We start from the raw sequence: 57,381 nt of genomic DNA, 5'->3' as shown, positions 1-57,381 counted from the left end.
AATGTTGAGGCGATTCCTCCGGGAGAAAACGAACAAACCGTGGCTCCCTAAGCATGCCATCCGCCATTCCGATCGTATGAACTTCAGCGCAAACACCATCCGCCTCTTTGTTTGCTTTCAGGACGGAAGTCAATGCCGCTGCCTCTTCAGCTGTCATACCATGACGAAGCGTACAAACGTTTGACCACTGGCCATCTTCATTTAGCACACGACCTGAAAAATAGCCCGTTGACGATGGAGACGATAGCACAAGCATCACCGTTTGATATGTTTTATATTTCACCCAATCCGTCGTACGCCCATGGGTATATAAACTGTTGCTTTTTTTGGCAACGATGCCCTCTCCGTGCTGAGACCTAACGTCTGAAAGCAACTGTGCAGACGAAGAAACGGATAAAATCCGTACAATCCGATCTTGATGAAGCATTTTAATATCAGTAAGAAGTTCCTTTCGTTCATCATACGGAAGCGAACCTACAAAAGCCCCTTCAATGACCAGGACGTCAAACAAGCATAATGTGGCAGGTGTTTTGCTAGCAGCGGAGTGGATTCGATTTGTATTCGTCATTCGTGCACGCGTCGCAAGGGCGCTAAAATCACAACGGAGGGATGTGAGGAGGACGCATAGCTCACCATCAAACACGAGGGGTAAAAGCTCTTTTTGCTGCGCTTGCAACTGTTTGGCCGCGTTGATGATGTCAGGGAAGGCATGGGTGTAAAACACCCCAGTCTTACTCATAAGGTGAATCGATTCTTTTAAGATGACGAGCTGCATTCGAAACCCATCGAATTTCGGCTCGTACCACCACTGAGATCCTAGGGGGAGGTGGCTTGTCAGCGTAGGCTCCATTGGTGGGATATGCCACTCCTGGTTCATTTGGCTTTTTTGCTTCCTTTATCTTTCGTCACTTTTTCACTCGTACGTTGTTTCTTTTGCTTTTGTTTTGCTGGTTTCGACTGATCAATGCTTGCTTGGAGCGTTTTCATAAGGTCGTCCATTGAAGACCCTTTTGTTGATGCTTTAGATGGCGCTTTTATGGCAGAGGCCTGTTTGGCAATTCGGTCCAAAAGTGCTTCTTCAGCAGTATTGCTATATTCTTCAGGGTTCCAAGTTGTGCTTAGCTGATCGATCAGTGCTTCGGCGGTTTTCTGTTCTTTTGGTTGAATGTCAACTTTTTTTGGCATGTTTGGCACGCTGTCCACGGAGCGGATGGCTTCTGGAAAATGCATTGTTTCCATCAAAAGTCCAGCGTCATAGGATCGAATCAATGCAAGATGCTCCTTTTGACGAATCGTTATGATGGCAATGCCAGCTTTGCTCGTCGCTTTTAAGGCCTCAAATAGCAAGGCGTATGGCTTTTGTCCTGAAGCGTCAGGGCCAATAAAATACGAGGCGTCAAAATAAATAGGGTCTATGTCCTTAAGCGAAACAAATTGCTGGATGTCTGCCGTTTTGCTTGTGTCGTTGCCTTTTTCTTTTTGCAGCATGGTTTCGTCTACAGGGACAAAGCTATCCTTTTCAAATTCATACCCTTTTTCAATGTCGTCTTTGTCGACATCAACCTCACACTGTGGGCAAAATTTCTTATATTGAATTGGGGTATGGCATGTTTTGTGGAGCTGACGTAAAGGCACACCACTTGTTTCCGTCGCTTTATAGAGCTTTATAGGAATATTGACTAAGCCAAAACTGATGGCTCCTTTCCAAACTGTATGCATTGAAAGGCCTCCTTGTCGTTTTCCATTAGGTTAACCAATGGTGGGCCGTTCAATCCGTCAAACTCTCAGGCACGATGTTCACTTGGGCAAGCACAGGATCGACCCTTTTTAGCCAACGGATCGAGAGTTTTTCATCTTTATACCGAATCCTTGCCGTGCCTTTTTTGATAAGGCATGGCAATCGAAGCTCTTTTTTCTCTCCTGACGTTTGGTTCTCTATCCATACAACTGAGGATGAGTGCAGAACAGACAATCCATGAAGCTCCTTTTCGACGACTGTAATGAAAACCGTGCAGTAATTTTCATTCGTTTCTACTTGGGTTATCATGGACTGCGCCTCACTTGCGTTAAATAAGGACTGCCAAGGAACGGACCAATCCTGATCTGCCGCATTTGATTGAAACCCTGTTTGTGAAAAACAGTGCTTTAAAAACGCTTCGAATTCTTTGCTCCAGTTCATTAGAAGCCTCCTTTTCGTTCGCCTAAGGCACGACAAAAAAACCTCCCCAGGACGGGAAGGTCTACCAGAAAAATGGGAGTAGCGCTATGGTTGCGATAGAGCCAAGAGCGATTCCGATACCGAGCCCCGCGCCATATCCGTATCCGCCATACCCAAAAAATCCATACCCAAAGCCACCTGCGCCGCCAATAGGTTGGATAAACACCTGTTGACGATCGACGTTTTGAATAATGCCGCGATATTCTCGACCGTTTTTACAACGGATGTGCACGGGTCTTCCTTGATGCTGACAGCATGTTTGATAATGATTAAATGACATTCTTATTACTCCTTTATATTCGTCGTACTGTCACGATATGCAAACCGATTTTTTTTGCATGAGACAAACGTATTAGGTCATATATGGAATTAAAGGGGGAGAACAAAATGGATTATATGACATTGCTAAAAAAGCTCCACGTTCGTTACGCACATCCAGGGGGGAAAGAGTTATCCGAATGGATTGCTGTTGAGGCGGGTGCAACGACGGAAACAAAACTCCTCGATGTAGGGTGTGGGGTTGGCTATTCAGGCGCCTTATGGAAAGCGCTTGGCGCGAACGTATGGGGCATTGATCGGGATAAGGACATGGTCGCGATGGCTCGTCAAGTCCACAAAGGCATGGACGTGCAAGTCGCAGGCGAAGATGTTCTTCCATTTGAAACAGATTTTTTTAGTCATGTGCTGGCGGAGTCTGTGCTTGCATTTGTACCGCAGCTTGACGACCTTCTGCAAGAACTTCATCGTGTTCTTAAACCGGGCGGGGCATTATGGTGCATTGAACTAACGCTCCAAGATTCGCTTCATACCCTTTCTGCCGAGGAGCGGAGTGAGCTTTTAGCGTGGTATCGTTTTCGTCGCATTTGGACGAACGACGAATGGACATCTGCGTTTGCAAAAGCGGGGTTTTCAGCAGAGTTGCAAGTAACTGGTACGATACTCGATAGTTTTCAGTGGGTGAATACAGACGAGGAGGCACCGGACGTCACACATTTAACAACAAGTGAACGTACCTTATATGAGGAGCATCAGCGACTGACGATGCAGTACTGCACGAAAATTGGGTATTCGGTTTTTTGCTGCAAATCCAACGCGTAGATGTTTTTATGAAAATAGAAGTGAAGGAAAACAAACGTTTATACCGACAACTTCCTTGACCACAAGGAAATTTCAATGACCGTATTGTAATGACGAATAAAACGCTTGTTTTTGCCAAGCGAACGCTTATTCGCTACAATGATCATACAACGAATGGCAAAGGAGACTGTATGAAAAAGCAACCGCTGAAGCAAGTGTTGGATATGCTGAGAAAGGACGACCGCTTCGCTAATCAAATCGTTTATTGGCATACGATTGATGAACGCCAAGCTATTACCGCAGAGATGCCAGCGGATTTACATCCAACTTTAAAAAATGCCCTTGCAAAAAAAGGCATTAAGGCATTATATTCTCATCAAAAAAATGCGTATGACACGTCAAGAGCAGGGCATTCGTTTGTAGCGGTTACCCCAACGGCTTCAGGGAAAACATTATGCTATAATTTACCAGTGTTACAAACGATATCGGAGCAACCGAATGCCCGTGCTTTATATATATTTCCAACAAAAGCCCTTGCACAAGATCAAAAAAGCGAGCTGGCGGAACTGATCGATGCAATGGAGGTGAACATCCATTCGTCAACGTATGATGGGGATACGCCTGCAAATGTGAGGCAACGGATTCGAAAGGCAGGTCATATTGTTTTAACGAATCCAGATATGCTTCATTCAGGGATATTGCCACACCATACGAAATGGGTTTCTTTGTTTGAGAATCTCCAATACATCGTCATTGATGAAGTACATACATACCGGGGGGTTTTTGGCAGTCATTTTGCCAATGTCATCCGTCGTTTAAAACGATTGTGTGCGTACTACGGCTCGTCGCCGACGTTTATGTGCACCTCTGCCACAATAGAAAATCCAAAACAGTTAACAGAAGCGCTAACCGAGGACACCGTAAAGCTTATTAACAACAACGGGGCACCTGCTGGGAAAAAGCACTTTATTTTTTACAACCCGCCGATTGTCCAGCAAGCAATGAATATACGACGGAGTGCGACGCTTGAAGTCAAACAGTTGGCGGAGACCTTTTTGAAAGAACATATTCAAACGATTGTGTTTGCAAAAAGTCGTGTACGGGTGGAAATTATTTTGACCTACTTGCAGCGTTTGGCTCCGAGAGTATTTGGCGCGAATGCGATCCAAGGGTATCGCGGAGGCTATTTGCCTACACAACGGCGTGCGATAGAGCAAGGCTTGCGTTCGGGTGAGATTTATGGCGTCGTCAGTACAAATGCCCTCGAGCTAGGCGTTGACATTGGGCAGCTTCAGGTTTGTATTATGACGGGATATCCAGGAACCATTGCGAGTGCTTGGCAGCAAGCAGGACGCGCAGGGCGAAGGCAAAGTGAAGCGGTAGTGCTTATGGTCGCAAGCTCATCGCCATTAGATCAGTATGTCATCTCAAACCCTGATTTCTTTTTTGCGATGTCTCCTGAGACGGCGAGGATTAATCCTGATAATGTCATTATTTTAATGGATCATATCAAATGTGCTGCTTATGAACTTCCATTTCGAAAGGGAGATCGATTTGGTGATCAGGACGTGGAGGACATGCTAGACTATCTCACAGAGGAAAACGTGCTGCATGCATACAATGGTCAGTGGCATTGGATGAGCGATGCCTTTCCTGCTCACGAAATTAGCTTGCGTTCCGCCTCGCAAGAAAATATCGTGATCATTGACATTTCCTTTACAGGCAGCCATAAAGTGATTGGCGAAATGGACCGTTTCAGTGCCATGACGCTGCTTCATGAAGAAGCGATTTATTTGCATCAAGGCGTTCAGCATCAAGTGGAGCGTCTTGATTGGGAGGAAAAAAAGGCTTACGTGCGTGAGGTCAATGTTGATTATTACACGGATGCACAACTGGCTGTTTCGCTAGATGTGCTAGAGACGAACGAAAGCAAGGACAGGCAGGGCATGACCATTGAACAAGGCGAAGTAAGCGTACGTGCCATGGCCACATTGTTTAAAAAAATTAAATTTCACACTCATGAAAACATTGGTTCTGGTCCGATCCATTTGCCTGAGATGGAGATGCATACAGATAGCGCATGGATTTCCTTTCAAGAGGCGTCGGAAACGATGCATTTGCAGACGCTTGAGCATGGTCTAATTGGTATTGCCAATCTCCTCAAGCATGTTGCCCCACTATACGTCATGTGCGACCCGTCAGACGTGCATGTCATACCGCAAATGAAAGCAACACATAATCACATGCCGACAATTTTCATTTACGACAGCTACCCAGGGGGCATTGGACTCAGCGTGAAAATTGCAAAGCAAATGGACGCGTTGTTTTCAGAGGCGATTCGTCTAATGGACCACTGTCCATGTCAAACAGGCTGTCCCGCTTGCGTTGGCATGGACGCGAGGCAAAACGGCAAAGACGATGTACGTGCCATCCTATCGCATAGTCGAGGTGTTCACTATGTCACTGAAGAAAAAGCTTGAACGATATCGTGCACTGCAAAAAAAGAAAGCCAGTGAAGAGAAAAACATAAATCAAGACGATAACATTCAAAAGGAAGCAGCGGTGGAGGATCAAGACCGCTTGTTTGCAGAGACGTCTTGGCAAGCACTTGGTTTTACGGCACACAAAACGAGTGAAGGCTACTGTTATATCAAGGAAACAACGTATCCTGCTCATACACGGTTTGGGAACATTGCTCTTAATGATATTTACAAAACCATCTCGTCATGGAACCGTTCATCGTTAAAATCACCGCTTTCAGCTCAAGGAAAAAGCGTTGAGGATCTTCTTTTTTTTGATACAGAAACGACAGGTCTTTCTCATGGTGCAGGGCATACGATCTTTTTGTTCGGCACTGGCTGCTTTAAAGAGGAAAAGTTAACGATAAAACAGTACGCTTTAGCGCGCCCAGGACAAGAGGCTGCGTTGTTTTTGCCTTTTTTACAGGATCACTCTTCATTATCGGATCTCGTCACTTACAACGGCAAATCGTTTGACTGGCCGCATGTCAAATCAAAGCATGTTCTTATTCGTGAACGTGTACCGACCTTACCAGAATACGGGCACTATGATCTGTTGCATGCGGCGAGACGCGTGTGGAAACATCGTATGGAAAAAGTATCTCTCGGAAATGTGGAAGCCGCAGAGCTTCAAATGAGCCGTGTTGGAGATACGCCTGGGTTTCTGGCTCCTATGCTGTATAAAAACTATGTTGAGTCAGAGGATGCAACTTGTCTTAAGGGGATCATTCAGCACAATGAGCAAGACATCGTCTCACTCGTATTGTTATATGTGAGGCTTTCATCGCTTATTTTGGACTATAAAACAAAGGATGAGGGAGAACGACTTGCGCTAGCAAAGTGGCTTGACAAGGACAAGAACGATGAAGAAGCGGCGTATTTGTATGCGTCATTATTGTCGTCAAACGAATGGCGGGAAGAGGCCGCTTTTCAATTAGCAGGGCTGTGTAAGCGAGAAAATGCGTATGAGCGTGCGCTCGCCTTATATAAAAGTATTCAAGGTGAAGAGTTGAAAAAAGATGCCTGGCTCGCAGCGGCGATGCTATATGAGCATCAATTTCAGCAATATGATGAAGCCCTGTCTCTCGTCAATCAATTAGTAAATGAATATGCCGATGAGTTGCCAGGTACGGCATCATTGCAGCATCGTCATCGGCGGCTTCTTCGAAAAATAGCAGGGAAATAAGGAAGAAATAGTGTGGCTATATTTCCCGGGCAAGCGCAAAAAATGAGTTTATTCGGCAGAGGGACGTCAGTTTTTGACGGCAAGTGTTCTTTCACAGTAATTCTCTTTTTTGGGTCATTGGCTGATAGCGTTTTAGGGCATTGGTGCATAGTCTATAGTGTAATCGCAAATGAGTTTAGAAAGGAGATTCGCCAATGTTTAATCACTGTCACAAGCCAAAGAAACCAATGCAATGCTGCCCGATGCCTAGCAATCAGATGCCTACGAATCAACTTCCTGCAATGTCGCAGCCAATGATGATGCCTGCGAATGTTCACCCGACACGTACGGTTGTGGAAAATCAATTCTTTCACACGATTGTGCCTCATATTCACCCTATTCACATAGAGAAAAGACAGCATCAAATGTATGAACACCGTCATTATTACCCACAAACTGTATCGAACGTTGCTGATGCGCAACATCAGCATTTTGATTGTTGCCCTGAGCCTCCAGAAAAGCATCATGACTGTGACTAACATGTGTAAAAAAGCTGACGTGAGTGTCAGCTTTTTTATTATTCTGCTCTTCGTGATACAATTTTTGCAATTGTATTCCCAATGATAAATCATTTTTAATGGGCATGTAGTATATGCTCAAGTGAAAATATGGATATAGAGAAGAGGGGCCAAATGTGTTAAAATCAGTTGCAGTTGGGGGGTACAAGCCCTTTGAGTTAGGGATTTTTCAACCTTCCCATCAAGGCATTCCTGTGATTAAGGAAACGCTACGCCAAAAAATGATTGGCATGATCGAACAAGGTACAGAGTGGTTCGTTTCTTCTGGGCAATCTGGGGTAGAATTATGGGGGCTTGAAGTCGCCGAAGACCTGAAGAAAACAGCGTATCCGTCCTTACAAACGGCGTTACTTCCCCCGTTTATTGGTTGGGAGGAAAAATGGAATGAAGTGGAACAAGAAGCTTTCCGCAAGCTTTTTCACGAAGTGGATTTTTGTCGGTACATTACGGATCGTCCGTATGAGTCTCCGGCACAGCTGCGCGTAAAAAATCAGTTTATTGTTCAGCATACGAGTGGAATGCTTCTGTTGTATGATGAAGACCATGAGGGTACGCCGAAATATATGCTCCATGCAGCAAAACAACAGGAACAGTATCCCGTTGTATGGGTTTCCCCAGAGGATGTCGCAGAGACAGAGCGAGTTCTCGCAGAAATGGCATTTGATGAATGGAAAGTTGACGAGAAAAATTGACTTTTCACGGACATTCTGAAAAAATAAAGTTATCATAGACAGCGTTGAATGAGGTGAAAATCATGTTATCAGATAAAATGGTGTTGTCCGCAAAAGATATTTTGGAAAAAGATTTTAAAACAGGCATTAAAGGCTACAATCAAGATGAAGTTGATCAATTTCTCGATCAAGTGATTAAGGATTATGAAACGATGCACGCACACATCGAAGCACTTGAACAAGAAAACCAACGACTGAAAAAACAGAGCACTGAAGCACCTAAGCAACAAAGACAAGCCCAGCCTACACAACAAGGAAGTACCAACTATGACATTCTAAAACGATTGTCAAACTTGGAGCGCCACGTGTTTGGAAGCAAGCTGTACGAATAGGCAATTGCCTTGACTTTCAGTTTTAAGCTGATATAATACAGCAGCAAGCGTTTATGCGTTCGAGCGATCGCTGCACTCTCGATTCGTCGAAGTAGTGCAGAGGAAAGTCCATGCTCGCACAGTCTGAAATGTCTGTAGTGTTCGTGCCTGACGAAACAATAAGTCAGGGTAGGTGAAAGCCTAACGGCAGAGAAATGACCTACGTCCAAATTGGATATGGTTCTTATGCTCTTGAAAGTGCCACAGTGACGGAGTCCATTTGGAAACAAATGGAGTGGAACGAGGTAAACCCCACGAGCGAGAAACCCAAATTATGGTAGGGGCGCTCTCCAGAAGGAAAAAAACAGACGGAGAGGCATCGGTTGACCGATGCAGATAGATGATCGCTGCTACAGCACGAGGGTTGTACCCGTTTGCAGTGCTTTAGAACAGAACATGGCTTACAGGACGCATGACAATCTTGCAATGAAAACAACCTAACAACGAGCTCTCTTGTATGTAAGAGGGCTTTTTTTATAGTGTAGAAAAGCAATGAATAGAATGGATGTGTGCGTCATGGAACAGCAGTTTACGATCATATGTACAACAGCAATGGGTTTAGAAGCTGTAGCAAAAAATGAAATCAAGCAGCTAGGGTACCCAGAAGCAATAAGTGAAAATGGTAGGGTGGTTTTGCAAGGGTCCGCCAAAGACGTTGCCAAGCTAAATCTTTGGCTTCGAACAGTGGATCGTGTAAAGCTTCTTGTTGGTCGCTTTGAGGCGACTTCATTTGACGATTTGTTTGAAGGGACAAAGGCGCTTTCTTGGGAGGCGTACCTTCCCTTCGACGCAGCGTTTCCGGTTAGTGGAAAATGTGTTCGCTCCCAGCTATACAGCGTCCCAGATTGCCAATCAATCGTGAAAAAGGCGATTGTTGAACGATTAGCGGCGAACCAAGTTCAATTTCAAAAATTTGATGAATCAGGTGCTACATTTCCGATCGAAATTAATGTCACAAAAGACATCGCAGAGCTCACGTTAGATACAAGTGGGTCAGGCTTACATAAACGCGGGTTTCGTCTTGGGCAAGGAGAAGCACCAGTCAAAGAGACATTGGCAGCAGCGCTCGTCTTGCTTACGAATTGGAAGCCGGATATGCCTTTTATTGACCCGCTTTGTGGATCGGGTACGATTACGTTGGAAGCGGCTATGATCGGCATGAACATCGCCCCTGGATTTAACCGTGGATTTGCGGCTGAACATTGGCCGATTATCTCTGAAAAGTATTGGAACGAAGTAAGAGAAGAGGCAGAAGACCTTGCTCGATATGACCAGGAGTTATCGATTTCGGGGTCGGACATTGATCATCGAATGATTGATATCGCTAAAGAGAATGCAATGGAGGCTGGGCTGCAAGACAATATAGATTACCGTCAAATGCAGTTATCAGATTTGCATTTGAAAACAGAGCAAGGAGTCTTAGTGACCAATCCTCCTTATGGTGAACGTTTAGGCGATAAAGAAATAGCAATGGAGCTTGCGGAATCGCTAGGCGACCTTTACAAGCAGCAGCCCTCATGGTCATTTTACGTCATTACTTCCGATAAGCGATTTGAATCTTTTTTTGGACCGCAAGCGACGAAGCGACGAAAGCTGTTTAACGGACAAATCGAAACACAATATTATCAATACTGGGCGAAGCGACGACCATAACGTATACACGGCTCCTCCGTGGCATATACTGATGTATAACGGCCTGAGAGGAGCTTTACAAATGAATCCATACGAAACATTTCAAACCATTAAACGTGCGCTTGATCATGCGGAGGAAACGCTAAATGCTGAGAGCTCCGATGTTCAACAAACGATGATGGAAGCACGTTTGTTCAATCTTAAAGCAGTTTTGCGACATGAAGGCATTGATGAGATGCCTTGGTTATCTGACCGCACTTAATACAGCTATGACAAACATAGATCTAAAAGGGTTCCTATCTACGAGGGGGCTCTTTTTATTGTATAAAAAAGGGCATTTACCCACAGGCTAAAAGAAAAAGAGGGGCAAATGCGCTGTGGCCAAAATAGAAGCTGTTGGGACTGCGGTCCCACCCTACACTTATTCACAAAAAGAGATCATCCCGATCGTGGAACACATGTTTTCTGACGCGTTTCCTGACATCGGTCGGCTGCTATCAGTATTTGAGAATGGGCTTGTAAACACGAGGTCATTTGCACAGCCGCTTAGCTGGTATTTAGAAGAGCATTCTTTCGCGGATAAAAACCGCTGTTTTCAGGAAGCTGCCTTTCATACTGCTCTACTTGCGGCACAACGTTGTTTAGAAAACCATGACACGAAAGCCGTTGATGCCATCTTTTTTGTTACAAGCACAGGTATCAAAACTCCTGGACTTGAGGTGGATTTAATCGATGCGCTTTCATTATCCGGAGACATTGAAAGATACCCGCTTTGGGGGCTTGGCTGTGCAGGAGGCGTGTCGGGAATAAATAAAGCATTGCAATATTGCGATCATTATCCTGATCGAGTCGCGCTCCTCGTATGCGTTGAAATGTGTTCAACAACGTTCCAGAAGGACGACCATTCGAAAAGCAATTTGATTGGCACGTCACTGTTTGCTGATGGCGCCGCTTGTGCCCTCGTGTCAGGGAAACGTGTGAAAGCATCTGGCGTGCTACCCCATTGGGTAAGCAGTTATCAATCGTTACAACCGCAATCACAAAAACTGATGGGATGGAATGTTGAAAACGATGGACTTCATGTTATTTTTGGCAGGCAAATTCCGTCTGTCGTCAAGTCATGGGTTGTGCCAGAACTCACACAGTTCTTACAAAGAAACAATGTGAGCACAGAAAATATCGTTTCATACATCTCACATCCTGGAGGGCGTAAAGTTCTCGAAGCATACGAAGAGAGTTTTCAGGTGGACAAGAAGATGTTTTCTGCTTCATACAATGTGCTTCAAAAATACGGGAACATGTCTTCACCAACCGTCCTATTTGTGCTTCAAGAGATCATGAAACAACCTCAAAAGCACGGGAACGCATTGATGACAGCACTTGGGCCAGGATTTTCTTCAGATGCCGCATTACTAGAATGGAGGGACGCTTGATGAAAGCCTTGTTTCTATTCATGTATCTTTGGAGTGTAGTACAAAGAGTAGTAGAGCTTTTAATCGCTCGCAGCAATGAAAAAAAACTTTTGGCTAGAGGGGGAAGGATAGTTGGTCAAGATCATTACAAGTGGCTCGTAGGAGCTCAGGTCACGTTTATGGTCATCTGGCTTGCTGAATTCCTTCTTCATCCAAGGCTTTCTCCATATGCAGGTTTATATATACTGGCATACAGCCTCATCTTAGGATTGCGAATATGGACGATGCGTTCGCTAGGGGAGTTCTGGAATACAAAAATTATTGTTCTACCAGGAGCCACTTTACAACAGCGTGGCCCGTACAAGTGGATGAAACATCCGAATTATGTCATCGTCTTTATGGAAATGCTGCTTTTGCCGTTGATGTTCCAAGCTTATGTCACAGCTTTTTGTGGGATATTCCTTCAAAGCGTAGCTTTGCGCATGCGCTTACCGATCGAAGAACAGGCGCTTCAGGAAAGCACGACTGAAGCCGCTGCGATGATGTATCAGGAGAAGCATAAGTTTTTCCCTTCTTGGAGAACAAGGAAATTTCAATGACCGTATTTAAATCAACAAATCAATTTCCTTGTTCTTTAGAGGAAATCACGTTATAATAAATTTCCTGCGGTTCGGGTGACTCGTATTTTGTCTTAATCCGATGTATAGTCAAAGGGAGCCTTATATTAGATCGTGGCCGCCCACGAGGCGAAAGCGTGAATGCGGGCACCCACTTTCCTTTATGGGATTGACAGACTTTTACGAGCACCGCTCATGCGGGATTAACTAACACACAACGACCCTCCATTATTTAGTGGAGGGCTTTTCATGGTATAATGATCCTACACCAATTTCGTATTCTTTTTTTTCGCTATGGCTTCAAGCTGACTTTTAGGAGCTGTGGCTTTTTCGTCCGGGCTATAACCTTGTGGATTCACACTTGTCGTTTCTTTTTTCGGCATGAATGACCCCCCTTTCTAAGTATAGGATGTGTGAGTCGAAGGACTTTTAACCAAACAGGGGATCATTTTTGCAAGGTCATTTTTCGGCACGAATGAGAGAAGGAAGTCATCCACCACAATAAAAACGCCTTCGTAATAAAAGGCGTTTCAAAGTGTCGATTTCGTTCTTTAAAGAAGAGAAATTGAAGAAGCCCAATAAACAATACATGTCCACTGAGAAGATTCTTGCGATACGAAGGAGCAAAAATACTTTGTCAGCATTAGACCTTGGAACCTATATAGATCAACTGAACGGGCGAGGCTTTCGCTTCACTCACAGCGACATTATGTTCATTCACTTTGCCCAAAAATATACAGATGCAAATGACGCTGTCATGATTTATGCGCTAGAGCTTGTTTTGTCATTAAAGTTCAGCTTTGACTCAAGTTTTTACATCGCGCTCGTTGAGCAATTGCTTGAAAATAAAGTAAGCTCTAAAAAAGACGCGATTGCGCTTGCAAAAAAACTTGGTCTTTATGATCGTTTGCTCACTTGAATCGCGCGGCGAGCCAATTGATCAGCTTTTTTATTTTGGCTTTCAGGAATCCACTTGACGAAAAAAAGCGCAAACGATTGCGAGATAGCTAACACTTCATCCAATGAAATGCGATAAAGTGGCTTTTTCACATAGCAGCTTTCAACAGCTCGTTCAATGAGTTGTGAATCAGTTTTTACGAACACGTTTTGAATGCCTTCTGCTTGACAAAACTTAACAGCGGCAAGCAAGGCCTCCCATTCTGCTTCATGGTTTGTAAGTGCGGGCAGGGGAATCGATTTTTCTGTTACTTTTCCCTCGTGGATCACGACAAACCCAGCGCCAGATGGGCCTGGATTTCCTGCACTCGCGCCGTCAATATAAACATCAGCCATGATTGCCTCCTTTCTGCTCGTTACGTAAAACGAGAGGGCTTTGGTTATAGTATACATGACGAGAACAAAAGGAGTCTTTATGAACATTCAAATCCAATGGACGTATACTAAAAAAGGCATAAATGACATTTCGTTTGTTTCAGATTTTCTAGATGGAAAAGAAGTATTGAAGTGGCTAGAAGATGCTAGACGCACTGGACGAATGGGGAGCATTGAACTCGTTGACGAGCAAGGGAGAACATGGAATGAAAAGAATTTAAAACAGTACTTGCAAAAGGAAAGCGAAGCCCCTTCAGAAGTGCAGGGATGGTTTGACGGAAACTTTGACAAAGAAACACACTGTGCTGGGCTTGGCATTTACATTACGTACACACAGCAGCAAAGAAAGCACCAGCTTCGAAAAAATCGTGTATTGAATGAATTGGCTTCCAACAATGAAGCGGAATATGCAGCTTTGTGGATGCTTGCGAACGAACTGAAAGATTTAAACGTTATGTCTGATGTGACGATTCACGGGGATTCCATGAATGTGATTCATGGGATGGCGAAGGATTGGGCAATCTATGATGACGTGTTACAATCATGGGCAGAGCGAATTGATCAAAACGTACAATCATTGCAAGTTCCTATACACTGGAAGCTCATTTCATCAAAGGAAAATAAACGATGTGACCAGCTGGCCGAACAAGCTCTTTTAGGAATATCAATTGAAAGTCATTCATCTGCTGATTGAGAGAAAGGGGAGGAGATGGGCAGTGAAACAAAAAAGTGCTATTGTAGAAGTCGGAAAACTTCTTGATGAATATTGTGAAGGCTGTTTTTTAAAAACGCACAATAAAAAACGAATGGGCAAGCGTAGTGCCCATCAATTCTGCATTCAAAACTGTACAGTAGGTCAGCAGTTAAAGGCATTGGGAAGCATTTTGGAGAATGAAGATAAGCAGCCAACGAAAAACAGCGTCGATGACCAATAACAAGTCATCGACGCTGTTTTTTGTCTTATAAAGCAAGTCACTTTTAATAAGCCTGTTCGAAGATAATGCTGGGCGAATCTGAGTTTCTGAACGCACGGCGCTCCGCTTTTCATTGTCTAGCTACACGCCGTAGAAGCTGCGGCGCAGAAATCATTGGTCTAGTGAAATGAAAGAACCATTTCACAGCCCGATGATGTTCTGGCCTGCGCTTCTGAACGTACGGCGCTCCGCTTTTCATTGTCCAGCTCCGGCTCGCTGAAACTGCGGGACAGAAATCCCCAAACGAGAGAAATGTGAAGAACCATTTCCCTGTTTGGGGATATTCCGCCCTCCGTTTCAAAGCGCACTCGCCTGCGCTTTTCTTTGTCCAGCTCCGGCTCGCTGAAGCTGCGAGGTAGAAATCCCAGTGTGAGAGAAATGTGAAGAACCATTTCTTCACCCTGGGATGTTCTACTCTGCGCTTCAAAGCATGCTCGCCTTCACCTTTCGTTGTCTAGCTACACGCCGTAGAAGCTGCGGCGCAGAAATCCTCGTACTAGTGAAATGAAAGAACCATTTCACTGCCCGATGATGTTCTGACCTACGCTTCTGAACGTACGGCGCTCCGCTTTTCTTCTCACCATTGATATGGTGTGGCTTGGTAAACGTAATAGTTGAGCCAGTTCATGTAGAGGAGGTTTGCGTGTGCTCTCCAGAGGTGGAGGGGGAGCTGGCTTGGTTGATCGTTGATAAAATAATTTTTTGGTATATCAATTGGTGACCCATTTGTGATATCGCGATTGTACTCGTCGGCTAAGGAATGGGTCTCGTATTCGGGATGGCCGGTAAGAAACACTTGTTTTTTGTCTTTGCTTTGAACGAGGCACACGCCTGCTTCTTCAGAGTATGACAGAAGCGTCAGCTCTTCTTCAGATTCAATGTCCTCACGGCGTGTATTGGTATGCCGTGAATGAGGCACAAAAAAGCGATCGTCAAAGCCTCTGAGGAGGTCACAGTTTTGTTCAAGAATCTGATGTTCAAAGACGCCAAAGCACTTTTCCTCTAGTTTAAATTTGCCAATGTTGTAATGATGCTTTAATCCCGCCTGAGCCCCCCAACAGACGTGCAGTGTCGACGTTACGTGAGTCTTCGTCCAATCTAGCATTTCGCTAAGTTCATTCCAATAGTTCACTTCACAGAAATCAAGATGTTCAATCGGGGCGCCTGTAATAATCATACCGTCAAAATTCCGGTCTTTGACTTCTTCAAAGGTTTTATAAAACGCGTTTAAATGCTTGCCGTCCGTTGTCTTGGATAGATGTGTTGAGGGATGAAGCAGCGTAATATTTAATTGCAATGGAGAATTACTGAGCAAGCGCAAATGCTGCGTCTCTGCTTCTTCTTTTTTTGGCATAATATTAAAGATAGCGATATTCAATGGACGAATATCCTGTGAATATGCTCGGCTCTCGTCCATAACGAATATTTTCTCTTTCTCAAGCACTTCCTTCGCAGGTAAGTTTGATGGGATATTAATTGGCATTGCTCGTGTCACCGCTTTCCTTTTTTAACATTACGATATAGTTTACAAGGAATCGCTCACCTATACAACTTCAATTTTGCTTTGTCTTACAAATGGGTTGTCGTATGAAAGGCATTTATGAACGGGTGAGGGGGCTCGTTAATGTACAAGGACACAATTCCCTCAGTCGTATGAATGTATAAAAACCCAACGTCTGATGATGTCATTCTATAGGATACATCAAATATATCTGTTAAAAAACATTCAATCTCATCACTTTGTATACGATCAGGTAATAAAAAAAGCGTATGGCGATATTCTTTCACTTGCTTTCCTTCAACCGACAGATGATGCTGCCATCGAACGTACTCACAAGTCGCTAGTTGAGTGTCCAAACGTACGGCCTCCTTCTGCATTGCCTCTGCTATCACTATAGCATGCGATTGCCTGAACTGCATAGGAAGGGGAACCGTGCTACAATATAGTCAAAATCAAGAAAAGGGAGCGGATGCTCATGCATATTGTCTCAATCGAACCTACTCCCAGTCCTCATACAATGAAGATCACACTATCTGTAGGACTTGGCAATGGGAAAAGCGAGCATTACAAAAAAGAAGATGTCGACGATGCACCGGTTTGGCTTCAACCAATTCTTTCTATAGAAGGAGTGAAAGCCGTTTATCACGTCGCAGACTTTCTCGCATTGGACCGTGTGCCTTCCTATGACTGGAAGCCTGTGCTTGCGAAGGTTCGAGCATTATTTGGCGAAGAGGATGAGGAGCATGCTGTCACCGAAGTGAAGGAAACCTTTGGTGAAGTTCGCGTCCATGTACAAAAATTTTCAGGGATCCCCATGCAACTAAAGCTTTCAGATGGGGAAACAGAGCAGCGAATTGCACTTCCCCAAGCTTTTACTGACGCCGTCATGCAAGCGCAAATGGATCAGGAAAACGTTGTGTTTGAACGGTCGTGGGAGGAGTATGGCGTTCGCTATGGGGCGCTTGAGGATGTTGGTGCTACGCTTGTCGAGGAATTGGTCGCCCTCTATCCAAATGAACGACTGAAAGCCCTCCAAGAAGGACAGGCTAGCGAGACCGAAAGTCATTACCATACTGTCACACTTGACGATTTAAACTCTCCAGACTGGAAAGTACGTTTACGCAAGCTTGAGTACATGAAAGAACCGACAGTTGAAGACCTCCCAGTGTTAGAAAAGGCGCTTCAAGATGAGAAAGCATCCATTCGCCGATATGCCGTCATGTATTTTGGCATGATCGAGGACGTGCGCGTTCTTCCTTATTTAGAAAAGGCATTAAAGGATTCATCTGTTACCGTTCGGCGAACGGCTGGAGACGCCATGTCTGATCTTGGCATGACAGATGCGATGCCGGCAATGGCTGATGCTTTGCAGGATAGCAACAAGATTGTCCGCTGGCGAGCGGCCATGTTCTTGTATGAGGTGGGAGATGCCTCTGTTCTGCCGCAGCTTAAGGAAGCAGCGAATGATCCTGAATTCGAAGTGAGCTTGCAAATTCAGCTCGCGATTGAGCGAATTGCCGAAGGAAAAGAAGCAAAGGGCTCTATTTGGAAACAAATGACGGAGGCTGTATCAAAGGATTCAAAATAAGACAACTTACGCAGAGCAGAAATTATCTTTAACGCTGGTAGTGACTGAGTGGGAGCAAGGTGCGAAAGATCAATAAAAGCAGCCATTAGCAAGACTCCAGCGGCAAAGAAATCACGACCGCTTCATCAAAATACTTCGCTTTCCGCGGGCACGGCTTCAGCTTCCTCGGAAAGCAAGCTTTCCTGCGGGAACTTCAGCTCGCGCTGTTCCCGCAGGAGTCTGCGTAAATTTTATTATCTTTTATTGGTCCCTATTATGGAGAAAATAGAGTTATAAATAAGAGGGTCTGCCAAATGTAAGGTGCGAAAGTTCAGTAAATAATCCCAATTATTAGCCTCATGCTTTTGAAAAACGTTCGCTTTCTTCGTCCCTTTGTTATTAGTTTGTTAAACATTCATTGTAAAGTCATGGTAATTTGTTGGTTTAGTCACATCTGGAATGCTGAAGTGGATGCTAACGTATTAATCACATATCATGCAGGTCATTGCATTGCAAGCATTGAAAAGTAGCGGAAAAAACGATATATTGTTGAGAATGAACGTTTTATGACATCCAATCTTTATTTTTGTCTGAAAATTCATTTACCATCATACAAAAAAGGGAGATACGTATGACACAAGAAAAAGATTTGCGCATCAAGAGTAAAGTCATCAGTGAAGGTGGGGCGAACCGTGTACCGAACCGTGCGATGCTTCGTGCTGTAGGATTTTCTGATGAAGACTTTAAGAAACCAATGGTAGGTGTAGCCAGTACGTGGAGTGAAGTGACGCCATGTAACGTTCACATCGATGAGTTGGCTAGACGAACCAAAAAAGGGGCTTCCGACGCTGGCGGAAAACCGATGATTTTTAACACCATTACGATTGCGGACGGGATTTCAATGGGTACGGAAGGCATGCGTTTTTCTTTGCCAAGTCGTGAAGTGATTGCTGACTCGATTGAAACAGTTGTTGGCGGGGAAAGCCTCGATGCCTTTGTTGCGATTGGTGGCTGTGATAAAAACATGCCAGGCTGTATGATTGCCATTGGTCGGACCCAAGTTCCTGCTGTGTTTGTATACGGAGGGACGATTGCTCCAGGACGTCTGGATGGAAAAAACCTTGATATCGTAAGTGCCTTTGAAGGCGTGGGGCAACATAACGCTGGGAAAATAGACGATGAAGAGCTCCATAAGATTGAATGTCATTCGTGTCCTGGTGCGGGTAGCTGCGGCGGCATGTATACGGCAAATACGATGGCGTCTGCTATTGAAGCAATGGGCATGAGCTTGCCTGGCAGCTCCTCCAACCCTGCTATTTCTGAAGCGAAGAAAAAGGATTGTGAAGAAGCTGGCGTGGCTGTTGTCAACTTACTTAAACTAGGTATTTATCCAAAGGATATTATGACAAAAGAAGCTTTTGAAAATGCGATTACAGTGGTCATGGCGCTTGGCGGTTCAACAAATGCCATTCTTCATCTCATGGCGATGGCTCATTCCATTGACGTTGATCTACAGCTAGAGGATTTTGAACGCTTGCAAAAGAAAGTGCCTCACATTGCCGATCTTCGTCCTAGTGGTCAGTATGTGATGCAAGATCTGCACGAGGCTGGTGGCGTACAAGCAGTGATGAAGCTTTTGCATGAGAATGGCTTTTTGCATGGCGATTGCATGACCGTTACAGGCAAAACAATTGCTGAAAACTTGGCAGAAGCACCATCTTTACAAGAAGGTCAAAAGGTCATTACGGCTTTGGATGCGCCAAAACGTAAGGATGGTCCACTTGTCATCCTTCGTGGAAACCTGGCAGAAGAAGGCGCCGTTGCAAAAGTATCAGGCTTGAAGGTCACAAAGCTTACTGGACCTGCAAAAGTATTTGATACTGAAGAAGAAGCAACGCAAGCCGTGTTAAACGATGAAATTAAAGCTGGGGATGTCCTTGTTATTCGTTATGAGGGACCTCGTGGGGGACCAGGGATGCCGGAAATGCTTTCGCTTTCTGCAATCCTCGTCGGAAAAGGCCTTGGCGAAAATGTTGCTCTCTTAACAGACGGTCGTTTCTCAGGAGGAACACATGGTCTTGTTATTGGACACATCGCTCCAGAAGCACAGGTCGGAGGCAACATCGCACTTCTTCAAGACAATGATCTCGTAACGGTTGACAGTGAGAAGCAAGAAATATCAATGGATGTCAGTGATGAAGAATTGGCAAAACGTCGTGCGGCATGGACGGCGCCACCACTCAAGGTGAAACGAGGCATTCTCGCAAAGTATTCTCGTACAGTGTCCTCTTCGGCTAAAGGTGCCGTAACTGATTTATTTGAGGACTAAAATGCAATGATCGTGACATTAGGTTCTTTGTGAAGTAAAATAGGAACCATAATGTGACCAATTGGAGGGATTCTACATGTCTTCTGCATATGAGGAGCACATGCGTCAGCTCGTTGTACCAATGCGTAGAGAGCTGACAAGTGAAGGATTTGAAGAACTGACTACAGCTGAAAACGTCGATCAGTTTATTGAGACACTTAGCGATGAGGATACATCTCTTGTCATTGTTAATTCTGTTTGTGGTTGTGCGGCAGGTCTCGCCAGACCAGCTGCCGTGCATGCGGTTAAACAAGATGGAGCACCAAACAAGCTTGTGACAGTGTTTGCTGGACAAGACAAAGAGGCGACTGCCAAAATGCGTGAGTATTTTGGAGAAATTCCTCCTTCTTCCCCATCAATGGCCATCCTTAAAGGAAAAAGTGTTCATCACTTTATTCACCGCCATGAAATTGAAGGCGCAGAACCTCAAGAGATTTATGACCAGCTGCTTCAAGCTTTTCAAACGGTTAAAAACGCATAAGAAAAACTCCCCGGGGTGTCTCAATAACCTCGGGGAGTTTTTTAGGATTTTGAGAAACGCACGCAACTTCTCACGCAACTCCTTTTTAAGGAAGGTTTTTCTGTAATCTTGCTTTAGGATTTCACTAAGACGACAATTCAAGAAAACAAATCTTCTGTACTCAAGGACATAATTTTTAATGTATAAAAGGCACGTCTGCCAATGAACGAGTTCTGGGGGAAAAGGGGTATGAGTATCCAATTTGAAACGAAAGAAACCTTTCATGTTCCGAAAGAAAAACTATATCAAGGCTTGTTGGATTTGGATTCAGCACAGCATTGGATGCAAGGGCTAGTTCGAATAGAGCGGTTGGATGAAGGCCCTGTGAAAGTTGGAAGTAGATGGAAAGAAACAAGGAAAATGATGGGGCAGGAAGCAACGGAAGTAGTTAAAGTAACGGGTCTGGAGCATAATCAAATTCACCTTTACGTAGATGGTTCAAAAGGGACAAGCGGTAAAGGGGAACATTTCTATACGTATTCAATTAAAGAATTAGGTAATTCTACAGAGGTTACTTTACGCGGTGAAATTAAAGGGATGACTGGGATTGCAAAACTGCTTAGTAAACTAATGGCAGGCACATTCCGAAAAATTTGTGCAAAAGATTTGGATGGGTTGAAGAATTATTTGGAGAAATAGAGTTCGTGCCTGTCATGACTCGATTATATTTCACTGAATTCCCTTAAGCGGCATTATCTTAAGGACAAGGAGACTGCTATGAACGCAAAAAAATCCTTCTTTATGTGTATTCGGTTGATGAAATGTCCTAATGATGTAAAAACCTCAATTATAAAAAACCCTCTTCCTATATATCAATAGGAGGAGGGTTTTTCAACGCTTTTAATCTGTAAGGGTTAGGTAAATAAAATATACGGCTGAAATAATACTCATTGCAGTAAGGGATACTGTCATAATATCCAAATGAATGACCTCCATTAACCTCTAGCATTCGCGCCGGACGGATGTAAGCGAATAAAAAAGACGTGCAATCTTACTGGTTAATCAACTCACCGTTCGACCACTTAATCTATCCGCTTACATCATACCATTATTCTACTCGTTTGCCTATATACGAAAGCAAGGACAGGCAAAAATTCGCTTTGTTTCACGAAATGTGTAGACGTACGCATTCTATCCTTGAAAGAGAGTCCTTGTTTTTCATGGATATTATTACCTTGTTGTTTCTATGTTGAAATGCCTTTAAGGATACGGTATGCTTAGCAATCTATAGATCACGTGGCCTTAACAAAGCTTGTCGCTCGTCATTATTTCTACTAAAATCCTGCACGAGAAAACAGATAAAAGCTTTAATAAAGGCTCGCACAGCCAAACAAGGCTGAAACGCGGGGAGGAGTACATATGCAATCTAAAACAGCGCGGCTGTTATTAGAAAAGAGACGTAAAGCAACAGAAGATGTAAATGGACAGGTCAAGAGGAAATGGGTAAAACCGACATTATGGACCCTATCAATACTCGTTTGGGGGGGCATCACATTTGGCGGGTACAAGGCGGCTGAGCATTATTCTGTCTCAACGAAGACTTACGTTGATCAGCAGCTGGCAAGTATTCAAGAAGAGAACACAACACAGTTGGATGCTGTGGCAACGTCTATGACAGGTCTGAAAGATGAGCTGGTCAATGTTCAGAAAAACCTTGCTGCATTGCAAACACAGGTCGAAGCCACTGGCCAAGGTCTTAGTGGGAACGATGATTCAAAAGCTGCTCTTCAAACGGAGATTGATCAGTTAAATCAACAGCTACAAAAGCTGCAGCAATCTTTAGCACGGTTGGAGGAAGCATCTAATGGGTAGGAAGTTGCATATTTGGTCCTTGTTTACGATCGCACCGATTGCTGGTTTTCTCGTCTATCTATTTTGGCAGTCTCCCGAGGAAACGATTGCTTGGAATCAGTACTTAACAATGGAAACCGAAACAGTGTCGGCAGCAAGTACTTCTGTGTTAAACGCAGTGGAAGAGACCAACACAAACATAGGAATCTTTGAAAAGACACTCGCGAACGTGAATAAAGCCATTGCAAAAGAGAAAACGTATTACACGCAACAACAAGAAAAAATCGCTAGTTTAACAACAACAAGTCAGGCGCAAATGACGACATCCGATAAAGTGCTTGAGCAAATTCTTTCCAATTTGCTTGGCGATCCGATTTCGCAAAAAAGTGGTGACCGGTCTACCATTAAAGTGTATTCACTTCAAGGTGCTGGATATCAAGGCTATATGGCGAAGGTGAGTATTCATTCAAGCAACGCGTTACACGTATCACTTGCTCACGATAAAGTAAAAAGTAGTGGCGAAACAACAAGTGCCGCTGCCAAGCGAAAAGGGGCCACTCTCGCTGTGAACGCAGGGGGTTTTTGGCACACGGGCGACGGTGATATTGCACCTCTAGGAATTACCGTCATTGATGGACAGATTGTCACAATGTATGACGATGCAAAAAAACTCTCCGTTGTCGGGTTTAACAAACAAGGGCATTTGGTTGGTGGGAACTTTACAACCCAAGCCGAAATTAAGCAGAACAACATTCTTCAAGCGGCGAGCTTTACCCCCACATTGCTCGCTAATGGACAAAAACTAGCTATCCCTGCCAAATGGTCCGGCCAACGTGAGCCAAGAACCATCATAGGGAACTTCTCAAATGGAGACCTGCTTTTTATCGTTATAGATGGAAGGCAAGCCGGGTACAGCAGTGGTGTTACTCTAGAAGAGGTTCAGGATAAGCTGCTCAGCTTTCAGGTGAAGGATGCCTTTACTCTTGATGGAGGGGGTTCAAGTTCCTTTTATTACAATGGGAAAGTATTAAATCGACCTTCTGGTGGACAAGAACGTAAAGTATCAAGTCATATTCTTATTTACCCGTAAAGAATTCAATGCCAAGCAGAGGAAGGGGAAGCTGCTTGGCATATTCTTATTCTCTATACCTATATCGCGTTATATAACTGGCATTTTTTTCGTTCACATGAGAGAATAATAGAGAATGAATCACTTTTTCCAACAAATAAAACGATGTTACATAATCACTCCAATGTTGATTTTTCGAACTGTAGACCTGCAAACGTATGCGCGAAACCATAGGGCAGTGAGTGATTAGCGAAAGTTTTCTTTGAAACTCTTTTTAGAGATTTAAATGTCCGTGTTTATACGCAAAAGTACGTCCTGATGAAAATGATTTAATCTGTGTAACGAGGGGTGTTAACGATGAAGCTATGGATGAGAAAAACGTTTGTCGTTCTTGTGACGATGGCAACGTTTGGTACGGTTGCACCACCTGGCATTGCCAGTGAAAATGATGAATCAAACGGGGATGTGCCAAAACGCCCGCATTATGTGAAAGCGACTGAAAAAACAGATGTGCATCGCTTTGCCGACTCCCAATCCGTTGTTTTTTTCCCTGACCCACTGGATTGGCAGGAAACCGCATCTAGCATTAACCAACGAGATGAATTGATTGAAACATTTGTTTCATATGCGACCACTCACGCCACAAATGTTTCCGTTGAGAAATTTGGCGACGATATTCAAGCCAAAGTGGGAGCTCCTTTTCAGCAAGAAGTTGTTCCAGGTTTGCGGCTTGTCTTTGAAACCTTCGCAAACGGCATGGATGATCAGAGCATTAAAAACTTGTTATTCACGAGTGTTCCTGCGGGAGGCACAGGTGAAAAAATCTTTCACTTGTACCATGGAGAAACAGGCGAAGACCTATTTCGGTTCCATGTGAGAAGAGACCACCCACCAAAAGAAGGCTATTTCTTTAATTTTCATTACCATACCCACCATGACGACTTCCAAGCACATTATGAAGTTGCGTCTATTCCATGGGGGTATAACACCCCGCCAGCTTGGAATGTGTGACGTAAAAAACGTCTCTTCGATTATGAAGAGGCGTTTTTTTATCACCTAACACTTATTTATGTAAATGGGAGACAAGGTTTACTAGCTTCTTGGATTGTGTAAATCAGTAAATGAGTCTCCCTATGTATGGCCTTTTGCGGTGAGTGTGTTATAAAAATGTCACCTTGCACTATCTTCACGATAACTCTTTTGGGAGGAATTAAATTGATACGGGTTGCCACATTATCAGATCTTTCAGCCATAACAGTACTGAAACTAAAGATGTTTAAAGAGGTTGGAAAAGAACATATGCTAAGAGACGATTTCCTTCAGGTCGTTGAGAACACATACAAAGAGTTATATGATGCAGGAAGAGCTACTCATTTCGTCATCGAGCAAGAGCATACCATTGTGGCATGTGCTGGGGCTTTTATTAAAGAGGATATACCTTATTGCTTTTATAAAGAAGCACAGTATGGATTTATCGGTGATGTCTATGTAGAGCATGAATTTAGAAATCAAGGCTATGCAAGAATGTTAACAAACGAAGTAATCGCTTGGTTGTCTTTAAAAGAAATCAACACTGTCCGCCTGTTAGCAAGTGACCAAGCAAAAATGCTATACAAATCGATAGGGTTTAAAGAAACAGACGAGATGATTTTACAGCGATAGAATCAGTCCAGGCAAGAACTGAATGTAGACGTTAATACGCTGCATCTTGCAGGCGAAGAAAGAATGACGTTTTTGAATACAGCTGGTAGGGGAAATAGTATGGAAACGTACTGTATATGATACGATAGATGGGATTAGAAGACGAACCCAATTGAACGAGGAGTTGATAAAATTGAATATTGCATTCATCGGTACAGGGGTTATGGGCAGGGGAATGGCAAGCCAATTGCTTAGCCAGGGGCACCAGGTGTCCATTTATACACGCACAAAAACGAAAGCGGCTTCACTTATTGAAAAAGGAGCCGAATGGAAAGAAACGATAAAAGCCTGTGTCAAGGATGTTGACGCGGTCATAACGATGGTCGGCTATCCTGATGATGTGGATGATGTTTACAGAGGCAAACAGGGCCTTTTTCGATATGCGCCTAAGGGAAGTCTCTTAATTGATATGACGACGTCTTCTCCAACACTTGCTAAGGCATTGTATAAAGAGGCAGCAGAATTAAAATTTCGCTTGCTGGATGCGCCCGTTTCAGGTGGTGATATTGGTGCGAAAAATGGCACGCTGTCGATCATGGTTGGAGGGCAAGCAGCAGATGTCCAAGCTGCCATGCCCATTCTCGAGTGTATGGGGGAGAAAATCATACATCAAGGAGTTGCGGGAGCAGGGCAGACGACGAAAATGGCTAACCAGATTGCCATTGCTTCAAATATGATGGGTGTGGTTGAAGCCTTAAGGTTTGCTGAAGCATCTGGTCTAGATACTTCCAATGTGCTTAAGAGCATAGAAACAGGCGCCGCTGGTAGCTGGTCTTTAAGCAATCTTGGTCCAAGAATGCTCAAAGGCGATACCGCCCCTGGGTTTTACGTGGAGCATTTCCTAAAGGACTTACGGATCGCCTTAGAGGAAGCAAAAAAACTTGATTTGCCAACTCCAGGTCTTGAGCAAGCGACATCATTGTACGAGGGCATGCTTGAGAATGGCATGGGACAACTTGGTACCCAGGCATTGTATGCGTATTATCAAAATCTTTCCTGAAAAAGGGATTCTAACAACAGTGTGACAGCACCGATGCTTGCAGCTTTTTCTTTGAGGGTAGACAACACGATGGTCGTCTCTTTAGCTTTTTGCGTCAACCCTCTACGCTTGACGATGTCTATGGCGGGTGGCAATAAAATGTTCCCCGCTAACGACACACCTCCACCTAGAATAATTAACGAAGGGTTTAATGTGTGTATGATGTTGACAAGAGCGATACCTAGCCGTTTGCCTGCTTGGACAAAAACGGCTTCTGCTAGGGCATCTCCTTTCTGATAAGCCGTATACACATCGAGCCCAGTAAGCGGCTTCTTTTGAGAGCGAAGCGGGGACGATGCATTGTCATCCAGCTGGCTCTCTGCAATGGAGGCGATCGCTGGTCCTGATATATACGCCTGTAGGCACCCCCGCTGCCCACAGCTGCACAATGGGCCATCTTCAGAGATGACCATATGGCCAATTTCACCACTGACGTCATCAGCGCCATACTGTAGACGTTGTTGGAGAACAATTCCTGCTCCAACCCCTCTGCCTATATTGATTAGAACAGAAGAATCTGCCGTTTTCCCTTGACCAAACCAGGATTCCCCTAGAGCCATTGCTCGGGCATCATTATCAATCATGACATTCGTATCATACCGAATTTGAAAGCGCTCTCTAATTTGGATGTTATGTAACCCTAAGTTTGGTGCAAACAAAGAGATCCCTTGCTCCACATCTACAAGTCCATGCATAGCGATCCCAATGCCATGAAGCTTTTGATCGACCTGCTTTTTTTCCAAAAGGAGGTCCGTCACAGTATACGCTGTTTGCAGTAGCTCCTCAGTCGTGCAATTTGAGGGAAGAGGCTGTTTTGCAGTATGTAAGCAATCCCCTAAGAGTGTACATAATACGCCTTTTATTGTCGTTGAGCTAATATCAAGTCCTATACAACAATGATAGGTTGGGTCCAGTTCAAGCATTGTCGGTTTGCGTCCGCCACTCGATGGACCAATATTGGTTTCGCGGACAAAACGTTCAGCGAGAAGCTCTTTTACAAGATTACCGACCGTAGGCGGGGTAAGCTGTGTCGATTTCGCAATATCTGCTCGAGAGAGAGGAGCATGTAAGCGTATCGTGTTCAATACAGTCGATCGATTCATCGATTTCATGCGTTCAAAACTTCCTAATGGTTTTGTCGTGTTTGTCGACATAGGCACCTCCAAGATAAATAATTGTCATTGCTTTCATTGTAATCAAAATGTATAATAAGGGCAATAACTTAATAAAATTAATAAACAAAGTCGGAGGTTGATCGATTTATGGCAGAACTTCGCTATAATCCATTGCTAGATGATTGGACAATGGTTTCAGCAAAAAGACAAAATCGCCCAGACATGCCAAAAGACTTTTGCCCTTTCTGTCCAGGAAGTGGGAAAGTACCTGACAATTACGATGTATTGCTTTACCCAAATGACTTTCCTGTGTTGTCCCAAACACCGCCAGAGCCTGATGATGTTGGTGGAGGCGTTTACAAAACAAAAAAAGCGTACGGGCAATGTGAAGTGATTTTATACTCTCCCGATCACCAGGCCACCATGCCAGACTTGAGCCGGCAGCATATGAATCAGCTCATTGACTTATGGAGCAATACGTATGATCGGTTAGCGAAGCAGCAGACAAGCGAATATGTCATGATTTTTGAAAACCGCGGGAAAGAGGTTGGCGTCACGATGCCGCATCCGCATGGGCAAGTTTACGCCTATCCTTTTGTTCCAAAAAAGGTACGAACAGAGCTTGATGCCTGCAAAGCCCATTATAACAAAACAGGTCGGAATTTGTTTGACGATATGCTTGATGAAGAGAAAGCATCTGGCTCTCGAGTCGTTGCAGAAACGGCTCACTTCTTAGCATACATTCCGTTTTTTAATGATTATCCTTACGGCGTCTATGTCGTTGCTAAGCAATCGATTACATCCTTGAATGATATGACGGAAGATGTCCGTTATGAGCTTGGGCATTTGCTGCAGGATGTTGTCGGTGGAATGGACCTCATTTACGATAAGGTGTTTCCTTATATGATGGTGATGCATCCTGCTCCTGTCAATGATGCGGATGCAGGTAACTATTATCGCTTTCATATTGAATTTTATCCACCGCTTCGTGGCGAGACATCTATTAAATACAATGCGTCCTCTGAAACAGGCGGCTGGGCAGCTGCAAACCCGACAAAGATAGAAGACAACGCGCCCATCCTGAAAGCTAAAATCGAGGCGTTCCAAGAGAAAAAAGAGAAGGGTGAGAAAGAATGTCGATAAAAGAAACGGCTTCGGCACTGTTTCAAACAGATCGTGATCACGTATCTGTTTACTTTGCGCCGGGACGAGTGAACCTCATCGGTGAACATACAGATTATAACGGGGGATATGTGTTTCCCGCCGCATTAACGAAAGGAACGTCGATGGCGATTGCGAAAAGAAGTGATCAGACAATCACGTTTCGAAGTGCTCAATTTGATCAAATCGTTACGATAGATTCGACTGAATTGGCTTACGACAAGACGCATGGTTGGGCGAATTACCCGAAAGGCGTGTTAGTGGAGCTGCAAAAACAGTTTGGTGAACTGCCAGGACTAGATTTTTATTTTGACGGCAACATCCCAAACGGAGCTGGGCTTTCTTCTTCCGCCTCCATTGAGCTTGTGGCGACGTATGGAGTAGCCGATTTACTTTCCTTTAGCCTGACACGAACGGAAATGGCGTTTATGTGTCAGCGTGTTGAAAACGACTATATTGGTGTCAATAGCGGCATTATGGATCAATTTGCTGTGGCGAATGGACAGAAAAACCAAGCGCTATTTCTTAATTGCAAAACACTAGATACTGAGCTTGTCCCACTTGAACTTGGAGCTTATAAACTGGTCATTACAAACACAAACAAACGCAGAGGGTTAGCTGATTCCAAATACAACGAACGTCGAAGCGAATGTGAGGCTGGAGTTGAAAAGCTGCGTGCTTTGTTCCCTGCCATTGAGACGATTAGTGACTTGACCATTGAAGAGTGGGAGTCCTCTAAGCATGTCATAAAAGATGACGTTATTGTCGCGCGTCTTCAGCATGTCGTGAGTGAAAATGGCCGTGTTCAGAAGGCTGTTTCAGCGCTGAAACAAAATGATCTTGAAACGTTCGGTCAATGTATGCTTGATTCGCACAAGTCTCTACGTGACTTATACGAAGTGACTGGCGAGGAGTTGGACGTGTTGTTTGACCTTCAGGGTAAAGAACAGGGCTGTATCGGGACACGTATGACAGGTGCTGGCTTTGGAGGTTGTACGATAAGCATTGTTCATGAGGATCATATTAAGCCATTTATCACCAACGTTTCAACTGCGTATGAAAAAGCGATCGGCTGGGCGCCAGAATGTTATGTAAGCGATGTAGGCGACGGAGTGAAAGCACTAGAGGAGGCAACAATATGAGCATACTCATCACTGGTGGAGCAGGATACATTGGCAGTCATACGGTTGATTATTTTAAAGCGCAAGGCAAAGAAGTCATCGTTTTTGATAACATTCGTACAGGACATAAAGAAAGTATCCCAGGTGTCACATTTATTGAAGGCGACCTCTTAAACAAAGGGTTGCTCGATCAAGTTTTTCAAGATCATTCCATTGACGCTGTCGTTCATTTTGCTGCGAAATCCCTTGTTGGAGAGAGCGTTACAGATCCTTTGTCTTATTATGAAAACAATGTCACAGGCACACAACAACTCATTCAAGCGATGGTCAAGAACGATGTGAAGAAACTCGTGTTCTCGTCCACTGCGGCAACCTACGGCAACCCTACAGAAGTGCCAATTAAAGAGAGTCTGCCAACAAACCCGACGAACCCTTACGGTGAAACAAAGCTGGCGATCGAAAAAATGCTTGCCTGGTGTGATGACGCCTATGGCTTGAAGTCTGTCAGCTTACGCTATTTCAATGCCGCAGGGGCGTCTCCGACAGGGAAGATCGGTGAAGACCATGCGATTGAAACGCATCTCATTCCGCTTGTCTTGCAGGTTGCGCTTGGCCAGCGTGAGCATATTAGTATTTTTGGAGACGATTACCCAACAGAGGATGGCACGTGCATTCGCGATTATATCCATGTGAGTGATCTCGCCTCTGCGCATTTTCAGGCGCTCAAGTATTTAGACAATGGTGGGAAAACGGACGTCTTCAACTTAGGCAACGGGCAAGGGTTCTCTGTCAAGCAGGTCATCGATACGTGCAGACAAGTGACGCAACATGCCATTCCAGCGAAAACGGCACCGAGACGTGCTGGAGATCCTGCCGTCTTAATCGCATCGTCTAAAAAGGCACAGGAGGTTCTTGGGTGGGTGCCTGCTTCTCCAGAGCTTTCTACAATCGTCGCGGATGCGTGGGCGTGGCATCAAAGCCATGAAAATGGGTATGCTACGCAAGAAAAGTAAGCAAAGCATCCGAACTTTTGTTAAGATAAAGCAATAGAGTGTGTAAGAAAAGCTGCTGATAGGAAGCAGCTTTTTTACATTGTTTTTGAACCGAAACAGGAGGGATGACAAGTGATATCAATGATTTGGGCGATGGATGAAAAGGGGCATATAGGGAAAGACAACGACCTGCCTTGGCACCTGCCAAATGATATGGCGTTCTTTAAACAAATGACGGTACATAAACCTGTTGTAATGGGGCGAAAGACGTATGCATCGTTTGGCAATAAACCCCTTCCAAAACGGGAAAATTGGGTGCTGACAAGAGCAACGCATGTAGAAGGTAGTCTGCCAGCGGAAAACGTCGTACATTCGGTGGACGAGATGCTTGCGATTATTTCCGAACGATCTGATGAAGATTGGATGATCATTGGCGGCAGCGAGATTTACAAGCTGTTCTGGCCCTATGCAGATCTGCTGTATGTGACACATATCCACGAAACGTTTGACAGCACGACAACATTTCCCGAGGTCGATTGGACGATGTATGAAGTAGTGGACTCTTCAGAAGGGACTGTGGATGAGAAAAATAAGTACGAGCATACATTTAAAACATACAAGAGAAAGCGGTAAAGGTTAAACCTGGCCAGATTTCTCTTTGACAGGCGTAACGAGTTATTTAATTTGCTCTGCCAACTCTAAAATAATTCCCTCAGGGCCACGACAGAAGCATAACTTGTATTGATCTTCATACTGTCTGATCTCACTAAAAACGCCTTTGCCCTTTTCTTTCAATTTGGCAACAATGGCTTCAATATCTTCAACCGCAAATGCAATATGCTGGCGATTTCCATGGGAATTCGCAAAAGGTTGCTGCATCCCTTTTTCATCTGTCGGCGAAAGAAATTGGATGAGTTCTATCCACGTCTCGCCGCCTGGCGTTCGCATTCCTACACATGCTGTTTTACCATCATTAAGGCCTGCGATTTCGCCCATCCATGTACCTTCCGATTCCCATTCACCTGCTACCTCTAGACCAAAATCGAGAAAGAACGCTTTTGCTGCTGAAAGATCGTTTACGATAACTCCTACATGGTCTATTTTATGTAATTTCAAATTTCGTGCCTCCCATTTCTATTTGTCGATCTAGCCACGATGTTTCACGACCGATTCAAATTGCAGGCTAAATTTCAACATTGGTTGTTCTAGTATCCCACTAGTGCATTTTTTATTATACCGAATAAATCGACCTACTGTTTCTTTTCAATTGCCCTTTTACATACAGTAAAAGACGTTTTCGTATGAATTGACTATCTATTGGTCTGATAAGATGAATGCTGTTATTAGAAGAACATGATGACATATGCAGAACCGGAATTCCAAGAAATACTTGAAAAACAAGGCGGTAAGTGGCTTTGACGAAGGTGCACTGGGTATGGTTAAATAAAAGGATAAAACTCGACAGGTGGAATTGCACCTTGCCATGAAAGGAACATCCTGCGATGACGAAAACAAAACTAACGCATATGGAAGAAATCATAGTGGCAAATCATACTTTAAAAGACGTCGTAGTTCAGACGCCACTGCAACGCAATGCCGTGCTTTCAGAGCGTTATCAGTGCAATGTATACTTAAAGCGAGAGGACATGCAAATTGTTCGATCATTTAAAATTCGCGGTGCATACAATGCGATTGTTAGCTTAAGTGAAGAGGAACGAGCGAATGGAGTGGTTTGTGCTTCTGCAGGCAACCATGCCCAAGGTGTCGCATACTCCTGTAGTGCGTTAAAGATTCGTGGGAAGATCTTCATGCCTGCGCCAACACCTAGACAAAAAATCAATCAGGTGAAGCGATTCGGAGGCGAGTTTGTCGAGGTCATCTTAACTGGTGATACGTTTGACGACTCTTATAAAGAAGCCATGAAGTGCAAAGAAGAAGATGGCATGACTTTTATTCATCCATTTGATGACATGCGTACCATTGCCGGACAAGGCACGATTGGAATAGAAATGATGAACCAAATGGAAGATCCGATGGATTTTGTGTTTGCTAGTATCGGCGGTGGCGGTATGATCTCAGGGATGGGATCCTATATTAAAAGCTTGAGTCCTGATACGAAGTTGTATGGTGTCGAACCAGAAGGAGCGCCATCGATGAAACTTTCGCTGGAAAAAGGCGAAGTCGTTGCGCTCGATACAATTGAAAAATTTGTTGACGGAGCAGCTGTAAAACGTGTTGGCGACCTGACGTTTGAGATTTGCCAGAGTATTTTAGAAGGTGTCACTGTTGTGCCAGAAGGCAAGGTATGTACAACACTGTTGGAGCTGTACAACGAAAATGCCATCGTCGCAGAGCCTGCAGGTGCAATGCCTGTCGCTGCCTTAGACTTCCACCGAGATGAAATAAAAGGAAAAAATGTCGTATGCATTATTAGCGGAGGAAACAACGATATCGGCCGTATGCAGGAAATCAAGGACCGCTCCATGATTTATCAAGGACTCCAGCATTACTTTATTGTGAATTTTCCTCAGCGTGCAGGCGCATTACGCGAATTCCTTCATGAAGTGTTAGGACCGGAGGATGACATTACGCGATTCGAATACACGAAAAAGAACAATAAAGATCAAGGTCCTGCGCTTGTTGGAATCGAGCTAAAGCATCGAGAAGATTATTGGCCATTGATTCAACGTATGGAAAACTCCGGTTATCATTATACCGACATAAACAAAGACCCTGACCTCTTTAATCTTTTGATTTAAGGTATAGAAAAACCAGCACCTCTTTAGTCGGAGATGCTGGTTTTTTGCACTGAGTTATCGTTTGCGAAACATTTTTACATACACAAGCCCTAGGCAAATTGTTCCGATGATGGAGCATGCATAGGAGGCATATTGCATGCAAGACCACTTCCTAACGATTTTTCATTAGTGTGCACAATGCAGATGAATGGTATGCTTATTGGGCAAAAACATGCTGCCCAATTCTCGTTATTGTGTTCCGTGTAAAAATCCACTGAGATGTAGCGATATCTGGATTGTAATAATACAATGCACGGCCCGTTGGATCCCAGCCTCTGATGGCATAATAAACTGCTTCATAAGCTTCTTCATCAGGTGTTAGCTGATATTGCCCATCAGATATAGCTGTAAACGCATTTTTTTGAAAAATGATGTCTTCAATTGTATTCGGAAACCCGTCTGCTTGAAGTCGGTTTATAATCACTGCTGCAACAGCCACTTGTCCCTTAAGTGACTCGCCACGTGCTTCGCCGTACACAATTTTCGCCATCATTTGAACATCTTCTTTTGTTAATGTCGCCATGTGCAGCTCACGTTTTGTCTGCTCACTAACTGATCCGCTTGAAGGAAGCTCATTTGATTTTTGGAACTGCACAATGGCTTGCTTTGTTTCCTCGGTAAGAACACCTGTTTGATTCCCTGGAGAAAAGCCAAGCGATGACAACCGATCTTGCAAATCAGCAATATCCTCTTTTGCTGAAGACATCGCAAATGTATACATATTCTCCTGAAATGGAGAGAGTAAAAGTAGAAATACACTACAAAAAATAGTAAATAAGAGCATTTTGGCTTTCAAAAAACCCCACCTTTCGTTTCTCTTAATGCCACACTATAATGCTATAGAATGTAAGACTGAATAACCATAGGAGTCTGATGGCCATAGAGGGGAACTCCGTAAACACAGGAAAGGTGTCCCAAAAGGAGAGAGAGTAGATGAAAAAAAGCTTTTATCATTACGCGATGAAATATAGACAACATAAAGGGAGAGATGCGTATGCGCGGTTTGCAGAGGAGCTGTATCAAGACCAGCTTTTCCCAAGGCAATCCGTTGAGTATGAAGAGATCAGTCACTATCTCGAACATTACGCGCCATCCCTTGATTCCGTTCGTTTGTTTGACGAACTTTGGTCTCGGTACGAACAGGAGGAAGTCTAGCATCAATCCATTGGAATAAAGTGGTTTAATATGTTCCCATTACGTGTAAAAATAGATATAGCTTTGAAAGGAGACGATCTATCTTGACAACGAATGATACGAAGCATTTAATCGAACAAACATTAGTACATCTTGCAGAAGATCAAAGTTTATTGGGGAATTGCTCTGAGGAGGAACGAAAGAAATACCTGGCCTCCGCAGAAGAAATTCTTACAACGACTGACAAAGTTATTAAAAGTTACATACGCGTCACTCGCGCAACCGGGAATGTCGTGCGAATTCCCGCTTATCGTGTGCAACACAACAATGTAAGCGGATTTTATAAAGGGGGCATACGGTTTAGCGAGCATGTGAATGAAGAAGAGGTTGAAAATCTGGCCTTTCTCATGACGCTGAAAAATGCGCTTCATGAGCTTCCTTTTGGTGGTGCAAAAGGTGGCGTCAGCATTCAGCCACGTGACTTCACTGACCGTGAGTTATACTCGATTAGTAAAAAGTATGTCCAGCGTTTTGCGCCTGATTTAGGACCGACACATGACATTCCAGCGCCAGATGTGGGAACGGATGAGCGTGTGATGGATTGGATGGTAGGGGAATACAAGGCCATCAATCCAGGGGACCAATATTTGAATGCGTTTACCGGGAAAAGTGTTGAAAACGGCGGAGCCCTGGGGAGACGTGAGGCAACTGGGCAAGGCACATTTTTAAGCTATTTCTGGCTGCTGAATGATTGGTTTAAACAAAAAAAAGAACGTCCTGATGAACAAAAACGAGCAGTTCAGAAACCGCAATGGCAAGCCCTTGAAGCTCTGAATAATAAAACGGAGGCGTCTGATCCAATTGATATTGCCATTCAAGGCTTTGGTAATGTGGGCAGTGTTGCTGCGAAAGAAGCCTTTCATTGCACTGACATTCCACACCGAGTTGTCGCGGTATCAGATCGATATACAACGCTCTACAATGAGCAGGGCTTAAACATTCCGAAATTAATCGCTTATACGGAGATGCATCGAGACTTGCCTAAGCACGAAGCTGCCCTTCAGGAAGCTGGTATTGATGCAGAGGTTTACCCTCCAGAGCGTGTGCTGACTATCAATACCGATGTCCTTGTTCTGGCCGCCATCGAAAACCAGATCACAGAGCATAATATGGAGGACATCAAAGCAACTGTGGTTGTTGAAGGCGCCAATGCACCTGTGAACGCACAGGCAGACCACTATTTACAGAAACGTGGCTCTGTCGTCATTCCAGATATTCTCGTAAACGCTGGTGGGGTTACTGTTTCTTACTTAGAATGGAAGCAGGCAAAAATCACACGGATTTATACGGAAAAAGAAGTGTATGATGAGATGGCAAAGCAAATGATCAAAACCTTTCAAAAGGTGTATGATGCATTTTTCTTAGGTGATTCAGATACGATGCGCGCGGTTTGTTTTTCTCTTGCGTTGAAACGGCTTGTTAGTCTGCTCTATCGTCACGGGAAGCTCTATTAGGCTGATGACAAACGCTCGCTTTCATCGTTGCTGTGCCTTGTCCGGTGCTCATTGCCCTTGTGGCAACTCCGCGCCTCCCAAGACGTTGCGCCTCGAAAGACAAGCGTTTTCATACAGCCTAATCGTGTTTTGATGAGAAACGCTCGCTTTCGTCGTTGCTGTGCCTTGTCCGGTGCTCATTGCCCTGATGGCAACTCCGCGCCTCCCAAGCCTTTGCGCCTCGTAAAACAAACGTTTTCATTCAGTTTGGTATCGTGAAATTCAGTCCTTGATTTGGTTTTATCTAAACGTCGAAGCGATGTGATTCTACATCGCTTTTGTTACGTTATTAAGAGGACAAAAAATTGCCCTTCATAAAAGCAAAGGGGGATGGTCATGGAGAAGATCCCAATTTCAGCAATAGACGGAATTGACATTGGTCAGGTCACAGATGCGGCAAATAAGACAGGCGTTACCGTATTTTTATGCGAAAAAGGCGCCACGGGCGGCGTTTCTGTCAGAGGTGGTGCGCCAGGCACTAGAGAAACTGATGCGCTACAACCCGGAAGACTGGTTTCCCACGTGCATGGACTATTCCTTACGGGTGGCTCTGCCTTCGGGCTTGCAGTGGCGGATGGCATGATGCAGTACCTTGAAGAACGTGGCGCAGGATTCGACACGGGCGTCGCAAACGTGCCAATTGTAAGCGGTGCTGTGTTGTATGACCTCTCTGAAGGCAGTTCCACGTCTCGACCAGATGCGGCGATGGGAAAACAGGCATGTGAAAATATCACGTCCATATTTGAAGAAGGACGAAGAGGCGCTGGTACGGGAGCCACGATTGGAAAGATTCTTGGACGTGATCGTCAAATGCTTGGTGGGATCGGTCAGTATGCGTTGCAGATTGGTCCATTAAAGGTGGGCGCTGTAGTAGCCGTCAACTGTTTTGGTGATGTGTACGACCCAGCAACTGGACAAAAGGTAGCTGGTGTAAGACATGAACTGTCCACCGAAGAGCTCCTGCTTCATGGAAATACGGCGGAGGGGAAGGAACGGATGAACACGACCATCGGGACAGTTCTGACAAATGCTCCATTAACAAAGGACGAATGCAAAACGGTAGCTGATATTGCCCACAATGGACTTGCGAGAACGATTCGACCCGTCCATACGATGCTTGATGGAGACACTATGTTTACGATGGCCACTGGGGACATAAACCATTCGTCCTTCCATCAATTATCTGTGTTAAGTGTTTATGTCGTGGAACAAGCTGTGCTTTCAGCTATCAGGGCATCGAATTTGCTGTAAGGCAAATGAATCCATCCTAACCCCTTTTCTTTTTGGTTGTTTTTTGGTATGATTCACTGTTGTATGAACGGTAAATAGGAAGGTGAAGAAGATGACAAGAAGCGCTTATCGTGTTCTGTTATATTACAAATATGTTCCAATTGATGACCCAGAGAGCTTTGCTGATATCCATTTAGCCATGTGCAAAGAAATTGGCTTGCTAGGAAGGATTTTAGTTGCTCATGAGGGCATTAACGGAACAGTGTCAGGAACTGTCGAGCAAACTGACCAATATATGGATATGCTCCGTTCCGATTCGCGGTTTAGCGATATTGTGTTTAAAATTGATGAAGCAGAGGGACATGCATTCAAAAAAATGCATGTACGATCTCGCCCAGAACTTGTGAATTCGCAATTGGATGAGACGATTGATCCCATTAAGAAAACAGGGACCTATCTTGAACCAAAGGATTTCAAAAAAGCGATGGAAGATGAGGACGTTCTCATTATTGATGCGCGGAATGACTACGAATTTGATATCGGTCATTTCAAAAATGCCATCCGTCCTGATATAAAAACCTTTCGTGAGCTCCCAGAATGGATTCGGACGAACCTCGCTGATCAAAAGGATAAAAAAGTTCTTACCTATTGCACAGGAGGTATTCGTTGTGAGAAATTCTCAGGGTATCTTCTCGATGAAGGCTTCTCAGATGTCAATCAATTGCATGGCGGCATTGTGACCTATGGGAAGGATGAAGAAGTGCAAGGTGAATTGTATGAAGGCAAATGCTTTGTTTTCGACGAACGAATGGCTGTTCCTGTGAATCAAAAAAGCGATAAAGTGGTTGGCAAATGTTATTATTGTGGGAAGCCTGAGGACCGTTATGTTAATTGCGCAAATCCGGAATGCAATCGACTTCATGTGTGTTGTGATGAGTGTGAAGAATCGTACAGACGGTCATGCTCAGATGAATGTCGGTCTCACGGCAGAAACCGCTACAAAAGCCCCCGTGAGCAAGAAGAAGCGATATAAATGGTGCGCCTGTTTTTTTGAGCTGCCTATGAATTGAATTTTTTACACCTTTAAACCTCCTCTTTTTGGAGGTTTATTTTATTTTTTTGGTCAATAGAGAAGGATTATGTCGAAAGTTATCGAATGTGTGAGACGATGAATACATTTCAACGGGGTTTCTTCTAGAGGTTTTTTTTGAAATCCTCTAGGAAAAGCTGAAATGATGGAATTTTCATAGACTAAAATACGAAAGTGAAAGGGTGTGCGGTCATGAAATTTGGTGTCAGTTCATACAGTGTTTCTCGTGCGATTTCTTCTGGCCATTTTGACATTTTTGGTGCGATGGAATGGATAAAGGAAAAAGGGGCAGAGCATATAGAGATTGTCCCAATCGGCTTTGATGTGAACGTGCAAGTGGCTAGAGATATTCGTAAAAAAGGCCAGGACATTGGTCTCGAAATTTCAAATTATGCAATTGGCGGTCAAGTGCTCACCGATGACGGGCAAGTGTCCACTGCTGAGGTTGAGCGCTTGAAACGTGAAGTCGATATTGCTGAAGCGCTTGGTGTAAAGCGCATGCGCCATGACGTTGCGAGCCATCGTGATGATCGTCTCACGATCAACCATTTCGACCGTGATTTATCAGCGCTCGCTGACGCTTGTCGTGAAGTGGCACAATACGCAAAAGGGGCAGAGATTACGACGAGTGTTGAAAATCATGGCTTTTATGTACAAGGCGCAGAGCGTGTATCCCGACTTATTGCGGCAGTAAATGAAACTAACTTTGCTTTAACGTTAGATGTCGGTAACTATTTATGTGTTGACGAGGAGCCTGAAGCTTCGGTGATGAAGACGCTTGAGCTTGCATCGATGGTTCATTTTAAGGATTTCCTCATTCGCAGAGGTGAACGAACTCCTGGTGGGCATTGGATTCAAACGCCCTATGGCTCTTATCTAAGGGGGACCGTTATTGGGGACGGTGGCGTTGATCTTTCAGCAATCGCGCGACGTGTAGCAGCTTCTTATGATGGTTACGTGTCTGTTGAATTCGAAGGACCAGAAGAATGTCTCTGGGCTGCCGAATTGTCTTTAAACAATGTGAAAGCGCTGTTCGCAGACTTAGCGAAAAATCAAACAGCTTGAACCTCATTAAAGAAGCTTTGAATATGAAAAACCCCTTCATCCATAGAAAGGATGAAGGGGGCAACATATGTCGTTACATCCCAATTCAAGGGATGTTTTTTTGTTGCTGTGAAACAATACGCGGACCAAATAAAGTGCTTGTCAATTGTTCAGTTTCCGCTTCATCCAAAGGCAGTAACGGCAGTCGAACAGAACCAGCCGGAAGTCCTGTATACGTTAAAGCTGCTTTTAGTGGAGAAGGGCTCGGAGCCATGAACAATGCCTTCATCCGAGGTGTTAGATCTCGATGAATTTGAGCGGCTAAAGCAGGTGACCCGTTGAAATACGCATCAAGCATTTTGTTCATTTCTGCGCCAAAAAGATGGCTTGCCACTGAGACGACACCAGAGCAACCTACGGCAACTGCAGGTAAGGTTAAATGGTCCTCGCCTGTATATACATGAAAATCGTTTGGCGTTCCTTCGATAATAGCCGAGATTTTCGTAAAATCATCTGTGGCTTCTTTCAAGGCAACCACATTGTCTAAAGCAGATAAACGAATGACTGTGTCTGCTAGCAAATTCACCGCTGTGCGACCAGGTACATTGTAAAGCATGACGGGCAATTTCGTTTCCTTCACAATAGCACTGAAATGTTGAAACAAACCTTCTTGGCTTGGGCGATTGTAATAGGGGGTAACGAGCATGATCCCATCTGCCCCAAGAACCTCAGCTGATTTCGTTACTGCAATCGATTGGGCTGTGTTATTTGAGCCGGTTCCCGCAATGACAGGCACACGTTTTTTAGCGGCTTTCACCGTTTCAGAGATAACGAGTGCTCTTTCTTCATCACTAAGCACTGGGCTTTCTCCAGTCGTCCCACACGCGATGATCGCGTCTGTGCCCGTTGATATTAAATGATTGACGAGTGTATGGATGCCTTCCACATCAACTCGCTGTTGGTGATCAAATGGCGTCGCCATCGCTGTCATAATTCGTCCAAAATACATAAAAAACCCTCCAAAAAAGTGTCTTAATTTTGTGTAGCAGTCGTCAGAGACGAGAGGGTATGGCTAAGTTAATCCATGATGCGAAAAAAAGCAGCATCCGAGAAAATAAGCGTCTCGTTGCTGCTAGAAACATCACGTCATGTGCCTCTATTGCAAGAGATAGCCCTCCACATAGTTATTCACTATATGACAGTTCTGCATTTATTCAATACAAAACCAGCAGACAGACGTTTGAGTCATCTTCCTGCTTCGGCGATTCCCCCTTTCAACTGCTTCATTGGCCTCATTGCCTCCAACAGTTTACTAATGGTTACCGCACCTCTACCCAATTTAATTATTTAATTGAATTGATAGAATGAATTCTATCGTTGCATCCACTATAACAAACATTGTCATGCGCCGCAATGATGTTTTATTAGAAGAGCAAGAAGTTCATTGAGCTTCTGTGTTTAAAATCGATTATATGGGGGAAAATTCTAAAAACTACTATTTCAGGAGGTGCTTTACGAGTGGGGTTGAAGAAGGTAGCCGTTGTATTGGATGGATCTTTAAAATGTTTAGATGCCATTGATGTAGTTGCCCCATTACTAGAAGCGTCAGGCAGTCAACTCATTCTCCTTGCCGTGATTAGTGAGAGGGAGGGAGCGAAGCCAGCAGCCATTCAAGGCGTTTCGTACCTTATTGCCACGTCCACTAGCACCTCACCTTCAGAAGAAACTCCTTTCCGACTAAAACAAAAGCGATGGAAAATGGCAGCAGAAGAAATGTTTCGCCCAGCTCGAAGAATACTTTGGAAAAACGGCTTGCATGCCGAATTCAAAGTGGTAGGTGGCGATCCAGTGATTTCAATTTCTGATTTTGCAATTGCCGAACACATCGACTTAATTGTCCTTCGAAAAATGAAAAGGTCACCTAGGTTATGGCCACTTCGAAGGACGACATACCACAACAGGCTTATAGAACAATGCCCTCGACCCGTCATGTCTATCAATGAAAAGTCCATCCAACACTTGCATCAACTCACACCATTCCAAACGCCCTCCTGAGAAAAGCAAGAGGTCGGTCGAATAATGATCGCTATTCTCTAGCTGCGTTTTAATGCAGAAACTAATGCTCTTTCCGGTAATTTAGATCTTATTTTAATTCAGAATGGATTTTGGTGCTTGTTTTCGCACAAAGTATAGCTAGAAAACATCTCTATAGGCAACCGGCTATACGTTCGCTTTCACCCTAAAGGGTACAAGTGCAACATCGACTCGAAAAGACCTCGTCGTGTTTTCTTTGCCGCCGGGCTTCTGCTGCGCCTCCTCGAGCGTGTTCACGCTCTGTGGGGTCTCGCTTGGCTCGCTTTCCCACAGGAGTCTCACTAATAGCCGTTTTTGGGTCATCGTAAAGGATGTATAAAATGAGAAAGATCATGTAGCTTCATTTTCAACCGTTAACCAACAAAATTGGTTGAAAAAGCACTAAAAAGATGTAATTGATAAGATGCGATTTGCAAAGTCTCAAAAAACAGGCGCATTGAAAGCGCTCGTTTCTTAAAAGCCTGAGGCGTTTACACACGATTAAAAGCACATTACTGCATAGTAATATAGTTCAGAAGCAAAAGATTGAATAGGCTTTATCTTCGCAAAGCGAACTGTAGTAGAAAGGAGAAAACCATGATTTACGAACAATTTATCTTTGAAATTTCCAAAGATTTCAATGCGTTGTTTGAAGACTTTGAAGACGCGTTGCTGGAGCGTCAGCGTATCAATACATTTGACGAATACTTTAATGAGATAATGCTCGATGATGATTTAATTGGCGAGATTATAGAAGAGGCGCATCGTTTTGGTCGTCCGAGGGATTTGTTTTTAGATGATTTGTATGCACGAGTGAAGAACTTTGATGGCGCCATTCATAAGCGAATTGCTATTATCGAAAAGCGCTTGGTGGAGGAAGATTTGGAGACACCATCTCTTTTTATTCAGAAGACAAACAAATCACGTCTTGAACAGGCCATCGCAAACTAGACGCCCATCGCGTTTAGCCTCACGAACAATCGGGTATATAGATTGTAACGTAATAGCTTATATTAAGTGCCTGCATAAAAAAGTGAAGGGAAGGTGAGCAGCATGGCACACGATCAAAATAATTGGCTACGAGTTGGAGACTGGGTAAGCGGTAGAACAGTAAATGATGAAATGTTTATTGGATATGTAGAATCTTACGAAGAAGTGAATGGATCAGTGAAAGTGACTGTTACAGAATGTGATCATTCTTCCCTTGTTCATAAAAAAATCGTGACCTTTCAAAATCTCGTAAAAAGGCTGCCTGTATTTGATTTAATGGAAAGAGGACAGCTGTTGAATATGGTTGACATCGCATTAATGGAAAAAGATCGTGAGACGTTCATGCTGCTGACAAAACGTTTACGCGAGACAGATAACAACCATCAGCAAGATCCTGTTGGTGCAGCATAAAGTCATAGGCATTTCGAGAATCAAGAGCACCCTATAACGAAGCAAATAAACCAAGCGCTTATCAAAAGCCTAGGATGAGGTTCCAGACCATCATCGTTCAAGGCGTATTGAAAGCGCTTATCTTTTGAGGCGCTTATTCTTGAGGGGAAGCACGGTTGCCTTCTCGGGAAAAGCGCACCGCTCAATGCAAAGCAACGAAGAAAGCAAGCGCTTATCAAAAGCCATCAATGTTCAGGCATTGAAAGCGCTTGTCTTCCGAGGCGCAAAGCCTTGAGAGGAGCGCATGTTGCCTTTTCGGGCAATGAGCACCATTTACGGCGAAGCAACGAAGAAAGCGAGCGCTTGTCAAAAGCCATCAATGTTCAGGCGCATTGAAAGCGCTTGTCTACCGAGGCGCAAAGCCTTGAGAGGAGCGCATGTTGCCTTTTCGGGCAATGAGCACCATTTACGGCAAAGCAACGAAGAAAGCGAGCACTTGTCAAAAGCCATCAATGTTCAGGCGCATTGAAAGCGCTTGTCTTTCGAGGCGCAAAGCCTTGAGAGGAGCGCATGTTGCCTTTTCGGGCAATGAGCACCATTTACGGCAAAGCAACGAAGAAAGCGAGCACTTGTCAAAAGCCATCAATGTTCAGGCGCATTGAAAGCGCTTGTCTTTCGAGGCGCAAAGCCTTGAGAGGAGCGGAGTTGCCTTTTCGGGCAATGAGCACCGCTCACGGCGAAGCAACGAAGAAAGCGAGCGCTTGTCAAAAGCCTGAGACCGTTTAAAACGGTCTTTTTTCCTGCCCTAATCAATGATACACTGACGAAAAGAAGGTGTAACCCATGATCATAAAACAGCATCAAGATGGCTTTATTTGCATTCGCCAGCATGACCACGGACTGTTGTCAGGCGAATTAGCTTACGGTTTGCTGCCACAAATGCGTTCTTTTACGAATATCTCTGAAGACGAGTGGCTCTTCGCCGTAACGTCGCATGATATTGGCTGGAGATCGTTGGATCGAACACTCCTTTGGAATGAACATACAAATGCTCCGTATTCGTTCGAAGATTACCCACCAGCTCCAAAAGTCCAGGCATACACAGAAGGCATTAACGGAGTAGAAGAGCAGGATGCAGTAGCTGGTTTGCTATGCAGTTTACATATGACGTCTTTTTTTGAACATGACCGTCCATTAGCTGACGAAGAAGTAGCGTTTGTTAGAGCGGAAGCAGCACGCCAAAAGAGGCTGAAAGGAAACGTGAATCTTCCGGAAAAAGACCTTCAACATGCGTTTGAGTTGCTTCAGTTTTGTGATCACCTATCACTTTATTTGTGTTTGAATCATCCTGGAAGAAAAAAAGAAGAGGAGTGGCCGTGGTACAAACAAGGATTCCCATACCGTTCCCCTGCGCTCCGAAACCATCCAGTGGTCGGGTGGTGGCCTCGTACGGAGACAGTCATCATGCACCCTTTTCCTTTCACTACACCACAAGAGGTCTCAATTCCATACTGCTTTGTCACAAGAGAAGAGATGACACAGCACAACGCTCCTTACTCTTTGAAAAAGGATAGTTTTCAGCAGTTACATACGACTATACAACCGATAAAATGAGGAATTAATATGCCAAAAGACATTCTAAAAAATGATTGGAACGACATTATTGGTGAGGAGTTTGAAAAACCGTATTATGTAAAGCTCCGATCATTTCTTAAAAATGAGTACACGAGGACAACGATTTATCCGCATATGAATGATATTTTTAACGCCTTGCATTATACCTCTTATCAAAACACCAAAGTCGTGATCCTCGGCCAAGATCCTTACCACGGGCCTCAGCAAGCACATGGGCTTAGCTTTTCTGTGCAAAAAGGGGTCGATGTGCCTCCCAGTCTTCGAAATATGTACAAAGAACTGAACGATGATTTAGGTTGTCCAATTCCCACACATGGGTCACTTGTGCAATGGGCCAAGGAAGGTGTCCTTTTGTTGAACACCTCCTTAACTGTACGACAGGGTCAAGCAGCTTCCCATCGAGGGCAAGGCTGGGAGTTTTTTACCGACGCCATTATAAACGTGTTAAATGAACGAGATACGCCTGTCATTTTTTTGCTTTGGGGCAGCCACGCGCGTGAAAAGCGCAAGCTGCTTGATCTAACGAAACATCAAGTGTTTGAAGCCCCACACCCCAGTCCTCTTTCCGCTCATCGTGGATTTTTTGGCAGCAAGCCCTTTTCAAAGAGCAATGCAGCGCTTGAGCAATTCGGTTTAACACCAATCAACTGGTGCATTTCAGACTAATGCCTACTAAGGCATTGGACTAGCCAACGTGTGTCTAACATATACTGTCTCACACAGAGTCAGCTACAGGAGGACACAAATGAAAAAATACTTGGCGATTTTCTTGGGCAGCTTTTTATTTAGCATTGGCATTAATGGCTTTGTCATCCCTCACCATTTGCTTGATGGTGGGGTTGTTGGCCTCAGCCTGCTTATGAAATATATGTTTGGAACGAATGTGGGTCTTATGATCTTATGTATTAGCTTTCCAATCTATTTATTCGCATGGTTCTATTTTAGAATGTATTTTATCAATGCAGTGCAAGGCTTAATTGCCTCGACGTTGTTTATCGATTTATTATCGCCAATGCATAGCTGGTGGCACTGGCCGGTGTATATGAGTGCTGTGTGGGGTGGTCTTTTTATTGGGGTTGGGGTAGGATTGATGCTTCGTCAGCACACAGGCACTGGGGCGATTGATCTACTTGCCCAGTGCCTGTCTAGCGTGACACCCATTCATGTCAGCTCATTTATTTTTGGAATTGATGCAATGATTATTGTGTTTGGTGGCTTCGTTCTTGGTGGTGGATCATTTTTGTATTCAATGATTGTGATCATAATCGTTGCAGCCATTACGAATGTCATGATGAGAGTAAGGTCAATTCATATTTTATAGGTTTACTTAAGAACGCCTTTTGGCTTATACCCAGACGATTTTAGTGATTGTGCCAGCCATTCTGGACGCGTGGCTTCGTCGTCATACCAAACGATTAAATGGCCTTCTGTCGTCATATACGTATTTTGCACACCGAGCAGTTTTTTCATCACCTTATCTGGTGTAACCTCGCAATGTTCACATGTGCCAACAACATTTGTAAAAACGATTTTATCTTGTTTTGCACGTGCATGATGTTCTCCACCAGTAAACAAAACCGTAAATAAGCCGACACTTAACAATGTAGAGACGAGCAATACATGACGCCATATCGCGATTTTCATGAGACAGCCTCCTTGGAAATTTACGTGTAGTTTGCGTGAAATGAGAGGTTTTATGCAACGCTTTCCTACAGAAGCAGTTGTTTTTTTTATGAACTTACGGCTACAATAAACTAAGAAGCGTTGTAGTATGGAACGTGTGTTCTTGTTATGATAGGATGAAGAGAGAGCATGAAGGAGAAGGGAGCAGCGATACGTGAGTTCTTTTGAGTACAATGATGATGCCATTCAGGTTCTTGAAGGGTTAGATGCCGTTCGGAAACGTCCTGGAATGTATATTGGCAGCACGGATTCCAAAGGGCTGCATCATCTCGTTTATGAAATTGTGGATAATGCAGTGGACGAAGCATTAGGAGGCTACTGCACGCAAATCGTGGTGCGTATACATAAGGATCAGTCCATTACTGTGACGGACAATGGCCGAGGCATGCCAACCGGGATGCACCGAACAGGAAAACCAACAACTGAAGTCATATTTACTGTGCTGCACGCAGGCGGTAAGTTTGGCCAAGGTGGCTACAAAACGAGTGGTGGCTTGCATGGTGTAGGCGCATCCGTAGTGAATGCCCTCAGCGAATTTCTTGAAGTCACCATTCATCGCAGTGGTCAGACCTATTCACAGCGATTTGAGAACGGCGGCAAGCCTGTCACTGCTCTAGAAGAAAAAGGGGCAACAAAGAAAAACGGCACGTCGATCCATTTTAAGCCTGATCCAATCATGTTTAGCACAACAAACTTTCAATTCGAAACGTTGTCTGAACGCCTACGGGAGTCTGCGTTCCTCCTAAAAGGGTTGAAAATATCGCTCATCGATGACCGGCATGGTGTTCAGGAAGACTACCTCTACGAAGCAGGCATCCAAGCGTTTGTCGCCTACTTAAACGAAGACAAGGACGAACTCCACCCTGTGGCATTTGTCGAAGGGGAAAGCGCCGGGATTGAAATAGAATATTCGTTTCAATTTCACGATGGCTTTTCAGAGAACACATTGTCTTTCGTTAACAATGTTCGGACGAAGGATGGCGGAACGCACGAAGCGGGCGCAAAAACAGCGATGACGAGAGTGTTTAACGATTATGCACGAACGGCAGGTTTGTTAAAGGAAAAGGACAAAAACCTGGACGGTTCAGATATTCGTGAAGGTCTTACGGCTGTTATTTCTGTGCGTGTGCCTGAAGAAAAGCTTCAGTTTGAAGGCCAAACAAAGGGCAAGCTTGGCACAAGTGAGGCACGGGCAGCTGTCGATGCTGTCGTGTCTGAGAAGCTCACATATTACCTTCGCGAAAACCCAGATATCGCAACTTCACTCGTTCAAAAGTCGGTTCGTGCGCAGCAGGCGAGAGAAGCTGCTCGTAAGGCAAGAGAAGAAGCAAGGAACGGCAAGAAGAAACGGAAAAAAGATTCATTGTTGAGCGGCAAGCTCACACCTGCGCAGTCACGAAATCCGGCACGCAATGAGCTTTACCTTGTCGAGGGTGATTCTGCTGGAGGTTCTGCAAAGCAAGGACGAGATCGAAAATTCCAAGCGATTCTTCCGCTTCGAGGAAAGGTCATCAATACGGAAAAAGCGAAGCTTCAGGACATCATGAAAAACGAGGAAATCAGCACCATCATCCATACAATTGGGGCGGGTGTTGGATCGGACTTTGATGTAAATGATGTGCTGTACGACAAAATTATAATTATGACCGATGCGGATACCGATGGCGCGCACATTCAAGTGTTGCTATTAACCTTTTTTTACCGCTATATGCGGGCACTTGTTGAGCAAGGAAAAGTCTATATTGCTTTGCCTCCGCTCTACAAGGTCAGCAAAGGCTCAGGCAAGAAAGAAAAAGTCGTCTACGCATGGGCAGATGAAGAACTCAAAGATGCCATCAAGCAAGTTGGCAAAGGCTACATCTTACAGCGGTATAAAGGGTTAGGTGAGATGAACGCTGATCAGCTTTGGGAAACGACAATGGATCCTGAAACGAGAACATTGATACGTGTCCAGATTGAGGACCTCGCAAAGGTGGAGCGTCGGGTAACAACGCTGATGGGAGACAAAGTAGAGCCCCGCAGAAAGTGGATCGAATCCCACGTCGATTTTGGACTAGAAGAGGAAGGCAGCATCCTAGACAATGAACAGCTGTTATAGAAGGAAATGAAGTTTGATGTAAAAGGGGGCGTCAGTCGTGCCAGAATCAGAAATTTTTAGAGAAATGCCGCTCGAAGATGTGCTTGGTGATCGCTTCGGGCGCTACAGTAAATACATTATCCAGGAACGTGCATTGCCTGACGCGAGAGATGGCTTAAAGCCCGTTCAGCGCCGAATCCTTTATGCGATGCATCATGAAGGAAATGTGGCTGACAAACCGTTTCGAAAAGCCGCAAAAACAGTCGGAACGGTCATTGGTAACTACCATCCACATGGTGATTCCTCTGTGTATGAGGCAATGGTTCGAATGAGTCAGGATTGGAAGCTGCGCTTTCCATTGGTAGAAATGCACGGAAACAACGGAAGTGTTGACGGAGACCCACCAGCAGCGATGAGATATACCGAGGCAAGACTTTCGAAAATTGCATCCGAGCTCGTTAAGGATATTGATCAGCACACAGTGGAATTTGTACCAAATTTTGATGACACGATTGAAGAGCCTGTCGTGTTTCCGGCGATGTTCCCCAATTTGCTCGTCAACGGATCAACTGGGATCTCAGCTGGGTATGCGACCGATATTCCGCCTCACCATCTCGGTGAAGTCATTGATGCGGTGATTATGCGTATAGACAAAGATCAGTGCACAGTCGATGACTTAATGACCGTTATGAAAGGACCGGATTTTCCAACGGGTGGTACCATCCAGGGTAGAGACGGAATCAAAAAAGCATTTGAGACTGGACGGGGACGCTTTGTCATTCGTAGTTCGTCGGAGATTGAAGAGCTGCGGGGAGGCAAGCGCCAAATTGCGATTTCAGAAATTCCTTATGAAGTAAACAAGGCAACCCTCGTTCGTAAAATTGATGAGCTTCGATTAGACCGTAAAGTTGAGGGGATCAGCGAGGTTCGAGATGAGTCGGATCGCAACGGTCTCCGCATTGTGATTGATCTGAAAAAGGATGCCGATGAGAAGGGCATATTAAATTACCTTTATAAAAACACCGACCTTCAAGTGTCCTATAGCTATAATATGGTGGCCATCAACAATCGTACACCAAAGCTAATGAGCCTGCCTAACGTCCTTGATGCCTACATCGGGCATCGCCGCGATGTAATTACAAAGAGAACGGAATATCAGCTCAAGAAAGCGCAAGAGCGTGAGCATGTGGTGGAAGGCTTGATCAAGGCGCTATCCATCCTTGATGAAGTCATTGAAACTATCCGCGCATCACTTGACAAACGAAATGCGAAGGACAATTTGATTGAACGCTTTGCCTTTACAGAAGAGCAAGCAGAAGCGATCGTTTCTTTGCAGCTGTATCGTTTGACCAATACGGATGTGACCTCACTCGAACAAGAAGCAAAGGAGCTTGCAGGCAAAATTGCTGAGCTCGAAGGTGTCCTTTCTAAAGAGTCCGTTCTTTTTTCCGTCATGAAAAAAGAGTTAAAAGACATGAAGAAACGGTATAGCGATGACCGTAAAACTGTGATTGAGAATGACATTGAAGAGCTTGAAATAAAGCTTGAGGTGATGGTACCGCAGGAAGATGTCATGGTCACAGTGACGAAAGAAGGGTACATTAAACGTACGAGTGTTCGTTCCTTTAACGCCTCAAATGGAGATGGGTTTGGCATGAAGGATGGGGATGTGCTGTTGTACCAAAAAGAAATTAAAACAACAGACACCTTGCTTGTGTTTACAAACCGTGGACAATTTCTCTATTTTCCGGTGCACGAATTACCTGACATCCGCTGGAAGGACCCTGGCCAACACATTGCCAACCTCATGTCAGTTAACAAGGAAGATCGGGTAATCGGCGCTGTATACATTCGCTCATTTGATGAGGAAAGCAACAGCTTCTTTACGTTTGTTACGAAGCAAGGTATGGTAAAACGAACAGCCGTCCAGCTCTACCAGGCAACAAGGTACTCGAAACCGCTTGTTGCCATTCAGGTGAAGGGCAATGATGAGGTTGTGTCGGTCGCGAAGACGAATGGACAAGCCTCTGTATTTATAGCGACAGAGGGTGGCTATGGTTTACGGTTTGCAGAAGATGAAGTGTCTACCGTAGGCTTACGTGCTGCAGGGGTAAAGGCCATTAATTTGAAGGACGACGATGTTGTTGTAGCAGGCATATGTATCCCTGAACATACGGACCCACACATACTATTCGTTGCCACAAAACGTGGTTCAGTCAAGATAATGGGCATTAATGAATTTGACATCACATCTCGTGCCAAGCGCGGTGCCGTCATGCTGCGAGAGCTGAAGCAATCGCCGCACCGATTAGCTGGAGCGCTTCTTGTCACGGTAGAAAATACTGTCGCCGTGACCACACCGTCTACGACTCAACTTGTTGATATCGCTGAGTTAAAGCCAAAGGATCGTTACAATAACGGCACCTTTGTCCTTGATTCCGCCAAAGTTGGCGAAGTCATTAACGTGTCTATTGAATTCAAATCCTCTCGACTTGTGTAACATAAACAAACACCTTCACGTAAATCGTGGAGGTGTTTTTGAATGACTCAATGAAAAACATTACCGGTTTTTTTAACAGCTGCTGTAAAATAATGCAAGATCGATAACCATCGAATGGATAGCGAATTCGGTGGTTATTTTTGATGTTTTTCAATGCTAAAAGGAAGACACTTTATGATCAACAGATTCTAGAAAATATCCACCAGAGTTGACTTTCTTTTTTTAATTGTATATAGTGTGTATGTACAATCATAACAATGAGTTCACCAAACACAGTGAAGAGGAATTTCATGAATATTATTATTTCGAACCATTCCAAAGAACCCATTTATGAGCAAGTTAAAAACCAAATTAAGCAATCGATTTTAAGGGATGAGATCAAAGAAGGTGAACCACTTCCTTCGATGCGACGACTTGCCCAAGATTTGCGGATCAGTGTAATTACAACGAAAAGAGCCTATGAAGAACTAGAGAAAGAGGGATTTATCACATCCTTTGTAGGAAGAGGCTCATTTGTTGCTGGGCAAAACAATGATCTCATCCAAGAAAAGCGATTAAGAGTGGTTGAAGAAAGGCTCTTGGAACTCATTACAGAAAGCAAAAGCTTAGGCATCAGTCTTGAACAACTGAAAGAAATGCTAGAAATGCTGTATGAGGAGGATGAATAATAATGGAAAATGCTGTCGTCTTACACAATGTGAATAAATCCTATGATGGATTTGCATTGAATAATGTTTCTTTCCCAGTCAAGAAGGGGTTCATAACAGGGTTTATTGGACCAAACGGCTCCGGTAAAACCACTACCATAAAATTGATAATGAATCTGATTCACGAAGACTCGGGAACAATCGAGTTATTTGGCCAAGAACACAAAAAACACGCAAAGGAAATCAAGCAACGAATTGGTTTTGTGTACGCTGAAAATCCGTTTTATGATCACATGACCTCTGAACAAATGAAGAAGGTCATTGCTCCATTTTATAAAAAATGGGATGATACACTGTTTAAGAAATATATGGCTGATTTTGACCTTCCGTGGAAGAAGAAAATTAAGCATCTGTCCACAGGTATGAAAATGAAGTTGTCTTTAGCCATTGCTTTATCTCATCATGCAGATTTCATTCTTATGGATGAGCCGACATCCGGATTAGATCCTGTTGTTCGAAGAGAGGTTCTTGATATCCTATCCGAAGTGATCCAGGACGAGAATAAAACGATTTTCTTTTCTTCTCACATTACAACGGACTTGGAACGCATCGCTGATTACATCACTTTTATTCATAACGGCAACATAGTCTTTCATGACGACAAAGATTCAATCAGAGATCAATACCTCCTCGTAAAAGGTGCAAAAGAATTGTTAGATGAAGACATCCGCAGCCTGTTCATTGATGTGATTGAAACACCTGTGGGGTTTGAAGGCTTGACAAATGAGCCTGAAAAAGTAAAAAAACTCATGGGAGACCACATCGTTTCAGAATCCGCTTCGTTGGAAGACATCATGGTTTATATGGGAAGGAGAGAGAAACGTGGCTAATTTGTTGTTAAAAGAATGGATGGTCAATCGGTCAACGATTCTACTGCTCTTTAGTTTGGCCCTCGTAAGCTTCTTTCTTTTTGAGGTCCAGATGCCTATTTATATAGCTATGCTGTTAGGTAGTTTCTATCCTTTTATGAGTGGCATGACCGAGTATAGAAATAACAATAAGGTTGACACCCTTATGAATAGTTTGCCTGTAAAACGACGAGACATTGTCGCATCTAAGTACGTCTTTGCACTATTGTTTGGATTAGGATTAGTTCTCACTATGATTGTCCTCAATTTACTGCTTCCATCCTTTGAGGTAAGCTTGTTGTTTATTTTGCCCCTTAGCATATCGGTCATGGGGTTTTCCGCTGCAATCTACTATCCATTTTTTTACCTAGTAGGTGCTAGAGTTGCCATGTATGTCAACCTGGTCATTGTATTCATCAGCAGTTATATTATCCAAAATGCTGACACCCTCAATTTAGAAAATAGTGTATTGGATCCTTTAGAATTAATTCGAAATTTCTCAGCGGAGCAATTATCCTTCACTCTTCTGGGAATCACAATTGTCGTTTTGCTCGTATCTGTGTTCATTTCAGGAAAGATCTATCGACAAAAACAATTTTAGGATTTGACTAGTTGGTCCTTTATGAGTAGTGTAAAGACATTAAATAGTATTAATTCTGCCTGCTAAAACGTTGAATTAGCAGGCTTTTTTATGCTTATTGGTTTGAAAGTTGAAGTTCATATGATACCATAAATATTGTAAACAAGGACGGAGCCAATAGAAATACACGGAATAGAAATGGAAAGGTGAGGAATTTGGATAGTAAAGAACGTGCTTTAAAGCTATTAATTGTACTGTCGAGGGCCAATCGATCGGTCCACGACACATTACAGGACAATATCTCGATTCATGGACTTAATCTAAGTGAATTTGCTGTCCTTGAACTGTTGTATCATCGAGGCACTCAAACGATTCATTCCATTGGAGAAAAAATTCTCGTACCAGTAGGGAGCACCACTTATATCGTGAATCAACTGGCGAAAAAAGGTTTTGTAAATCGCAGGCAAAACCCGGAAGATAAACGTATTTTTTTTGCTGACATCTCTGGACGAGGCAAAGTGTTTATGGAGGAACTTTTTCCTCAGCATGCAGTGGAGGTTGAAAAGCTTTTCAATGTGCTTAATGAGGAAGAACAAGAAACGTTAATTGAGACTTTGAAGAAGATTGGTTTTTCCGCAGACGCGACCAATCATTGATGAACCATTTATATTTCTTAATTCTGGAGCACATACTGCGTGTGAGGATAAACAGCAGCAGTCTTTGATGGCAAGCATACTGGACATAACATTGTGTGATTGCCTAGACGGTTCGCTTTAATGGCGGATAAGGCGATAAATTGTAAACCAATAAGGAGGAAACTGATGAGTAACAGTGAAACAACCAATAGTATTATTTTTAAAGTGGAGGAAAAGCCTACGCTTGAATTTGTTGATTTAACCTATTTTTCTGACGGTTATTATCAGGTGGATTTGCAGGTCAAATCTCTAGGGTCTTTACTTGTTGCGAGATTTAATAATACTGAACTATGTCTCTTAGTCGATTTACTCCGTGATGTAAATCGTAGTGAGACACATCGTTCGCGTTTATTTTATGAGTTACCTCGTGAAAATGATGTTGATCATAGTAAGGTAAGAGTTGAACCGACGCTCAACAATAAGTTTCTGATCACTATTACTGCGCAGAGCGGTAATAGTTTGAATGCGAGCACCTTTGACCTAAGTCATGAGGACATAGAATTGTTGTTAGAAAATACATATGCCTATTATGATTATTGTGAAAGCAATTAGACTAGGGCAGTATTGTAGGCAACTGGTTCCGCATCAGCATTAATTTGCGGAGAACTTTTAAGGAGTAGACGAGAATAGCAGAGGGGCAACCTGTTCGGTTCCCCCTGGTACATTTTTTGTTTGATCCGGGTTACGCTTTTGGACCGGTTATAACCCGTAAGAATATTTCTGCCTTAGGTAATTCGAAGTGCTCATCGACAGGCATGTTGAACGTAGCCAGTGCGGAAAACATGATCAGGTAAGAGGAAATCAGTTCCTCAAGATCACCTTCCACAAATTCTTTCATCTTCTGACCTTCTTTGAACAAAGGCAATAAAATCTCAAAGTAATTTTTCATCGAGAACTGTTTTATGATTTGCTTGACCTCGTGTGGCATCTCATCAGCTGTATGAGCCTGCTGAATAAGCATAAAGGGGTATCGGGAACTTTCATCCTCGAACACACTTTGTGTAAACATTTTCAACTTTTCGTACGGTGTGCCTGGAAGCTCATAAATCGATTCAATGCCATTGATAGATTCTTTCATGGCCCGATGGATAAGCGTACTAAATAGCTCTTCTTTGGATTCGAAAAAACGATATAGTTGACCAGCACTGAGACCGGCTTCTTCCGCAATCATGGTCATTTTCGCACGGTTCAATCCTCGGTGTGCAAACACTTTAAAGGCGGCTTCAATAATTTGTTCTCTGCGAATCTCTCGTTTTTGGATCAGTTGTTCTTCGGATAATGGTGCCATTGGTCCATTTTTCCCTCCTTAATCAGTGATATTTCTTTAAAAGCTGATGACCATGATGCCTACAAGATTTGTTTATTCCTGCGGCATCATGAGCTGGTCTATTGAAGCAAAGGACGCATTTTCAAAAGAAGGAATTTCTTGTGCAAACCGTTCTTCAAGAGACACGTTGAACCCTTTAGTGAGTTCAACCACTAGTTGCTGTCCCTCGGGTGAACTGTTTGCAAGGGCAGTTAGCATTTGCGGATTGAATAGCTCACGCGGGTGCACAAATACAGAATTTACAAGCCAATATAAACCATATAAATCGTCATTGGGTTGTGCCATAGCCTGTTTAAGGATGAAGCCCAAGCAACGCTGTGCAAACTCCACTCCTTTAAGAGGCACAGAGCCGGCATGTTCTACTCCTGGACAGCGCAAATCAGCCACACAATTCAACCACCAAGCAGGTTCAATCGCATTCTGCATTTTCTTGAGCACGGAAAGCTCGAAACCGGACTTGGGGCGCTCGACCTGATCTCTAAGGCATGCGTCTAGAACTTCAGCCTCTATAGCTGCAACTGTCATTCCTTGGCCATAGATTGGATCAAAATAACAGAAAGCATCTCCCATCACCAGAAAGCCGGATGGCCAGCGTTCCATCTTGTCAAAGTGCTGACGAACCAATTCGGGCATACGGTAACCTCGTGGAGTGGAAATCGGTTCAAGTTCTTTCAGCGTCTCCACAAACACCGGGTTGTCCAAGTGGGCAATCTCTCGTTCAAACTGATCGATATCGGTCGAAGGGTAACGACCTCCTACATTCCAGAGTAGCATTTCTGCTATGTTGTTTTCAATAGTAGAAAATACTCCTGAATAAGCTCCTGTGGAGGGAACGCCTTCCAAACGGATGACATCCCATGGGAGCTTTTGGCCGGAAGGGACCTTGTATTGGCGAGTACTGTAACCAAGAGCTACTTTCAATAATTCTGGCTTAGGTACATCATAACCAACTTCCGTAAGCCATCGGACGGTCTTGGAGAAACGCCCGCTCGTATCAACGACCAGGTCTGCTGTTAGTGTGTGTTTCAGCCGGTCGGTTGCACCGCGTTCTTGAATTAGAACACCGGTAACCGCAGTCCGATCCGGTGACGTCTGTAGACTGAGTACATCTTTCTTTTCAAGAAACTGGATATGGGGAATGACTTGAACTTGTTTGCGAATAACCCATTCAAGCAGCGCCCTGCTAAATTTCGCTTCTTTCCCTTGACCGACTAAAACCTTGCTCCCATCTTGATGGATCATCAAGTTTGATTCACCCTGAGCGGAAGGGGCACCATTCGTCAGCAAATCATCAATAAAGCCAGGAAAGTATCGGCTAAAAATCAGACTGCCGCGCGGGCTCAATCGGTGGTTATGATAAGCTTGAGGAGTGCCGGGGCGGTTTTCTGGCTTATCAGGAAAAGCATCTCTGTCTACGATCAACACTTCATTATAATACTCGGACAGCACTTTGGCTGCCAATAACCCGGCAATTCCTCCTCCAATAACAATGGCACGATCTGTTTTACCTGTTGATGCCGTGAAGTTAGCATTTGTCATATGAATTCCCTCCAGTTATACAATTAAAATGATCCTTCCATTATGCTTTTAAGGTTGTGCAGATCTTCTTTAGACATCTCAATAGCCTGTTGATAATCTTCATCTGACATCCAGTCACCTTGAAACACCGTCATAAAGACCTCGCTGTGAATCCCGTTTGGCAAGATGCGCATGGCATCATACATGACCATATCAGGAGCAGGGGATACGTAATGATCGATCACACCAAAGCCATTTCGTTCAGTAATCTTTATCTTCATGGATCCGTAAGTAGTTTCCATTACCCAGGTCTCGTTCTCCTTGCGAATGGACGTACAAAAGCTCACCCATTCCGGAAAATTATCTAAGTCAAAGGCGTACTCATAAACTTCATCGGTAGATCGTTTAATGGCAACATTTATCGTTGAGGACTGCGAAAAGGAAGGCATAGTTGATTTTCTCCTTTCCAAATTATTTAAGAAGACACATTAAGAATGAACTGTTCATTCTCAAAATAATACATAGCGATGAAATTGTCAACAGAAGTTTCCAAACGTGAAGGGCATATGAGACGGTGTTGTTGTGGAGTGTGGCCAGTAACTTCATGCTGCCATTTGACTTTTTAGTGTATTCTTTATCACAATAGAAATAAATAAGGTTCAGAGCCTTTACTAGATACATCCGATTAAATAGATATACATAGCAACACTAGCGTTGCATTAAAAGGTACTGATCATTAAAAATACAAAGAATGTTCAATAAACAAGTCGTTATACAATGAAAAAACCCTTTACAATGGAGGGAGAGGTGGTCACCTGTCCAAATCCAAAGCAAAGGATCAACCATGGACAAGCATACACGACTTTCTTCTTTTGGTAAATGGCTAATCCCGATTAACTTTCATTGGTTAGACGAGCAGGTTTCCAAGCTCAAGCTTG

61 protein-coding genes, 2 other RNA genes and 1 riboswitch (1 of these 64 only partly in view) are annotated in these 57,381 nt (G+C 44.0%); of the genes, 47 read left to right on the top strand and 16 right to left on the bottom strand.

Features of this window, described 5'->3' with window-relative positions; translation table 11 throughout:
• The 4 genes from ligD to EV213_RS04750 form a co-directional block, all read right to left on the bottom strand.
• Positions 1-877: the start of a DNA ligase D gene (ligD, locus tag EV213_RS04765; RefSeq protein WP_133579361.1), read on the bottom strand. The gene continues 914 nt to the left of window position 1, outside the view; the window shows 877 of its 1,791 coding nt (coding positions 1-877); it begins with the start codon at positions 875-877; its stop codon lies off the left edge, out of view.
• On the bottom strand, positions 874-1,719 hold the full coding sequence (ku, locus tag EV213_RS04760) for a non-homologous end joining protein Ku (protein WP_133579360.1): 846 nt from the start codon (positions 1,717-1,719) through the stop codon (positions 874-876). Before ku ends, ligD begins: the two co-directional genes overlap by 4 nt.
• 49 nt (positions 1,720-1,768) lie before the next feature.
• Positions 1,769-2,179: a hypothetical protein gene (locus tag EV213_RS04755; RefSeq protein ID WP_133579359.1), complete on the bottom strand. Its 411-nt coding sequence runs from the start codon at positions 2,177-2,179 to the stop codon at positions 1,769-1,771.
• 61 nt (positions 2,180-2,240) lie between these two features.
• Positions 2,241-2,498, bottom strand: coding sequence for an LSM domain-containing protein (locus tag EV213_RS04750; RefSeq protein ID WP_133579358.1), 258 nt, complete (start codon positions 2,496-2,498; stop codon positions 2,241-2,243).
• Positions 2,499-2,605: 107 nt separating this feature from the next.
• Here EV213_RS04750 and EV213_RS04745 point away from each other — a divergent pair, with 107 nt between their 5' ends.
• The 12 genes from EV213_RS04745 to ssrS all read left to right on the top strand — a co-directional run bounded on the left by EV213_RS04745 (position 2,606) and on the right by ssrS (position 12,528).
• Complete coding sequence (locus EV213_RS04745) at positions 2,606-3,316, top strand: class I SAM-dependent methyltransferase (protein WP_166639158.1); 711 nt, start codon at positions 2,606-2,608, stop codon at positions 3,314-3,316.
• A 170-nt stretch (positions 3,317-3,486) separates the two neighbouring features.
• Positions 3,487-5,775 carry a DEAD/DEAH box helicase gene (locus EV213_RS04740; protein WP_133579592.1) on the top strand — a complete coding sequence of 763 codons (2,289 nt, stop codon included), beginning with the start codon at positions 3,487-3,489 and terminating at the stop codon, positions 5,773-5,775.
• On the top strand, positions 5,753-7,000 hold the full coding sequence (locus EV213_RS04735) for a ribonuclease H-like domain-containing protein (protein ID WP_166639157.1): 1,248 nt from the start codon (positions 5,753-5,755) through the stop codon (positions 6,998-7,000). Before EV213_RS04740 ends, EV213_RS04735 begins: the two co-directional genes overlap by 23 nt.
• Before the next feature lie 194 nt (positions 7,001-7,194).
• Positions 7,195-7,518 (top strand): CotD family spore coat protein, encoded by a 324-nt coding sequence (locus tag EV213_RS04730; RefSeq protein ID WP_279512749.1) that lies wholly within the window; start codon positions 7,195-7,197, stop codon positions 7,516-7,518.
• 155 nt (positions 7,519-7,673) lie between these two features.
• Positions 7,674-8,249, top strand: coding sequence for an SLOG family protein (locus EV213_RS04725; protein WP_133579355.1), 576 nt, complete (start codon positions 7,674-7,676; stop codon positions 8,247-8,249).
• 62 nt (positions 8,250-8,311) lie between these two features.
• Positions 8,312-8,620 carry a cell division regulator GpsB gene (gpsB, locus tag EV213_RS04720; protein WP_133579354.1) on the top strand — a complete coding sequence of 103 codons (309 nt, stop codon included), beginning with the start codon at positions 8,312-8,314 and terminating at the stop codon, positions 8,618-8,620.
• 55 nt (positions 8,621-8,675) lie between these two features.
• An RNA gene (rnpB, locus tag EV213_RS04715) (RNase P RNA component class B) lies at positions 8,676-9,068 on the top strand.
• Between the two features lie 107 nt (positions 9,069-9,175).
• The gene (locus EV213_RS04710; protein ID WP_133579353.1) at positions 9,176-10,312 is read left to right on the top strand and encodes a THUMP domain-containing class I SAM-dependent RNA methyltransferase; all 1,137 of its coding nucleotides are present in this window, start codon (positions 9,176-9,178) and stop codon (positions 10,310-10,312) included.
• Positions 10,313-10,373: 61 nt separating this feature from the next.
• Positions 10,374-10,553: a hypothetical protein gene (locus EV213_RS04705; RefSeq protein WP_133579352.1), complete on the top strand. Its 180-nt coding sequence runs from the start codon at positions 10,374-10,376 to the stop codon at positions 10,551-10,553.
• Between the two features lie 115 nt (positions 10,554-10,668).
• Complete coding sequence (locus EV213_RS04700) at positions 10,669-11,724, top strand: type III polyketide synthase (protein ID WP_133579351.1); 1,056 nt, start codon at positions 10,669-10,671, stop codon at positions 11,722-11,724.
• A complete protein-coding gene (locus EV213_RS04695; protein WP_166639156.1) occupies positions 11,724-12,302 on the top strand; it encodes an isoprenylcysteine carboxyl methyltransferase family protein in 579 nt (192 codons plus the stop codon). The genes EV213_RS04700 and EV213_RS04695 overlap by 1 nt, the downstream gene beginning before the upstream one ends.
• A gap of 58 nt (positions 12,303-12,360) precedes the next feature.
• Positions 12,361-12,528, top strand: a non-coding RNA gene (ssrS, locus tag EV213_RS04690) — 6S RNA.
• A 55-nt stretch (positions 12,529-12,583) separates the two neighbouring features.
• Here the strand turns inward: ssrS and EV213_RS04685 are convergent.
• Positions 12,584-12,703, bottom strand: coding sequence for a small, acid-soluble spore protein L (locus tag EV213_RS04685; RefSeq protein ID WP_133579349.1), 120 nt, complete (start codon positions 12,701-12,703; stop codon positions 12,584-12,586).
• A gap of 251 nt (positions 12,704-12,954) precedes the next feature.
• On the opposite strand from EV213_RS04685, the gene EV213_RS04680 reads away from it, so the two are divergent.
• Positions 12,955-13,239, top strand: a complete 285-nt coding sequence (locus tag EV213_RS04680; protein ID WP_133579348.1) for a DUF6123 family protein — start codon at positions 12,955-12,957, stop codon at positions 13,237-13,239.
• Here EV213_RS04680 and EV213_RS04675 read toward each other — a convergent pair.
• Positions 13,218-13,613 (bottom strand): reverse transcriptase-like protein, encoded by a 396-nt coding sequence (locus tag EV213_RS04675; protein ID WP_133579347.1) that lies wholly within the window; start codon positions 13,611-13,613, stop codon positions 13,218-13,220. The two genes, EV213_RS04680 and EV213_RS04675, sit on opposite strands and share 22 nt — an antisense overlap.
• 79 nt (positions 13,614-13,692) lie before the next feature.
• Between EV213_RS04675 and EV213_RS04670 the strand changes: the two genes are divergently transcribed.
• Positions 13,693-14,346, top strand: coding sequence for an RNase H family protein (locus tag EV213_RS04670; RefSeq protein WP_166639155.1), 654 nt, complete (start codon positions 13,693-13,695; stop codon positions 14,344-14,346).
• A 22-nt stretch (positions 14,347-14,368) separates the two neighbouring features.
• Complete coding sequence (locus tag EV213_RS04665; protein ID WP_133579345.1) at positions 14,369-14,587, top strand: zinc-finger domain-containing protein; 219 nt, start codon at positions 14,369-14,371, stop codon at positions 14,585-14,587.
• Positions 14,588-15,203: 616 nt separating this feature from the next.
• Here the strand turns inward: EV213_RS04665 and metA are convergent.
• Both metA and EV213_RS04655 read right to left on the bottom strand, forming a co-directional pair.
• Positions 15,204-16,109 (bottom strand): homoserine O-acetyltransferase MetA, encoded by a 906-nt coding sequence (metA, locus tag EV213_RS04660; RefSeq protein WP_133579344.1) that lies wholly within the window; start codon positions 16,107-16,109, stop codon positions 15,204-15,206.
• An 86-nt stretch (positions 16,110-16,195) separates the two neighbouring features.
• Positions 16,196-16,483 carry a hypothetical protein gene (locus tag EV213_RS04655; protein ID WP_133579343.1) on the bottom strand — a complete coding sequence of 96 codons (288 nt, stop codon included), beginning with the start codon at positions 16,481-16,483 and terminating at the stop codon, positions 16,196-16,198.
• Positions 16,484-16,602: 119 nt separating this feature from the next.
• Here EV213_RS04655 and EV213_RS04650 point away from each other — a divergent pair, with 119 nt between their 5' ends.
• The 9 genes from EV213_RS04650 to EV213_RS04610 all read left to right on the top strand — a co-directional run bounded on the left by EV213_RS04650 (position 16,603) and on the right by EV213_RS04610 (position 26,143).
• Positions 16,603-17,715 carry a conserved virulence factor C family protein gene (locus EV213_RS04650; RefSeq protein ID WP_133579342.1) on the top strand — a complete coding sequence of 371 codons (1,113 nt, stop codon included), beginning with the start codon at positions 16,603-16,605 and terminating at the stop codon, positions 17,713-17,715.
• A gap of 610 nt (positions 17,716-18,325) precedes the next feature.
• Positions 18,326-20,023: a dihydroxy-acid dehydratase gene (gene ilvD / locus EV213_RS04645; RefSeq protein ID WP_133579341.1), complete on the top strand. Its 1,698-nt coding sequence runs from the start codon at positions 18,326-18,328 to the stop codon at positions 20,021-20,023.
• 76 nt (positions 20,024-20,099) lie between these two features.
• Positions 20,100-20,543, top strand: coding sequence for a BrxA/BrxB family bacilliredoxin (locus EV213_RS04640; protein ID WP_133579340.1), 444 nt, complete (start codon positions 20,100-20,102; stop codon positions 20,541-20,543).
• 228 nt (positions 20,544-20,771) lie between these two features.
• Positions 20,772-21,221 (top strand): SRPBCC family protein, encoded by a 450-nt coding sequence (locus EV213_RS04635; protein WP_133579339.1) that lies wholly within the window; start codon positions 20,772-20,774, stop codon positions 21,219-21,221.
• Between the two features lie 720 nt (positions 21,222-21,941).
• Complete coding sequence (locus EV213_RS04630; protein WP_133579338.1) at positions 21,942-22,394, top strand: hypothetical protein; 453 nt, start codon at positions 21,942-21,944, stop codon at positions 22,392-22,394.
• On the top strand, positions 22,387-23,463 hold the full coding sequence (locus EV213_RS04625) for a phosphodiester glycosidase family protein (RefSeq protein WP_133579337.1): 1,077 nt from the start codon (positions 22,387-22,389) through the stop codon (positions 23,461-23,463). Before EV213_RS04630 ends, EV213_RS04625 begins: the two co-directional genes overlap by 8 nt.
• Positions 23,464-23,799: 336 nt before the next feature.
• Positions 23,800-24,453: a YpjP family protein gene (locus EV213_RS04620; protein ID WP_133579336.1), complete on the top strand. Its 654-nt coding sequence runs from the start codon at positions 23,800-23,802 to the stop codon at positions 24,451-24,453.
• A 204-nt stretch (positions 24,454-24,657) separates the two neighbouring features.
• Positions 24,658-25,104 carry a GNAT family N-acetyltransferase gene (locus EV213_RS04615; protein ID WP_166639154.1) on the top strand — a complete coding sequence of 149 codons (447 nt, stop codon included), beginning with the start codon at positions 24,658-24,660 and terminating at the stop codon, positions 25,102-25,104.
• A gap of 166 nt (positions 25,105-25,270) precedes the next feature.
• Entirely contained in the window at positions 25,271-26,143 is an 873-nt protein-coding gene (locus tag EV213_RS04610; RefSeq protein ID WP_424923026.1) for an NAD(P)-dependent oxidoreductase, read from the top strand.
• Here the strand turns inward: EV213_RS04610 and EV213_RS04605 are convergent.
• Positions 26,128-27,336: an ROK family transcriptional regulator gene (locus EV213_RS04605; protein ID WP_133579334.1), complete on the bottom strand. Its 1,209-nt coding sequence runs from the start codon at positions 27,334-27,336 to the stop codon at positions 26,128-26,130. The two genes, EV213_RS04610 and EV213_RS04605, sit on opposite strands and share 16 nt — an antisense overlap.
• Before the next feature lie 108 nt (positions 27,337-27,444).
• On the opposite strand from EV213_RS04605, the gene galT reads away from it, so the two are divergent.
• The 4 genes from galT to EV213_RS04585 all read left to right on the top strand — a co-directional run bounded on the left by galT (position 27,445) and on the right by EV213_RS04585 (position 31,204).
• Positions 27,445-28,440 carry a galactose-1-phosphate uridylyltransferase gene (galT, locus tag EV213_RS04600; protein ID WP_133579333.1) on the top strand — a complete coding sequence of 332 codons (996 nt, stop codon included), beginning with the start codon at positions 27,445-27,447 and terminating at the stop codon, positions 28,438-28,440.
• Positions 28,431-29,600 carry a galactokinase gene (locus EV213_RS04595; RefSeq protein WP_133579332.1) on the top strand — a complete coding sequence of 390 codons (1,170 nt, stop codon included), beginning with the start codon at positions 28,431-28,433 and terminating at the stop codon, positions 29,598-29,600. Before galT ends, EV213_RS04595 begins: the two co-directional genes overlap by 10 nt.
• Positions 29,597-30,592 (top strand): UDP-glucose 4-epimerase GalE, encoded by a 996-nt coding sequence (gene galE / locus EV213_RS04590; RefSeq protein ID WP_133579331.1) that lies wholly within the window; start codon positions 29,597-29,599, stop codon positions 30,590-30,592. The genes EV213_RS04595 and galE overlap by 4 nt, the downstream gene beginning before the upstream one ends.
• Positions 30,593-30,712: 120 nt before the next feature.
• Positions 30,713-31,204, top strand: coding sequence for a dihydrofolate reductase (locus EV213_RS04585; protein WP_133579589.1), 492 nt, complete (start codon positions 30,713-30,715; stop codon positions 31,202-31,204).
• Between the two features lie 42 nt (positions 31,205-31,246).
• Here EV213_RS04585 and EV213_RS04580 read toward each other — a convergent pair whose 3' ends face one another.
• On the bottom strand, positions 31,247-31,687 hold the full coding sequence (locus tag EV213_RS04580; RefSeq protein WP_133579330.1) for a VOC family protein: 441 nt from the start codon (positions 31,685-31,687) through the stop codon (positions 31,247-31,249).
• A gap of 386 nt (positions 31,688-32,073) precedes the next feature.
• Between EV213_RS04580 and ilvA the strand changes: the two genes are divergently transcribed.
• Positions 32,074-33,330 (top strand): threonine ammonia-lyase IlvA, encoded by a 1,257-nt coding sequence (ilvA, locus tag EV213_RS04575; RefSeq protein WP_133579329.1) that lies wholly within the window; start codon positions 32,074-32,076, stop codon positions 33,328-33,330.
• Between the two features lie 196 nt (positions 33,331-33,526).
• Here the strand turns inward: ilvA and EV213_RS04570 are convergent, their stop codons facing one another.
• Positions 33,527-34,165, bottom strand: coding sequence for a cell wall hydrolase (locus tag EV213_RS04570; RefSeq protein WP_133579328.1), 639 nt, complete (start codon positions 34,163-34,165; stop codon positions 33,527-33,529).
• A gap of 137 nt (positions 34,166-34,302) precedes the next feature.
• Between EV213_RS04570 and EV213_RS04565 the strand changes: the two genes are divergently transcribed.
• The 5 genes from EV213_RS04565 (at position 34,303) to EV213_RS04545 (ending at position 39,441) form a co-directional block, all read left to right on the top strand.
• Positions 34,303-34,524 carry a YozE family protein gene (locus EV213_RS04565; RefSeq protein WP_133579327.1) on the top strand — a complete coding sequence of 74 codons (222 nt, stop codon included), beginning with the start codon at positions 34,303-34,305 and terminating at the stop codon, positions 34,522-34,524.
• An 83-nt stretch (positions 34,525-34,607) separates the two neighbouring features.
• On the top strand, positions 34,608-36,017 hold the full coding sequence (locus EV213_RS04560; RefSeq protein WP_133579326.1) for a Glu/Leu/Phe/Val family dehydrogenase: 1,410 nt from the start codon (positions 34,608-34,610) through the stop codon (positions 36,015-36,017).
• Positions 36,018-36,392: 375 nt separating this feature from the next.
• Positions 36,393-37,307, top strand: a complete 915-nt coding sequence (locus EV213_RS04555; protein ID WP_133579325.1) for a P1 family peptidase — start codon at positions 36,393-36,395, stop codon at positions 37,305-37,307.
• A gap of 91 nt (positions 37,308-37,398) precedes the next feature.
• Positions 37,399-38,319 (top strand): oxygen-dependent tRNA uridine(34) hydroxylase TrhO, encoded by a 921-nt coding sequence (trhO, locus tag EV213_RS04550; protein WP_133579324.1) that lies wholly within the window; start codon positions 37,399-37,401, stop codon positions 38,317-38,319.
• A gap of 249 nt (positions 38,320-38,568) precedes the next feature.
• A complete protein-coding gene (locus EV213_RS04545) occupies positions 38,569-39,441 on the top strand; it encodes a sugar phosphate isomerase/epimerase family protein (protein WP_133579323.1) in 873 nt (290 codons plus the stop codon).
• A gap of 85 nt (positions 39,442-39,526) precedes the next feature.
• On the opposite strand, the gene dapA is transcribed toward EV213_RS04545, so the two are convergent.
• A complete protein-coding gene (dapA, locus tag EV213_RS04540; RefSeq protein WP_133579322.1) occupies positions 39,527-40,429 on the bottom strand; it encodes a 4-hydroxy-tetrahydrodipicolinate synthase in 903 nt (300 codons plus the stop codon).
• Positions 40,430-40,581: 152 nt separating this feature from the next.
• A riboswitch (Lysine riboswitch) is annotated at positions 40,582-40,761 on the bottom strand.
• 177 nt (positions 40,762-40,938) lie between these two features.
• Between dapA and EV213_RS04535 the strand changes: the two genes are divergently transcribed.
• From EV213_RS04535 to EV213_RS04510, 6 genes are all read left to right on the top strand, one after another.
• A complete protein-coding gene (locus EV213_RS04535) occupies positions 40,939-41,475 on the top strand; it encodes a universal stress protein (RefSeq protein WP_166639153.1) in 537 nt (178 codons plus the stop codon).
• Positions 41,476-42,090: 615 nt separating this feature from the next.
• A complete protein-coding gene (locus EV213_RS04530) occupies positions 42,091-42,444 on the top strand; it encodes a heme oxygenase-like domain-containing protein (RefSeq protein ID WP_133579320.1) in 354 nt (117 codons plus the stop codon).
• 102 nt (positions 42,445-42,546) lie between these two features.
• The gene (locus tag EV213_RS04525; protein ID WP_133579319.1) at positions 42,547-42,894 is read left to right on the top strand and encodes a hypothetical protein; all 348 of its coding nucleotides are present in this window, start codon (positions 42,547-42,549) and stop codon (positions 42,892-42,894) included.
• 822 nt (positions 42,895-43,716) lie between these two features.
• Complete coding sequence (locus EV213_RS04520; protein ID WP_133579318.1) at positions 43,717-44,487, top strand: DUF3891 family protein; 771 nt, start codon at positions 43,717-43,719, stop codon at positions 44,485-44,487.
• A 9-nt stretch (positions 44,488-44,496) separates the two neighbouring features.
• Positions 44,497-45,174, top strand: a complete 678-nt coding sequence (locus EV213_RS04515) for a uracil-DNA glycosylase (protein WP_133579317.1) — start codon at positions 44,497-44,499, stop codon at positions 45,172-45,174.
• A 79-nt stretch (positions 45,175-45,253) separates the two neighbouring features.
• The gene (locus tag EV213_RS04510; RefSeq protein ID WP_133579316.1) at positions 45,254-45,829 is read left to right on the top strand and encodes a YitT family protein; all 576 of its coding nucleotides are present in this window, start codon (positions 45,254-45,256) and stop codon (positions 45,827-45,829) included.
• Between the two features lie 2 nt (positions 45,830-45,831).
• Here EV213_RS04510 and EV213_RS04505 read toward each other — a convergent pair whose 3' ends face one another.
• A complete protein-coding gene (locus EV213_RS04505) occupies positions 45,832-46,152 on the bottom strand; it encodes a heavy-metal-associated domain-containing protein (RefSeq protein ID WP_133579315.1) in 321 nt (106 codons plus the stop codon).
• A 193-nt stretch (positions 46,153-46,345) separates the two neighbouring features.
• Here EV213_RS04505 and parE point away from each other — a divergent pair, with 193 nt between their 5' ends.
• From parE to EV213_RS04470, 7 genes are all read left to right on the top strand, one after another.
• A complete protein-coding gene (parE, locus tag EV213_RS04500) occupies positions 46,346-48,289 on the top strand; it encodes a DNA topoisomerase IV subunit B (RefSeq protein WP_133579314.1) in 1,944 nt (647 codons plus the stop codon).
• A gap of 64 nt (positions 48,290-48,353) precedes the next feature.
• Positions 48,354-50,768 carry a DNA topoisomerase IV subunit A gene (gene parC, locus EV213_RS04495; RefSeq protein ID WP_424923025.1) on the top strand — a complete coding sequence of 805 codons (2,415 nt, stop codon included), beginning with the start codon at positions 48,354-48,356 and terminating at the stop codon, positions 50,766-50,768.
• Positions 50,769-51,058: 290 nt separating this feature from the next.
• A complete protein-coding gene (locus EV213_RS04490; RefSeq protein ID WP_133579312.1) occupies positions 51,059-51,436 on the top strand; it encodes a GntR family transcriptional regulator in 378 nt (125 codons plus the stop codon).
• Positions 51,437-51,438: 2 nt separating this feature from the next.
• The gene (gene pmtA / locus EV213_RS04485; RefSeq protein ID WP_133579311.1) at positions 51,439-52,305 is read left to right on the top strand and encodes a phenol-soluble modulin export ABC transporter ATP-binding protein PmtA; all 867 of its coding nucleotides are present in this window, start codon (positions 51,439-51,441) and stop codon (positions 52,303-52,305) included.
• On the top strand, positions 52,298-52,924 hold the full coding sequence (locus EV213_RS04480; protein ID WP_133579310.1) for an ABC-2 transporter permease: 627 nt from the start codon (positions 52,298-52,300) through the stop codon (positions 52,922-52,924). Before pmtA ends, EV213_RS04480 begins: the two co-directional genes overlap by 8 nt.
• Before the next feature lie 194 nt (positions 52,925-53,118).
• The gene (locus EV213_RS04475; protein ID WP_243739992.1) at positions 53,119-53,559 is read left to right on the top strand and encodes a MarR family winged helix-turn-helix transcriptional regulator; all 441 of its coding nucleotides are present in this window, start codon (positions 53,119-53,121) and stop codon (positions 53,557-53,559) included.
• A 165-nt stretch (positions 53,560-53,724) separates the two neighbouring features.
• Positions 53,725-54,150: a hypothetical protein gene (locus EV213_RS04470; protein ID WP_133579308.1), complete on the top strand. Its 426-nt coding sequence runs from the start codon at positions 53,725-53,727 to the stop codon at positions 54,148-54,150.
• Positions 54,151-54,280: 130 nt separating this feature from the next.
• Here EV213_RS04470 and EV213_RS04465 read toward each other — a convergent pair whose 3' ends face one another.
• The 3 genes from EV213_RS04465 to EV213_RS04455 all read right to left on the bottom strand — a co-directional run bounded on the left by EV213_RS04465 (position 54,281) and on the right by EV213_RS04455 (position 56,892).
• Complete coding sequence (locus tag EV213_RS04465) at positions 54,281-54,886, bottom strand: TetR/AcrR family transcriptional regulator (protein WP_243739991.1); 606 nt, start codon at positions 54,884-54,886, stop codon at positions 54,281-54,283.
• 72 nt (positions 54,887-54,958) lie between these two features.
• Positions 54,959-56,464, bottom strand: a complete 1,506-nt coding sequence (locus EV213_RS04460) for an NAD(P)/FAD-dependent oxidoreductase (RefSeq protein WP_133579307.1) — start codon at positions 56,462-56,464, stop codon at positions 54,959-54,961.
• A gap of 23 nt (positions 56,465-56,487) precedes the next feature.
• Entirely contained in the window at positions 56,488-56,892 is a 405-nt protein-coding gene (locus EV213_RS04455; RefSeq protein ID WP_133579306.1) for an SRPBCC family protein, read from the bottom strand.
• Positions 56,893-57,381: the final 489 nt, after the last annotated feature.

It is taken from the genome of Aureibacillus halotolerans (assembly GCF_004363045.1).
In the GTDB taxonomy this organism is placed as follows: Bacteria; Bacillota; Bacilli; order Bacillales; family DSM-28697; genus Aureibacillus; species Aureibacillus halotolerans.
The sequence above is the reverse complement of the archived record's forward strand: the minus strand, read 5'-3'. Positions and strand labels throughout refer to the sequence as shown.

Bases quoted from the DNA above. Each gene is read 5' to 3' on its own strand.
- ku (WP_133579360.1), bottom strand. From the start codon at position 1,719: ATGCATACAGTTTGGAAAGGAGCCATCAGTTTTGGCTTAGTCAATATT.
- EV213_RS04755 (WP_133579359.1), bottom strand. From the start codon at position 2,179: ATGAACTGGAGCAAAGAATTCGAAGCGTTTTTAAAGCACTGTTTTTCA.
- EV213_RS04750 (WP_133579358.1), bottom strand. From the start codon at position 2,498: ATGTCATTTAATCATTATCAAACATGCTGTCAGCATCAAGGAAGACCC.
- EV213_RS04745 (WP_166639158.1), top strand. From the start codon at position 2,606: ATGGATTATATGACATTGCTAAAAAAGCTCCACGTTCGTTACGCACAT.
- EV213_RS04740 (WP_133579592.1), top strand. From the start codon at position 3,487: ATGAAAAAGCAACCGCTGAAGCAAGTGTTGGATATGCTGAGAAAGGAC.
- EV213_RS04735 (WP_166639157.1), top strand. From the start codon at position 5,753: ATGTCACTGAAGAAAAAGCTTGAACGATATCGTGCACTGCAAAAAAAG.
- EV213_RS04730 (WP_279512749.1), top strand. From the start codon at position 7,195: ATGTTTAATCACTGTCACAAGCCAAAGAAACCAATGCAATGCTGCCCG.
- gpsB (WP_133579354.1), top strand. From the start codon at position 8,312: ATGTTATCAGATAAAATGGTGTTGTCCGCAAAAGATATTTTGGAAAAA.
- EV213_RS04710 (WP_133579353.1), top strand. From the start codon at position 9,176: ATGGAACAGCAGTTTACGATCATATGTACAACAGCAATGGGTTTAGAA.
- EV213_RS04705 (WP_133579352.1), top strand. From the start codon at position 10,374: ATGAATCCATACGAAACATTTCAAACCATTAAACGTGCGCTTGATCAT.
- EV213_RS04695 (WP_166639156.1), top strand. From the start codon at position 11,724: ATGAAAGCCTTGTTTCTATTCATGTATCTTTGGAGTGTAGTACAAAGA.
- EV213_RS04685 (WP_133579349.1), bottom strand. From the start codon at position 12,703: ATGCCGAAAAAAGAAACGACAAGTGTGAATCCACAAGGTTATAGCCCG.
- EV213_RS04675 (WP_133579347.1), bottom strand. From the start codon at position 13,613: ATGGCTGATGTTTATATTGACGGCGCGAGTGCAGGAAATCCAGGCCCA.
- EV213_RS04670 (WP_166639155.1), top strand. From the start codon at position 13,693: ATGAACATTCAAATCCAATGGACGTATACTAAAAAAGGCATAAATGAC.
- metA (WP_133579344.1), bottom strand. From the start codon at position 16,109: ATGCCAATTAATATCCCATCAAACTTACCTGCGAAGGAAGTGCTTGAG.
- EV213_RS04650 (WP_133579342.1), top strand. From the start codon at position 16,603: ATGCATATTGTCTCAATCGAACCTACTCCCAGTCCTCATACAATGAAG.
- ilvD (WP_133579341.1), top strand. From the start codon at position 18,326: ATGACACAAGAAAAAGATTTGCGCATCAAGAGTAAAGTCATCAGTGAA.
- EV213_RS04640 (WP_133579340.1), top strand. From the start codon at position 20,100: ATGTCTTCTGCATATGAGGAGCACATGCGTCAGCTCGTTGTACCAATG.
- EV213_RS04635 (WP_133579339.1), top strand. From the start codon at position 20,772: ATGAGTATCCAATTTGAAACGAAAGAAACCTTTCATGTTCCGAAAGAA.
- EV213_RS04630 (WP_133579338.1), top strand. From the start codon at position 21,942: ATGCAATCTAAAACAGCGCGGCTGTTATTAGAAAAGAGACGTAAAGCA.
- EV213_RS04625 (WP_133579337.1), top strand. From the start codon at position 22,387: ATGGGTAGGAAGTTGCATATTTGGTCCTTGTTTACGATCGCACCGATT.
- EV213_RS04620 (WP_133579336.1), top strand. From the start codon at position 23,800: ATGAAGCTATGGATGAGAAAAACGTTTGTCGTTCTTGTGACGATGGCA.
- EV213_RS04605 (WP_133579334.1), bottom strand. From the start codon at position 27,336: ATGTCGACAAACACGACAAAACCATTAGGAAGTTTTGAACGCATGAAA.
- galT (WP_133579333.1), top strand. From the start codon at position 27,445: ATGGCAGAACTTCGCTATAATCCATTGCTAGATGATTGGACAATGGTT.
- EV213_RS04595 (WP_133579332.1), top strand. From the start codon at position 28,431: ATGTCGATAAAAGAAACGGCTTCGGCACTGTTTCAAACAGATCGTGAT.
- galE (WP_133579331.1), top strand. From the start codon at position 29,597: ATGAGCATACTCATCACTGGTGGAGCAGGATACATTGGCAGTCATACG.
- EV213_RS04585 (WP_133579589.1), top strand. From the start codon at position 30,713: ATGATTTGGGCGATGGATGAAAAGGGGCATATAGGGAAAGACAACGAC.
- ilvA (WP_133579329.1), top strand. From the start codon at position 32,074: ATGACGAAAACAAAACTAACGCATATGGAAGAAATCATAGTGGCAAAT.
- EV213_RS04565 (WP_133579327.1), top strand. From the start codon at position 34,303: ATGAAAAAAAGCTTTTATCATTACGCGATGAAATATAGACAACATAAA.
- EV213_RS04555 (WP_133579325.1), top strand. From the start codon at position 36,393: ATGGAGAAGATCCCAATTTCAGCAATAGACGGAATTGACATTGGTCAG.
- trhO (WP_133579324.1), top strand. From the start codon at position 37,399: ATGACAAGAAGCGCTTATCGTGTTCTGTTATATTACAAATATGTTCCA.
- EV213_RS04545 (WP_133579323.1), top strand. From the start codon at position 38,569: ATGAAATTTGGTGTCAGTTCATACAGTGTTTCTCGTGCGATTTCTTCT.
- dapA (WP_133579322.1), bottom strand. From the start codon at position 40,429: ATGTATTTTGGACGAATTATGACAGCGATGGCGACGCCATTTGATCAC.
- EV213_RS04530 (WP_133579320.1), top strand. From the start codon at position 42,091: ATGATTTACGAACAATTTATCTTTGAAATTTCCAAAGATTTCAATGCG.
- EV213_RS04525 (WP_133579319.1), top strand. From the start codon at position 42,547: ATGGCACACGATCAAAATAATTGGCTACGAGTTGGAGACTGGGTAAGC.
- EV213_RS04520 (WP_133579318.1), top strand. From the start codon at position 43,717: ATGATCATAAAACAGCATCAAGATGGCTTTATTTGCATTCGCCAGCAT.
- EV213_RS04515 (WP_133579317.1), top strand. From the start codon at position 44,497: ATGCCAAAAGACATTCTAAAAAATGATTGGAACGACATTATTGGTGAG.
- EV213_RS04510 (WP_133579316.1), top strand. From the start codon at position 45,254: ATGAAAAAATACTTGGCGATTTTCTTGGGCAGCTTTTTATTTAGCATT.
- EV213_RS04505 (WP_133579315.1), bottom strand. From the start codon at position 46,152: ATGAAAATCGCGATATGGCGTCATGTATTGCTCGTCTCTACATTGTTA.
- parC (WP_424923025.1), top strand. From the start codon at position 48,354: ATGCCGCTCGAAGATGTGCTTGGTGATCGCTTCGGGCGCTACAGTAAA.
- EV213_RS04490 (WP_133579312.1), top strand. From the start codon at position 51,059: ATGAATATTATTATTTCGAACCATTCCAAAGAACCCATTTATGAGCAA.
- pmtA (WP_133579311.1), top strand. From the start codon at position 51,439: ATGGAAAATGCTGTCGTCTTACACAATGTGAATAAATCCTATGATGGA.
- EV213_RS04470 (WP_133579308.1), top strand. From the start codon at position 53,725: ATGAGTAACAGTGAAACAACCAATAGTATTATTTTTAAAGTGGAGGAA.
- EV213_RS04465 (WP_243739991.1), bottom strand. From the start codon at position 54,886: ATGGCACCATTATCCGAAGAACAACTGATCCAAAAACGAGAGATTCGC.
- EV213_RS04460 (WP_133579307.1), bottom strand. From the start codon at position 56,464: ATGACAAATGCTAACTTCACGGCATCAACAGGTAAAACAGATCGTGCC.
- EV213_RS04455 (WP_133579306.1), bottom strand. From the start codon at position 56,892: ATGCCTTCCTTTTCGCAGTCCTCAACGATAAATGTTGCCATTAAACGA.